This window comes from Streptomyces sp. NPDC052687 (genome assembly GCF_040678395.1).
Classification (GTDB): Bacteria; Actinomycetota; Actinomycetes; order Streptomycetales; family Streptomycetaceae; genus Streptomyces.
In genome coordinates this window covers 1-54,674 of the sequence record NZ_JBFATR010000027.1, presented here as the reverse complement: position 1 = coordinate 54,674, position 54,674 = coordinate 1, and the positions used below count along the sequence as shown (strand labels likewise).

The 54,674-nt window shown below is 73.6% G+C and carries 55 protein-coding genes and 4 pseudogenes (1 of these 59 running past the window's edge); 32 read left to right on the top strand and 27 right to left on the bottom strand.

What is annotated here, in order from left to right:
• The 6 genes from AB0K92_RS21575 to AB0K92_RS21550 form a co-directional block, all read left to right on the top strand.
• Nucleotides 1–898 carry the 3' portion of an acyl-CoA dehydrogenase family protein gene (locus AB0K92_RS21575; protein WP_365925211.1) on the top strand. It extends 260 nt beyond the left edge of the window, so 898 of the gene's 1,158 nt are visible here — the last part of the coding sequence; its start codon lies beyond the left edge, outside the window; it ends in the stop codon at nt 896–898.
• 110 nt (nt 899–1,008) lie between these two features.
• A complete protein-coding gene (locus AB0K92_RS21570; protein ID WP_365925144.1) occupies nt 1,009–1,467 on the top strand; it encodes an Rrf2 family transcriptional regulator in 459 nt (152 codons plus the stop codon).
• Between the two features lie 133 nt (nt 1,468–1,600).
• Nucleotides 1,601–1,741: a putative leader peptide gene (locus AB0K92_RS21565; RefSeq protein ID WP_365925142.1), complete on the top strand. Its 141-nt coding sequence runs from the start codon at nt 1,601–1,603 to the stop codon at nt 1,739–1,741.
• 147 nt (nt 1,742–1,888) lie between these two features.
• On the top strand, nt 1,889–2,995 hold the full coding sequence (locus tag AB0K92_RS21560) for an aliphatic sulfonate ABC transporter substrate-binding protein (protein ID WP_365925140.1): 1,107 nt from the start codon (nt 1,889–1,891) through the stop codon (nt 2,993–2,995).
• A 34-nt stretch (nt 2,996–3,029) separates the two neighbouring features.
• Complete coding sequence (locus AB0K92_RS21555) at nt 3,030–3,821, top strand: ABC transporter ATP-binding protein (RefSeq protein WP_365925138.1); 792 nt, start codon at nt 3,030–3,032, stop codon at nt 3,819–3,821.
• Nucleotides 3,808–4,707 carry an ABC transporter permease gene (locus AB0K92_RS21550; RefSeq protein ID WP_365925135.1) on the top strand — a complete coding sequence of 300 codons (900 nt, stop codon included), beginning with the start codon at nt 3,808–3,810 and terminating at the stop codon, nt 4,705–4,707. Before AB0K92_RS21555 ends, AB0K92_RS21550 begins: the two co-directional genes overlap by 14 nt.
• Here the strand turns inward: AB0K92_RS21550 and AB0K92_RS21545 are convergent.
• On the bottom strand, nt 4,652–5,374 hold the full coding sequence (locus AB0K92_RS21545) for an adenosylcobinamide amidohydrolase (protein ID WP_365925133.1): 723 nt from the start codon (nt 5,372–5,374) through the stop codon (nt 4,652–4,654). The genes AB0K92_RS21550 and AB0K92_RS21545 overlap by 56 nt on opposite strands.
• Nucleotides 5,375–5,579: 205 nt before the next feature.
• Here AB0K92_RS21545 and AB0K92_RS21540 point away from each other — a divergent pair, with 205 nt between their 5' ends.
• Both AB0K92_RS21540 and AB0K92_RS21535 read left to right on the top strand, forming a co-directional pair.
• Entirely contained in the window at nt 5,580–5,918 is a 339-nt protein-coding gene (locus AB0K92_RS21540; RefSeq protein WP_365925131.1) for a hypothetical protein, read from the top strand.
• Entirely contained in the window at nt 5,915–6,391 is a 477-nt protein-coding gene (locus AB0K92_RS21535) for a hypothetical protein (protein ID WP_365925129.1), read from the top strand. Before AB0K92_RS21540 ends, AB0K92_RS21535 begins: the two co-directional genes overlap by 4 nt.
• Here the strand turns inward: AB0K92_RS21535 and AB0K92_RS21530 are convergent.
• A complete protein-coding gene (locus tag AB0K92_RS21530) occupies nt 6,367–6,840 on the bottom strand; it encodes a carboxymuconolactone decarboxylase family protein (RefSeq protein ID WP_365925127.1) in 474 nt (157 codons plus the stop codon). The two genes, AB0K92_RS21535 and AB0K92_RS21530, sit on opposite strands and share 25 nt — an antisense overlap.
• Nucleotides 6,841–7,250: 410 nt before the next feature.
• Here AB0K92_RS21530 and AB0K92_RS21525 point away from each other — a divergent pair, with 410 nt between their 5' ends.
• Genes AB0K92_RS21525 through AB0K92_RS21515 form a run of 3 tightly spaced genes read left to right on the top strand, consistent with a single transcriptional unit; the run spans nt 7,251 to nt 9,115 of the window.
• Nucleotides 7,251–7,871, top strand: coding sequence for a DUF6230 family protein (locus tag AB0K92_RS21525; RefSeq protein WP_365925125.1), 621 nt, complete (start codon nt 7,251–7,253; stop codon nt 7,869–7,871).
• Complete coding sequence (locus AB0K92_RS21520) at nt 7,862–8,392, top strand: DUF6114 domain-containing protein (RefSeq protein WP_365925123.1); 531 nt, start codon at nt 7,862–7,864, stop codon at nt 8,390–8,392. Before AB0K92_RS21525 ends, AB0K92_RS21520 begins: the two co-directional genes overlap by 10 nt.
• Nucleotides 8,393–8,434: 42 nt before the next feature.
• Nucleotides 8,435–9,115 carry a hypothetical protein gene (locus AB0K92_RS21515; protein ID WP_165995579.1) on the top strand — a complete coding sequence of 227 codons (681 nt, stop codon included), beginning with the start codon at nt 8,435–8,437 and terminating at the stop codon, nt 9,113–9,115.
• Between the two features lie 66 nt (nt 9,116–9,181).
• Here the strand turns inward: AB0K92_RS21515 and AB0K92_RS21510 are convergent, their stop codons facing one another.
• Nucleotides 9,182–9,307 carry a hypothetical protein gene (locus tag AB0K92_RS21510; protein ID WP_365925121.1) on the bottom strand — a complete coding sequence of 42 codons (126 nt, stop codon included), beginning with the start codon at nt 9,305–9,307 and terminating at the stop codon, nt 9,182–9,184.
• A gap of 544 nt (nt 9,308–9,851) precedes the next feature.
• Between AB0K92_RS21510 and AB0K92_RS21505 the strand changes: the two are divergent.
• Nucleotides 9,852–10,003: pseudogene (locus tag AB0K92_RS21505) on the top strand (IS5/IS1182 family transposase); the annotation flags it as partial.
• Between the two features lie 404 nt (nt 10,004–10,407).
• Here AB0K92_RS21505 and AB0K92_RS21500 read toward each other — a convergent pair.
• The gene (locus AB0K92_RS21500; RefSeq protein WP_365925119.1) at nt 10,408–11,163 is read right to left on the bottom strand and encodes an SDR family oxidoreductase; all 756 of its coding nucleotides are present in this window, start codon (nt 11,161–11,163) and stop codon (nt 10,408–10,410) included.
• A 123-nt stretch (nt 11,164–11,286) separates the two neighbouring features.
• Here AB0K92_RS21500 and AB0K92_RS21495 point away from each other — a divergent pair, with 123 nt between their 5' ends.
• The 5 genes and pseudogenes from AB0K92_RS21495 to AB0K92_RS21475 all read left to right on the top strand — a co-directional run bounded on the left by AB0K92_RS21495 (nt 11,287) and on the right by AB0K92_RS21475 (nt 16,144).
• Entirely contained in the window at nt 11,287–11,721 is a 435-nt protein-coding gene (locus AB0K92_RS21495; protein ID WP_165995584.1) for an Rrf2 family transcriptional regulator, read from the top strand.
• Between the two features lie 109 nt (nt 11,722–11,830).
• A pseudogene (locus tag AB0K92_RS21490) lies at nt 11,831–12,093 on the top strand (transposase); the annotation flags it as partial.
• Nucleotides 12,094–12,995: 902 nt separating this feature from the next.
• Nucleotides 12,996–13,748 (top strand): hypothetical protein, encoded by a 753-nt coding sequence (locus tag AB0K92_RS21485; protein WP_365925116.1) that lies wholly within the window; start codon nt 12,996–12,998, stop codon nt 13,746–13,748.
• Between the two features lie 478 nt (nt 13,749–14,226).
• A complete protein-coding gene (locus AB0K92_RS21480) occupies nt 14,227–15,342 on the top strand; it encodes a type III polyketide synthase (RefSeq protein WP_365925114.1) in 1,116 nt (371 codons plus the stop codon).
• Nucleotides 15,343–15,400: 58 nt separating this feature from the next.
• On the top strand, nt 15,401–16,144 hold the full coding sequence (locus AB0K92_RS21475; protein ID WP_365925112.1) for an SOS response-associated peptidase: 744 nt from the start codon (nt 15,401–15,403) through the stop codon (nt 16,142–16,144).
• Nucleotides 16,145–16,178: 34 nt separating this feature from the next.
• Here AB0K92_RS21475 and AB0K92_RS21470 read toward each other — a convergent pair whose 3' ends face one another.
• From AB0K92_RS21470 to AB0K92_RS21460, 3 genes are all read right to left on the bottom strand, one after another.
• On the bottom strand, nt 16,179–16,670 hold the full coding sequence (locus tag AB0K92_RS21470; RefSeq protein ID WP_365925110.1) for a universal stress protein: 492 nt from the start codon (nt 16,668–16,670) through the stop codon (nt 16,179–16,181).
• Between the two features lie 4 nt (nt 16,671–16,674).
• Nucleotides 16,675–17,934 (bottom strand): SLC13 family permease, encoded by a 1,260-nt coding sequence (locus AB0K92_RS21465; RefSeq protein WP_365925209.1) that lies wholly within the window; start codon nt 17,932–17,934, stop codon nt 16,675–16,677.
• A gap of 1,197 nt (nt 17,935–19,131) precedes the next feature.
• Nucleotides 19,132–19,605 (bottom strand): hypothetical protein, encoded by a 474-nt coding sequence (locus AB0K92_RS21460; RefSeq protein ID WP_365925108.1) that lies wholly within the window; start codon nt 19,603–19,605, stop codon nt 19,132–19,134.
• Between the two features lie 256 nt (nt 19,606–19,861).
• Between AB0K92_RS21460 and dhaK the strand changes: the two genes are divergently transcribed.
• The 3 genes from dhaK to AB0K92_RS21445 are packed head-to-tail and all read left to right on the top strand — an operon-like array spanning nt 19,862 to nt 21,910.
• Entirely contained in the window at nt 19,862–20,854 is a 993-nt protein-coding gene (gene dhaK, locus AB0K92_RS21455; RefSeq protein ID WP_365925106.1) for a dihydroxyacetone kinase subunit DhaK, read from the top strand.
• A 44-nt stretch (nt 20,855–20,898) separates the two neighbouring features.
• Nucleotides 20,899–21,498 carry a dihydroxyacetone kinase subunit DhaL gene (gene dhaL / locus AB0K92_RS21450; RefSeq protein ID WP_365925104.1) on the top strand — a complete coding sequence of 200 codons (600 nt, stop codon included), beginning with the start codon at nt 20,899–20,901 and terminating at the stop codon, nt 21,496–21,498.
• Nucleotides 21,491–21,910 (top strand): PTS fructose transporter subunit IIA, encoded by a 420-nt coding sequence (locus tag AB0K92_RS21445; protein WP_365925102.1) that lies wholly within the window; start codon nt 21,491–21,493, stop codon nt 21,908–21,910. The genes dhaL and AB0K92_RS21445 overlap by 8 nt, the downstream gene beginning before the upstream one ends.
• Before the next feature lie 403 nt (nt 21,911–22,313).
• On the opposite strand, the gene AB0K92_RS21440 is transcribed toward AB0K92_RS21445, so the two are convergent.
• Nucleotides 22,314–23,048 (bottom strand): glycoside hydrolase family 75 protein, encoded by a 735-nt coding sequence (locus tag AB0K92_RS21440; RefSeq protein ID WP_365925100.1) that lies wholly within the window; start codon nt 23,046–23,048, stop codon nt 22,314–22,316.
• A 376-nt stretch (nt 23,049–23,424) separates the two neighbouring features.
• Here AB0K92_RS21440 and AB0K92_RS21435 point away from each other — a divergent pair, with 376 nt between their 5' ends.
• Together AB0K92_RS21435 and AB0K92_RS21430 are read left to right on the top strand one after the other, a co-directional pair.
• Entirely contained in the window at nt 23,425–24,399 is a 975-nt protein-coding gene (locus AB0K92_RS21435; protein ID WP_365925098.1) for a fibronectin type III domain-containing protein, read from the top strand.
• Between the two features lie 169 nt (nt 24,400–24,568).
• Nucleotides 24,569–25,105, top strand: coding sequence for a hypothetical protein (locus AB0K92_RS21430; protein WP_365925096.1), 537 nt, complete (start codon nt 24,569–24,571; stop codon nt 25,103–25,105).
• 170 nt (nt 25,106–25,275) lie between these two features.
• Here the strand turns inward: AB0K92_RS21430 and AB0K92_RS21425 are convergent, their stop codons facing one another.
• From AB0K92_RS21425 to AB0K92_RS21415, 3 genes are all read right to left on the bottom strand, one after another.
• Nucleotides 25,276–25,827 carry a PadR family transcriptional regulator gene (locus AB0K92_RS21425; RefSeq protein WP_365925094.1) on the bottom strand — a complete coding sequence of 184 codons (552 nt, stop codon included), beginning with the start codon at nt 25,825–25,827 and terminating at the stop codon, nt 25,276–25,278.
• Between the two features lie 33 nt (nt 25,828–25,860).
• Nucleotides 25,861–27,876, bottom strand: a complete 2,016-nt coding sequence (locus AB0K92_RS21420; RefSeq protein ID WP_365925092.1) for an NADPH-dependent 2,4-dienoyl-CoA reductase — start codon at nt 27,874–27,876, stop codon at nt 25,861–25,863.
• A gap of 276 nt (nt 27,877–28,152) precedes the next feature.
• The gene (locus AB0K92_RS21415; protein WP_365925090.1) at nt 28,153–28,521 is read right to left on the bottom strand and encodes a hypothetical protein; all 369 of its coding nucleotides are present in this window, start codon (nt 28,519–28,521) and stop codon (nt 28,153–28,155) included.
• 315 nt (nt 28,522–28,836) lie between these two features.
• Between AB0K92_RS21415 and AB0K92_RS21410 the strand changes: the two genes are divergently transcribed.
• Complete coding sequence (locus AB0K92_RS21410) at nt 28,837–30,915, top strand: SpoIIE family protein phosphatase (protein ID WP_365925088.1); 2,079 nt, start codon at nt 28,837–28,839, stop codon at nt 30,913–30,915.
• A gap of 7 nt (nt 30,916–30,922) precedes the next feature.
• On the opposite strand, the gene AB0K92_RS21405 is transcribed toward AB0K92_RS21410, so the two are convergent.
• The 3 genes from AB0K92_RS21405 to AB0K92_RS21395 all read right to left on the bottom strand — a co-directional run bounded on the left by AB0K92_RS21405 (nt 30,923) and on the right by AB0K92_RS21395 (nt 34,109).
• Nucleotides 30,923–31,843, bottom strand: a complete 921-nt coding sequence (locus AB0K92_RS21405) for a hypothetical protein (RefSeq protein WP_365925086.1) — start codon at nt 31,841–31,843, stop codon at nt 30,923–30,925.
• 86 nt (nt 31,844–31,929) lie between these two features.
• Entirely contained in the window at nt 31,930–32,775 is an 846-nt protein-coding gene (locus AB0K92_RS21400) for a putative protein N(5)-glutamine methyltransferase (RefSeq protein WP_365925084.1), read from the bottom strand.
• A gap of 308 nt (nt 32,776–33,083) precedes the next feature.
• Nucleotides 33,084–34,109 (bottom strand): hypothetical protein, encoded by a 1,026-nt coding sequence (locus AB0K92_RS21395; RefSeq protein WP_365925081.1) that lies wholly within the window; start codon nt 34,107–34,109, stop codon nt 33,084–33,086.
• 111 nt (nt 34,110–34,220) lie between these two features.
• On the opposite strand from AB0K92_RS21395, the gene AB0K92_RS21390 reads away from it, so the two are divergent.
• Nucleotides 34,221–34,682 carry a MarR family winged helix-turn-helix transcriptional regulator gene (locus AB0K92_RS21390; protein WP_365925207.1) on the top strand — a complete coding sequence of 154 codons (462 nt, stop codon included), beginning with the start codon at nt 34,221–34,223 and terminating at the stop codon, nt 34,680–34,682.
• Nucleotides 34,683–34,916: 234 nt separating this feature from the next.
• Here the strand turns inward: AB0K92_RS21390 and AB0K92_RS21385 are convergent, their stop codons facing one another.
• Complete coding sequence (locus AB0K92_RS21385; protein ID WP_365925078.1) at nt 34,917–35,627, bottom strand: GNAT family N-acetyltransferase; 711 nt, start codon at nt 35,625–35,627, stop codon at nt 34,917–34,919.
• A 140-nt stretch (nt 35,628–35,767) separates the two neighbouring features.
• Here AB0K92_RS21385 and AB0K92_RS21380 point away from each other — a divergent pair, with 140 nt between their 5' ends.
• From AB0K92_RS21380 to AB0K92_RS21355, 6 genes are all read left to right on the top strand, one after another.
• Complete coding sequence (locus AB0K92_RS21380) at nt 35,768–36,373, top strand: sulfite oxidase-like oxidoreductase (RefSeq protein WP_365925076.1); 606 nt, start codon at nt 35,768–35,770, stop codon at nt 36,371–36,373.
• The gene (locus tag AB0K92_RS21375; protein WP_365925074.1) at nt 36,366–37,136 is read left to right on the top strand and encodes a ferredoxin reductase; all 771 of its coding nucleotides are present in this window, start codon (nt 36,366–36,368) and stop codon (nt 37,134–37,136) included. Before AB0K92_RS21380 ends, AB0K92_RS21375 begins: the two co-directional genes overlap by 8 nt.
• A 141-nt stretch (nt 37,137–37,277) precedes the next feature.
• Nucleotides 37,278–37,859, top strand: a complete 582-nt coding sequence (locus AB0K92_RS21370) for a hypothetical protein (protein WP_365925072.1) — start codon at nt 37,278–37,280, stop codon at nt 37,857–37,859.
• Between the two features lie 222 nt (nt 37,860–38,081).
• Nucleotides 38,082–39,050 (top strand): acetylxylan esterase, encoded by a 969-nt coding sequence (locus AB0K92_RS21365; RefSeq protein WP_165995633.1) that lies wholly within the window; start codon nt 38,082–38,084, stop codon nt 39,048–39,050.
• Between the two features lie 185 nt (nt 39,051–39,235).
• On the top strand, nt 39,236–40,402 hold the full coding sequence (locus tag AB0K92_RS21360; RefSeq protein ID WP_365925070.1) for a serine hydrolase domain-containing protein: 1,167 nt from the start codon (nt 39,236–39,238) through the stop codon (nt 40,400–40,402).
• Nucleotides 40,403–40,543: 141 nt separating this feature from the next.
• Entirely contained in the window at nt 40,544–41,314 is a 771-nt protein-coding gene (locus AB0K92_RS21355; protein ID WP_365925068.1) for a GntR family transcriptional regulator, read from the top strand.
• On the opposite strand, the gene AB0K92_RS21350 is transcribed toward AB0K92_RS21355, so the two are convergent.
• Nucleotides 41,284–42,063, bottom strand: a complete 780-nt coding sequence (locus AB0K92_RS21350; RefSeq protein WP_365925066.1) for a class I SAM-dependent methyltransferase — start codon at nt 42,061–42,063, stop codon at nt 41,284–41,286. The genes AB0K92_RS21355 and AB0K92_RS21350 overlap by 31 nt on opposite strands.
• Nucleotides 42,064–42,336: 273 nt before the next feature.
• Between AB0K92_RS21350 and rho the strand changes: the two genes are divergently transcribed.
• Both rho and AB0K92_RS21340 read left to right on the top strand, forming a co-directional pair.
• Nucleotides 42,337–43,482, top strand: a complete 1,146-nt coding sequence (rho, locus tag AB0K92_RS21345) for a transcription termination factor Rho (protein WP_365925063.1) — start codon at nt 42,337–42,339, stop codon at nt 43,480–43,482.
• 128 nt (nt 43,483–43,610) lie between these two features.
• Nucleotides 43,611–44,495: pseudogene (locus AB0K92_RS21340) on the top strand (serine hydrolase); the annotation flags it as partial.
• Between the two features lie 35 nt (nt 44,496–44,530).
• Here the strand turns inward: AB0K92_RS21340 and AB0K92_RS21335 are convergent.
• The 11 genes and pseudogenes from AB0K92_RS21335 to AB0K92_RS21285 all read right to left on the bottom strand — a co-directional run.
• Nucleotides 44,531–45,880, bottom strand: coding sequence for a glycosyltransferase 87 family protein (locus tag AB0K92_RS21335; RefSeq protein ID WP_365925061.1), 1,350 nt, complete (start codon nt 45,878–45,880; stop codon nt 44,531–44,533).
• Complete coding sequence (mptB, locus tag AB0K92_RS21330; RefSeq protein ID WP_365925059.1) at nt 45,877–47,271, bottom strand: polyprenol phosphomannose-dependent alpha 1,6 mannosyltransferase MptB; 1,395 nt, start codon at nt 47,269–47,271, stop codon at nt 45,877–45,879. The genes AB0K92_RS21335 and mptB overlap by 4 nt, the downstream gene beginning before the upstream one ends.
• Before the next feature lie 180 nt (nt 47,272–47,451).
• Nucleotides 47,452–48,384 carry a glutaminase gene (locus AB0K92_RS21325; RefSeq protein ID WP_365925056.1) on the bottom strand — a complete coding sequence of 311 codons (933 nt, stop codon included), beginning with the start codon at nt 48,382–48,384 and terminating at the stop codon, nt 47,452–47,454.
• 56 nt (nt 48,385–48,440) lie between these two features.
• Nucleotides 48,441–49,853 (bottom strand): aspartate ammonia-lyase, encoded by a 1,413-nt coding sequence (aspA, locus tag AB0K92_RS21320; RefSeq protein WP_365925054.1) that lies wholly within the window; start codon nt 49,851–49,853, stop codon nt 48,441–48,443.
• A gap of 124 nt (nt 49,854–49,977) precedes the next feature.
• The gene (locus AB0K92_RS21315; RefSeq protein ID WP_365925052.1) at nt 49,978–50,982 is read right to left on the bottom strand and encodes an asparaginase; all 1,005 of its coding nucleotides are present in this window, start codon (nt 50,980–50,982) and stop codon (nt 49,978–49,980) included.
• A gap of 43 nt (nt 50,983–51,025) precedes the next feature.
• Nucleotides 51,026–52,465 (bottom strand): amino acid permease, encoded by a 1,440-nt coding sequence (locus AB0K92_RS21310; RefSeq protein ID WP_365925205.1) that lies wholly within the window; start codon nt 52,463–52,465, stop codon nt 51,026–51,028.
• A 23-nt stretch (nt 52,466–52,488) separates the two neighbouring features.
• The gene (locus AB0K92_RS21305) at nt 52,489–53,166 is read right to left on the bottom strand and encodes a FadR/GntR family transcriptional regulator (RefSeq protein ID WP_365925203.1); all 678 of its coding nucleotides are present in this window, start codon (nt 53,164–53,166) and stop codon (nt 52,489–52,491) included.
• A gap of 142 nt (nt 53,167–53,308) precedes the next feature.
• Nucleotides 53,309–53,665, bottom strand: coding sequence for a fluoride efflux transporter CrcB (gene crcB, locus AB0K92_RS21300; protein WP_365925050.1), 357 nt, complete (start codon nt 53,663–53,665; stop codon nt 53,309–53,311).
• Complete coding sequence (locus AB0K92_RS21295; RefSeq protein WP_365925048.1) at nt 53,662–54,027, bottom strand: DUF190 domain-containing protein; 366 nt, start codon at nt 54,025–54,027, stop codon at nt 53,662–53,664. The genes crcB (AB0K92_RS21300) and AB0K92_RS21295 overlap by 4 nt, the downstream gene beginning before the upstream one ends.
• Entirely contained in the window at nt 54,024–54,488 is a 465-nt protein-coding gene (crcB, locus tag AB0K92_RS21290) for a fluoride efflux transporter CrcB (RefSeq protein WP_365925045.1), read from the bottom strand. Before crcB (AB0K92_RS21290) ends, AB0K92_RS21295 begins: the two co-directional genes overlap by 4 nt.
• A gap of 66 nt (nt 54,489–54,554) precedes the next feature.
• A pseudogene (locus AB0K92_RS21285) lies at nt 54,555–54,674 on the bottom strand (ion channel); the annotation flags it as partial.

The window sequence follows — 54,674 nt, the reverse complement described above, 5'->3', positions numbered from 1 at the left end:
CAACGAGCCCGCGCTCGCCGCCCTGATCGACCGGCGGTCCGCCGCGGAACAGTGGTGCTGGGGCGGGGGCCTGGCCCGCCAGGAACCCTCGCTCGCGCTCACCCCGACCGCCGACGGCCAGGTGCTGGACGGCAGGCAGAGCTATGTGACCGGGGTGCTGGTGGCCGACCGTATCGCCGTACGGGCGGTGCGCGCCGACACCGGTGAGCCCGTCGCCGTCCTGGTCGACCCGGCCGCTCCCGGCGTACGCGTCGACAACGATGCCGAGACCTTCGGGCAGCGGCTGGCGGCCGGCGGGAGTGTGGAGTTCGACGCCGCGCCGGTGGCCGCCGGCGACGTCGTCGGTTCGCTGGCCACGGACGATGACGTGCTGTCGCCCCGGGCCGCACTGGTCTCGCCGGTCGGGCGGCTGCTCTCCGTCCAGCTGCAACTCGGCATGGCCGACGGTGTGCTCGCCGAGGCCCGTGACTACGCCCGGGCCGGCCACGCGCCCTGGCACCCCGCCTGGCCCGTGGGCTCCCCGCACGACCCGCACGTGCTGACCGCGTTCGGCGAGCTGGCCGTCCTGGTGCGGGCCGCGTCCGCCCTCGCCGACCAGGCGCTGGCCGCGGTGACCGCGGGGCTGGCCCGCGGTGACGACCTCACCTTCGAGGAGCACGCGGAGATCGCCGTGGTGGTGGCCATGGCCGAGGCCGCCGCCTCCCGCGCCGCGCAGGAGTCCACCGCCCGCGCCCTCGACGTCGTCGGCGCCCGCTCGACCTCCGCCCGGCTGGGCCTGGACCGCTTCTGGCGCAACGCCCGCACCCACACCCTCTACGAGCCCGTCGCCCACCGCCTGCGCGACGTCGGCGACTACTTCCTCAACGGGGCGCACCCCTCGCTCGCCCTGCCGCTCTGACGTGCTCGCGGCGACCGGCACGCCGGGCCTGACCGGAGGGCGCCCGCCCGGGCCCGCCGAGCGGACCCCGCGCCGGTCAGGGCGGGCCGGACCTGCGGGATAATGACCGTATGCGGATCTCAGCCAGGGCGGACTACGCGGTACGTGCCGCGCTACAGCTCGCCGCCTCACGGGACGACGGCCCCCTGAAGGCGGAGGCGATCGCGGCCGCCCAGGACATTCCGCACAAGTTCCTGGAGAGCATCCTCAACGACATGCGCCGCGGCGGTCTGGTGCTCAGCCAGCGCGGCGGCAACGGCGGCTACCGGCTGGCGAAGCCCCCCGAGTCCATCAGCATCGCCGACGTCATCCGGGTCGTGGACGGACCGCTGGTCTCGGTGCGCGGAGTCCGGCCCCCGGAGCTGTCCTACACCGGGCCCGCCGAGTCGTTGCTGCCCCTGTGGATCGCGCTGCGGTCCAACGTGCGGGAAATCCTCGAGGGTGTCTCACTGGCCGACGTCGCCTCGGCCCAGCTGCCTGCGGATGTGTCCGCCCTGACCCACGCCCCGGACGCCTGGGTGAACCCCTGATCCCCGCCTGATCCCAGCATCCGGGATGCTGGCGTCCATCATATGAACAACCCCTTGGGGCGGGGGCGTCTTTCTGCCACGATCCCTAGCAACCAGGTAGGAAAACTAGGAATCTGTGGGGGTAGCCGTCCGCATGCTCGACCACACAGATCCGTCCCTGCCTCGGCTGACCTCGCGTCGCCACATCGATCTCGGCCGTGTCTCCAGCGCCATCTGTCGCCTCGTCCCGGACCGTCTCGTCCCGGACCGTCTCGTCCGAGCCCGTCTCGTCTGAGACCGACCGCAGCCTCACCGGCTCGCGCGACGCACCTTCGCGCACCCTCTCCGCCACCCGTCCGCCCGCTCTTCGCCGGCGGCCGGCCAGGCACACCCACGGCCTGACGCAGGCCTCCTGTTCACCCCATCCCGAGAGGACACCTCCGTGTCTGCCGCACGACCGCTCACCACCCTGCGCGCCCTCGCCGTGACAGCGGCTCTCCCCCTCCTGCTGACCGCCTGCGGCTACGGCTCCGACGCCAAGGACGACGCCCCGCGGGCGGAGGTCGCGGCGGACGCCGAGAAGCTCTCCACCGACGAGGTCCGGATCGGCTACTTCCCCAACCTCACGCACGCCACCGCCCTGGTCGGCCGCGAACAGGGCTTCTTCCAGAAGGAACTGGGCGGCACCGAGGCGAAGTACGCCACCTTCAACGCGGGCCCCTCGGAGATCGAGGCGCTGAACTCCAAGTCCATCGACATCGGCTGGATCGGCCCCTCCCCCGCCATCAACGGCTACACCAAGTCGGGCGGCAAGAACCTGCGCATCATCGGCGGTTCGGCCTCCGGCGGTGTGAAGCTCGTGGTGAACCCGGAGAAGATCAAGTCCGTCAAGGACGTCAAGGGCAAGAAGATCGCCACCCCGCAGCTCGGCAACACGCAGGACGTCGCGTTCCTCAACTGGATCGCCGAGCAGGGCTGGACGGTCGACGCGCAGAGCGGCAAGGGCGACGTCTCCGTCGTGCGCACCGACAACAAGGTGACCCCCGACGCCTACAAGTCGGGTTCCGTCGACGGCGCGTGGGTGCCCGAGCCGACCGCCTCGAAGCTGGTCTCCGAGGGCGCGAAGGTGCTGCTGGACGAGTCCGACCTGTGGCCGGACAAGAAGTTCGTCATCACGAACATCATCGTGCGGCAGGACTTCCTGAAGGAGCACCCGGACGTCGTCGAGGCCGTGCTGCGCGGCGCGGTGAAGAGCAACGAGTGGATCAACGCCAACCCCGACCAGGCGAAGGCCGCGGCCAACGAGGCCCTGAAGCAGGAGTCCGGCAAGGCGCTGCCCGCCGAGGTCATCGACCCGGCCTGGAAGTCGATCGCCTTCCTGAACGACCCGCTGGCCGCCACCCTCGACACCCAGGCCGCCCACGCGGTGAAGGCCGGCCTGCTGGAGCAGCCGGACCTGAAGGGGATCTACGACCTCACCCTGCTCAACAAGGTCCTCAAGGCCGAGGGCGAGGCCACCGTCGACGACGCCGGCCTCGGCGCCGAGTAACCGAATCCCGAGAAGCCCCCAGGAGGTGACGGCCATGGCCACGACGCTCGCCAAGGTTGCCGACGGTACGGACACGACGGCCGCGTACGCCGCCCGCATCGAGCACGTCTCGAAGTCGTTCCCGGGCCCCGCCGGGCGGCAGCTCGTCCTGGACGACATCACTCTTGATGTCGCGCCGGGCGAGTTCGTCACCCTCCTCGGGGCCTCGGGGTGCGGCAAGTCCACCCTGCTCAACCTGGTGGCGGGGCTGGACGAACCGTCCGCCGGTTCGGTCACGACCGACGGCCGCCCCGCCCTCATGTTCCAGGAGCACGCGCTCTTCCCGTGGCTGACGGCAGGTCAGAACATCGAGCTGGCGCTGAAGCTGCGCGGGGTCGCCAAGGCCGAGCGCCGGCCGGAGGCACAGCGGCTGCTGGAACTCGTCCGGCTGAAGGACGCGCACCGCAAGCGGGTGCACGAGCTGTCCGGCGGTATGCGCCAGCGGGTGGCACTGGCCCGCGCGCTGGCCCAGGACAGCAGGCTGCTGCTGATGGACGAGCCGTTCGCGGCGCTGGACGCCATCACGCGGGACGTGCTGCACGACGAGCTGACCCGCATCTGGCGCGAGACCGGCCTGTCGGTGCTGTTCGTGACGCACAACGTGCGCGAGGCGGTACGGCTCGCGCAGCGCGTGGTGCTGCTGTCGTCCCGGCCCGGCCGCATCGCGCGCCAGTGGACGGTCGGCATCCCGCAGCCGCGCCGCCTGGAGGACATCCCGGTCGCCGAGCTGTCCGCCGAGATCACCGAAGAACTGCGTGGGGAGATCCGCCGTCATGGCCAGCACTGACACGTCCGCCGGCACACCCGTCAAGGACGGCGGCGACCTGGCCGGCCTGGAGGCCGGTCTGGACGCCCTGGAGACGGTCGAATCCAGCCGCACCCCGCTGCGCGAGACCCTGCTGCGCAAGGTACTGCCGCCGGTCACCGCCGTCACGCTGGTGCTGGTGGTGTGGCAGCTGCTGGTGCTGGCGGAAGTGGCGCCCGACTACAAGCTGCCCTCCCCGGCCGCCGTCTGGGACGAGGTGGAGACGGCCTGGCTCCAGGGCACCCTGCTCGACTACATCTGGACGTCCGTCTCGCGCGGCCTGCTCGGCTTCCTGCTCGCGCTCGCCATCGGCACCCCGCTGGGACTCCTGGTCGCCCGCGTGGGCTTCGTCCGCGCGGCCCTCGGCCCCATCCTGTCCGGCCTGCAGTCGCTGCCGTCGGTGGCCTGGGTGCCGCCCGCGGTCATCTGGCTGGGCCTGAACGACTCGATGATGTACGCCGTCATCCTGCTCGGCGCGGTGCCCTCCATCGCCAACGGCCTCGTCGCGGGCATCGACCAGATCCCGCCGCTGTTCCTGCGCGCCGGGCGGACGCTGGGCGCGACCGGACTGCGCGGCGCGCGGCACATCGTGCTCCCGGCGGCGCTGCCCGGCTACCTCGCGGGCCTGAAGCAGGGCTGGGCGTTCTCCTGGCGGTCCCTGATGGCCGCCGAGATCATCGCCTCCTCCCCCGACCTCGGCGTCGGTCTCGGCCAGCTGCTGGAGAACGGCCGCAACAACGCCAGCATGTCGCAGGTGTTCCTGGCGATCTTCCTGATCCTGCTCGTCGGTATCGCCATCGACCTGCTGATCTTCAGTCCGCTGGAGCGGCGGGTGCTGCGCGGCCGCGGCCTGCTGGTGAAGGGCTGACGGCGGCGCGCACGGCACGGTGCACGGCCCGCGCCAGACGCGCGCCCCACAGGGAACGCGGCCCGGCGAAGGCCTGCGCCTCGTCTCCGGGACGCGGTACGGCGGCGGCGACGCACACCGCGTCCGTGGGGGTGCCGGAGCAGTCGAGGCCCGCGTCCAGGAGCGCCTGGACCTTGGCCTCGGTGGCCGTCGCCACCGCGTTGACCAGGGCGGCGTCGGTCAGCGCCACAGGCAGCGCGACGACGATGTTGACGGTGCCGGGGGCGGGCGGTGCGGCGGTGCCCTCCCCGGCGGAGGCGGCCCAGCCCCGCACGCTCACGCCGGCGGTGACGACGGCCTCGGCGCCCCCGTCGCGGGCGTGGGCGTACGCCGACACATCGGCCGCCGTCAGCAGACCGACGCCCGCTCCGGACAGGCCCATGGCGTGCGCCAGCTCCGCCAGGTGCCGTTCGGGGTCGCGGCGGCGATAGCCGTGGGCGACCTGCGCGTTGAGCACCCAGGCGCGTTCGCCGATGCCACCGCCCAGGACCGCGTTGCTGATCATCCGCCGGCCGGTCCCCGGCGCCCAGAGCAGCGCGGGCAGCCGCTCGCCGTCCTCCCAGCGGCTGAGGCACTCCACGGACAGCGGCGCGGGCGCGGGGCGCGGCCGGGGGACGAGCGGGGACACGGGACGCGGACTCCTCGACGGGCTCCGGACGGGGACCGGCCGATCGTACGCGCATCCCGCGAAGTGTGGATCTTGTGACAGCGCTGTGACCGGACGAGTGGCCTCCGCCACAGCTCGATCCCCGGCGCTCTGGTGAGGTGGGGAGCCTCGCTCCGACCACGTCGACCGTCGACCGAACCGGTCGGTGCACCACCGGGAGGGAAGCGTGCCGACACGCCGCTACTGGGCGCCGCTGCTGGTCAACACGCTGATCGGCATCCCGATGACCGTGGTGGTGCTGTGCGCCCGCTGGTACGCGGCCCACGGGCACTGCGACTACGACGACCTCGGGCTGCGCGACCTGGACGGCTGCTCCTACGACCAGATCGAGAACAGCGGATGGGTGCTGGGCGCACTCGTCGTCACCGGCTTGCTGGTGCTGCTGCTCATCCTGATCGCCGACGTGTTCCTGCCCCGCAGCCGCCGGCGCCCGCTCACGCCGGGGCTGGTCACCCTGCCCGCCGTCCTGCTGCCGTACGCCCTGCTCACCGCGGCGGCGGCGTGACGCTGCTCCCGGTCTTCGTGGCGCTGGTGGTCTGCTGGGTCGCGCTGCGCGGTTTCCTCGCGTATCCGCTGCTGTCGGGCCCGGTGAAGGCCGTCGCGCTGTGCTGCGCGCCGGGTGCCGCCCTGGCGTGGTTGGCCGTCATGACCGCGGACGACGCGTTCCTGTTCCCGGAGACGGCCCCGTGCCCCGCCGAGCCGCTGCGCGAGGGCGTGATCGGCGACGGCGCGGTCCGGGGCGTCTCGACGCCGTTCCCCCCACGGGCGTACTGCCTGTGGGAGGACGGCACCGTCTACTCGCTCGCGCCGACCGCCGAGGCGCTGTTCTGGGGCTGCTTCGCGGTGACCGCCGTGTCGCTCGCCCTCGGGCTGTGGCACGCTCTGCGCGCGCCGAGGGCGCTGCTGCGGCCGGCGGTCACCGCGGACCCGCTCCGCCGGAAAGCGGCGGAGGGTCAGTCGAACTGGCCCACCCGGTAGTCGCCGGCGGGCTGCTGGACGAGGACGTTGACCCGGTTGAAGGCGTTGATGAGCGCGATCAGGGACACGAGCGCGGTGAGCTGCTCCTCGTCGTAGTGCTTGGCGGCGTTGGCCCAGACCTCGTCCGAGACCCCGCCGGCCGCGTCCGCTGTCCGGGTGCCCTCCTCCGCCAGCTCCAGCGCGGCGCGCTCGGCCTCGGTGAAGACCGTCGCCTCCCGCCAGGCCGCGACCAGGTGGAGCCGCACCGCCGACTCGCCCGCGGCGGCGGCTTCCTTGGTGTGCATGTCGGTGCAGAAACCGCACCCGTTGATCTGGCTCGCGCGGATCTTCACCAGCTCCTGCGTGGCGGCGGGCAGCGACGAGTCCGCGAGGACCTTGCCCGCCGCCACGAAGTGCTTCAGGACCTGCCCGGCGAGGGGGCTGCCGAAGATGTTCAGCCGAGCGCTCATGGTGGTGTTCTCCTCTGCCGTTGCGCCGTTTCGATGACTGCACCGGTATGACGGAGCGGCCCGGCAGGGATGTGACAGGGAGGAATGTGACGTGCGTCTCCCTGACGGAGGTGGAGAACGGTCCCGCACAGCGAACCGGCCATGGTCAACCGCACCGGGATCGGCGCCCTGAGCGGCCGGAAGAAAGCGGTTCCCCGCCCTCGCGCACAGCGGAAACATGACCGAATTTCTGTTCGTCCGGCAACTATGCCAACACCCGCTGGCGCCTTTAACCTGACTCGCCAGTAACCCTCGCACGACCTCCTTCGGCGCGACCCTGGCGCGGCCCTCACCCGCCCCGCTCACGCCGTCGATCCACCACGCCTCTTCCCCACAGGGTGCTCTTTTCCGCCACCGAAAGGACAAAGAGGATGAAAGACGAACAAGGCAGACAGGTAGTGGGCCGGATCCGGTGGCGGCGGTTCGCGCTGCTCGCCGTCCCCGGCTGCGCGGCCACCGCCGCCCTCGGGATCGCCCTCGCCCAGGGCGCGCTCGCCGCCTCGTTCGCCGTCTCGGGCCAGCAGTTCAAGGTCTCCGCCGACCGGCTCACCGGGGAGGGCTTCGCCCAGTACGGCAACATCGACACCAACGTCCGGGGCGATCTGCTCCCGGTCGCCACCGTCGGCATCAGGACCGCGAAGATCGACAGCCTGTGCCAGTCCGTGGTCACGAGTCTCCCGGTGCTCGGTGACATCTCGCTCAACCTCACCGCCGGGACCGGCGCCACCCCCGTCGAGGCCAAGGACCTGTTCCTCGACGCCACCCAGCTGGAGGGCAACGCCTCCTTCAACAACATCGAGATCGGCCGGGACGCCTCCACGCTCGACAAGGGGCCCGACGGCGCGCAGGGCATGCAGGACGCCTTCTCCCAGCAGGCCGACGACCTCTCCATCACCAACCTCAAGCAGGTGGCGTGGGCCGCCAACGCCGGCACCTTCAAGCTCTCCGGGCTCAAGATGAAGATCACCAAGGGGAAGAAGGAATGTTTCTGAGCCGGCGCACGTGGCGCGCCTGGCGCCGCGGCCGGCCCTTCTGGGGCGGCCTGGTCACCGTCCTCGCCGGCACGGAGATCAGCGTCCTGCCCCTGGCTCCGCTGGAGGTCATGCTCCAGCAGGGCATCGCCGGGCTCCCGTCGGTCCTGCTCGGCCTGATGATGATCGTGATGGGCCTGTCCGCGTGGGTCGCCCCGCACTACCGCGGGCTGGCCGGCGTGGTCACCGTGCTCCTCGCCGTCGCCGCCCTGGTCATGTCCAACCTGGGCGGGTTCCTGATCGGCACCCTCCTGGGCATCGTCGGCGGATCCATGATCTTCGCCTGGCAGCCGGTGCCGCCGGTCGCGGACCAGGCGGAGCGTGCCAGGGGCGCGGAGGCCGCCGAGCCGAGCGGGTCCACCGAGCCCGCCGGGTCTGCCGAGCCGACCGCGTCCACCGAGTCGCACGACGTCACCCCACCCGGCGCCGCCCCCCACCGCGTCACCCCCTCCGCTCACCCCACATCCGTCGACCGCCGCTGAAGAGGTCGACCACCACCGAGGAGAAAGAGAAAGGAGCACGACATGCCGTCACGTCCCCACGGTGTACGGGCCCTGCTCGCCACCGGCACCGGCGTCGCCGCGACCGCCGCGTTACTGATCGCCGGCTCCACCGCCGAGGCGCGCTCCGCCACCGAGGCGTCGTCCGCCGCCGAGTCGACCACCGTCTCCCCGGCCGGGCACGCCTACAAGGCCACCCTGTCCGGCAAGGCCACCTTCAAGTCCGGCAGTGTGACCCTGACCTGTTCCGTCTCGGCGACGACCGGTCAGGTCCCGGCCGCCCCCGGCAACCACAACGCCGCGGGCCCGGTGGCCTCCACGCTCGCCGCGCCCACCTTCAGTTCCTGCACGTCGAGCCTGCCCGGCGTGACCCCCACCGTCACCACCAGCGGCACCTGGGGGATCTCGGTCCAGAACGGTTCCCCGGACACGGGGACCCTGACCGTCCCGCAGGGCGGCCTGGTCGTGAAGACCACCGGTCTCGCCTCCTGCACCATCGTCTCCGCGCCGAGCGGCCCCGCGTCCATCACCGGCACCTGGACCAACGGCGCGCCGTCCAACCTGGCCTTCGTCAACGCCGTCGTACCCGTGACCGTCACCGGCACGTTCGGCTGCCCGACCAGCGCGACGACCTCGACCGTCAACCTGGCCTACACGGTGTCCGACACGACCGACCCGGCCCAGCAGATCACCGTCGGCCCCTGACCGGGACCAACCACCCAGGGTGCGCAGGGTCCCTCCCCTGCGCACCCGCCCCTCGTCCGCCCCCGGTCATCCGGTCGGAAGGCCGAGCCCGTAGTAGGTGACGTCATAACCGTCCACGTACTCGGCCTCGCGGCCGACGATCAGGCCGGGAGGCTCGCTCACCCCGCTCGCCCGCGCCGTGGCCACGAGCATCTCCGCGAGTGCGCGGCCCTGCGGCTCGCCGGGTCCGCCCGCGTCGACGCGCCAGAGGGGTCGTCGTCGCCGAAGACCGAAGCCGTACGCGGTTGTTCGGCGACCGTGCCCCAGCCGAGTGCCGCCGGACCGATGTCATCTGCGGCGAAGCAGCCGATCGTCAGCCGGGCGCCGCACGCCACGTCGAACAGGATGGGCGCGCCGTGGGCGTTCGCCCGTAGAGCGGCATCCCGATCCTGATGCCGAGGGCGGCGGTCTCGGCGGGCAGCGCTCCGAGGAGGTCGCCCAGCGAGCGGGTGACGGTCTCCCAGCTGCGGGCCGTCCAGCCGCCCGGGAAGCCGAGGCCGGAGTTGGCCAGGTTGCGCGCCCTGTTGGGCGGTGCATGACCACCCGTCGTCAGCGTGCCGGCGACAAAAGGGGGTCACTGACCGGACCGAATTCGACCGACCGTGGCAAGCCGGGGATCGAAGCCTCGGTCTGCAGCCGCTCGTGCGGGAGATCCCGCCCGTCCCTCCCGCCGCGGACCCCGCCGCCGGCGTCCGGCCAATTTCATGCCGACAACGGCTACGACTACAACCACCTGCGGAAATGGCTCCGCGAGCGTCGCATCCGCCACCGCATCGCCCGCAAGGGCATCGAGTCGTCCAGGCGGCTCGGCCGGGGCACCGCCCCTGGGTCGTCGAAAGGACCGTGTCCGGGGCTGGCCGGCTGCACCGACGTTACGAGCGAAAGCCGGACACTTCATGGGTTTCGCCGGCATCGCCGCAGCCCTCATCAGCCACCGTCACTCACCGAATAGAACGGCGCCCGAAGCGCAACCGGTGGTCGCTGGGGGCGCTGCCCCCTGGCTGGGCGCCGGTTGTCTGCGGCTGCCCAGTTGTCTGCGTGTCTGCAGGAATGATCACCCTCGCGTACTCAATGAGTCTTTTCAGCGTGGCCACTGATCGGGTGACGGGTGAGCGAAAACGGCAGTTGTCGCACAGAGCTCGTCACACGATCACGATCCGGGCTTCTTGAGGCGTGTCCACGCACACACGGGTCGTTGGCAGTGCGCGCCCCATAGGCGCGATGTCCTTCGGGGCGCGCGGCAGGGTTCGGGTTCAGGCGTTGTAGCCGCCGTGGGCGTCCAGCACCGCGCCCGTGACGTACGAAGCGGCGGGGCTCGCCAGGAAGGCGATCGCCGCGGCGATTTCGTCGGGGTGCCCCAGGCGTTGCAGGGACAGCGAGCTGAGCAGGACCTTGAGGGTGTCGGGGTCCGGCGGTTGCATGCCGCTGTCCATCAGCCCGGCTTCCACGACGTTGGCCGTGATGTTGCGGGGCCCGAGGTCCCGTGCGACCCCCATGGTGTACCTCTCGATGCCTGACTTGGTCGCCGAGTAGTCGGCAACGCCCGGGACGCCGACCCGGGAACCCAGTCCGGAACTCACCGTGATGATGCGGCCGCCCGTGCGCAGCACTCGGGAGGCGGCCCGGATGACGGCGATCACGCCGAGGTAGTTGGTGGCGTGCATCCGGTCCAGCGCCGCGGTGTCGGCGTCCGGGTCGTCCACCCTGCGGCCCTGCTCCACCGAAATCGCCGCGTTGTTGACGAGGATGTCCAGGCCGCCGAAGTGCGCGACCACGTCGTCGATCAGCGCCGGCGCCCGGCTCGTGTCCGCCTGGTCGGACCTGAAGGCGACGGCCTTGGCTCCCTTGCCGCGCACCTCGTCGACGACGGTCTGCGCCTGCTTCTCGGAGCTGACGTAGGTGAAGGCGACGTCGGCGCCTTGCTCGGCCAGCAGCCGTACGGTCGCGGCTCCCAGTCCGCGCGATCCCCCCGTGACCAGGGCGACTTTGCCCGTGAGTGGCTTGCTCATTCTTCTCACCTCGCCGATTGACCCTTTGCGACAGTCGCAACATTAATTGTTACGACAGGCTGTTGCAACATTCACCGTTACGACGGCCGTAACATGAAGCGTTGTGGCTGAGAGGAGGAGCCCATGAGCGCCAACAGCAGGCTGACCATCGCCGCCCACGCGCTGGCCTGGATCGGCCTCTACCAGCGCCAAGGCCATGAGGTCGCCACCTCCGAGCAGATCGCGACCAGCGCGAACACCAACCCCGTGGTGATCAGACGGCTGCTCGGCGAGCTGCGCAGGGCCGGGCTCGTGGAGTCCCGGCGGGGCGCGGGCGCGGGCTGGTCGCTGGCACGCGAGCTGGAGTCGATGACCCTGCTCGACGTGTACGAGGCAGTGGAACCCGGCCCGCTGTTCGCCATGCACCGCACCACCCCGGACCAGGGATGCGTGGTGGGTCACGGCATCCAGCCGGCAATGCAGAGCATCTACGAGGGTATCGAGGAGACCGTGAGACACGAACTGGCCCGCGTCACGCTCGCGGACGTACTCCGGGACGTACTCGCGGCACCTCGCTAGCCCCTCCGTTACGCCCTGACATCACCAAGATCCCCATCTGAGCCCAGTCCAGCGAACAGCCAGGCAACCAGTCACGCCGAAGACCGTTGCAGTATCAGACGTCGACCAACTGCACCGCGTCCTGCTCGCCGAGCTGAACGCGGTCGGCGAACTCGACTGGTCCCGCGATGGACGCTCCCACATCCGCGCGAGAAAGGGGGCGCCGACACTGGTCCGTCGCCGGTCGACCTACGGAAGACGGGTAGCAAGCACCACCTGATCTGCGACGGACGCGGCACCCCGCTCAAGGTCATCACCACCGCGGCCAACGTCAACGACGTCACCCAGACCCTCGCCCTGGTCGACGGCATCCCGCCCGTGGCCGAACGACGCGCCGTCACCCAGGCCCTCGCCCACCACCGGCGCAAGCGGAAGGCCCGGGGAGGAAGACTGCTGTCACTGCGTCGGGACCGACCTGGCCTGCCCGCTGTGGAAGCCGTCGTTCTCAGCTGGCCACAGCGTCGCGTCCTTCCCGTACAGCGTGCTCGCGGGGGTGCTGGGCGGGGATCGCCTCGTACAGGTCCAAGGCGCGGCGGCGGACCAGGCCGGCGCGGTAGTCGACGCTGCTGTGCGTCCAGGGCGCCGTCCCATAGCTGCCCCGACGCCTCGTCCTGTGGGGCGGACACCAGCCGCAGCCGGACTGTCGGCCGTCGGCGGCGGTGCGGGCCCTGGCACCCAAAGTGCGCCCGCCCTCCAAGAACTCCCCGCCCGACTCTGCCTGGACGTCCAAGGCCTGGGCGGCGTGGGCATGGTGGGCGCGCGTACGGCGCTCGGGATCCGGGTCATGGGGAGGCGAGCCCGCCAATGATTTCCCCCAACTTGGCAGCGGCCAAGGGGAGGTTGAGCAACAGCGTCGGCCGCCTCCCTCCAGTGTGGCGCACTGGAAGCGGCCAGAAGGACGTCCGTCGCTCCCGGGCATGACGCCACCGCAAGGACGCACGCCTATGTGGGGGTCAGCCCGGCCGGATGAGATCGGCGAGCTCCTGGTCAACGATGCCGGTAAGAACACTTCCTGGCCTTCGTCGGCATCGCCGCAGCCCTCATCAGCCACCGCCGACTCACCGAATAAACGGCGTCTGAGCCTGTTCGTGCCGGCCCACCGGGCGCAGGAGGGCCTCGCCCGCGGACCGGCCGGTGCTCACGACGGGCTCCTCCGGCGTTCCCTGCGACGGGCAGTCACGGGGCAGCCGCACGCACCGAGACCGATGGGTCGGCGGATCTGCTTGGATGACGTGATGACGAGTGGATCCCCGGCCGGCGGGCCCCGGCACGACGAACGCTCCGGCCGCCTCCTCGCCACCCTGCTGGACCGTGCCGCCACCGGCCGGGACGGTCAGGTCTGGAGCGACCTGTGGACGGGCCTGTACCACAACGGCACCCTCGACGTCCGCGACCCGCGTGTGTTCCCCGCCCTGGCGGCCATGGCGGAAGGCGACGACGCCGGCACGGCGGCCTCGGCGCTCCACCTGGCCGGTGCCCTCCTCGCCCAGGCCGACCACCGGCACGAGACACGGACACTGCGCGAGCAGCACGCCCGCGATGTCGCACGCCTGCTGGCCGCCGCCCATCGGTGGCGGACGTCCACACCGGGCCGCGACGACTACTGCCACCTGCTGGAGGCGGTGCTGCACCTGGAGGGCGACGTCGACTGGGCGGAGGACCTGATCTGGGGCATCGTCAGCGAGGAGTACGAGCTGGAGTGCCCCGACCCGGACGGCTGCTCGGTGGTGTGGGTGGTCATCGGCGAGCGGGGCTTCTTCAGCACGTCGGAGGACTACGCCCTCTCCGACGAGGTCCGCACCCTCCCCCTCCGTCCGGCCGCTCCCGCCGCCCTCGACGGCCTGGGCCGCCGGCTCCACGAGCTGGCCCTGGCGGACGGCCACGAGGATGTGGCCCGGGCCCTGACCCACGCCTTCGGCGAGGCGACCTGCCCGCGGTGCGAGCGGAGCTTCTCCGTCGTCGGACAGGTCGTCGCACGCGCGAGCTGAGCGGTCGCGACGGGCGCCGCGGGAGGGCGGCCGCCGATCGCCGCCCCCGGCGCTTCACCGCCGCCACCGACCGCCGCAACCGACCCGCGCCCACCGACCGGCGCGTCCAACCGCCGCCACCGAAGGGCGCCACCGACCGGTGCGTCCGACCGGTACCGACGAAGGGCGCCGAAGAAGGGCGGCCGTGCATTTTCCCCCCGGCACTGCACCGCCGCCACCGGGGAGGTCGCACAGACCCCCACCGGATACCGGAATCACCCGTCCGGCCCATCCCCACTCTTCTCCGCACCGGCGGAAGGCTTTCACTCGTGCAGTGGACCGGCGCTCACGACCGTGGGGCGGGGGCGGATGACCCGCGGCCGGTGACGAGCGGGAGCGGGGACCGGGGACCTGCCGGTGATCCCCGCGTCTCCCACCGAGCCGCCGCCCTCTCTTCGCTGCCGGTCCTCCGCCCAGCACGAGTGAAAGGCCGAGCCTCATGCCCGTACTGTGCCAACCCGCCGTCGACGTCCCCGAGCACGTCATCACCGCCGAGGAGACGCTCGCCCTGGCGGAACGCCGGCACGCCCGGCACCCTCAGCTCCCCCTCGCACTCAAGCTCATCCGCAACACCGGAGTACAGAAGCGTCACATCGTCCAGCCCCTCGAGCAGACCCTGCGCCACCCCGGCTTCGAGGAACGCAACCGCGTCTACGAGGCCCAGGCGAAGGAGCGGGTGCCCGCGGTCGTGCAGCGCGCGCTCGACCACGCCGAGCTGACCCCGGCCGAGACGGACGCCATCATCTACGTGTCCTGCACGGGCTTCATGATGCCGTCGCTGACCGCGTGGCTGATCAACCGCATGGGCTTCCGGCCCGACACCCGCCAGCTGCCCATCGCCCAGCTGGGCTGCGCGGCCGGGGGCGCGGCGATCAACCGGGCCCACGACTTCTGCGCCGCCTACCCCGGCAGCAACGTCCTCATCGTCTCCTGCGAGTTCTGCAGCCTGTGCTACCAGCCCACCGACGTGGACATCGGTTCCCTGCTGTCCGACGGCCTGTTCGGCGACGCGGTCGCCGCCGCGGTCGTACGGGGCCGGGGCGGACGCGGGCTGCGGCTGGAGCGCAACGCGTCCTACCTGATCCCGCACACCGAGGACTGGATCTCCTACGCCGTCAAGGCGACCGGATTCCACTTCCGGCTCGACAAGCGCGTCCCGACCACCATGGAACCGCTCGCCCCGGTCCTGAGCGACCTCGCCGCCGCACACGGCTGGAACGCCTCCCGCCTCGGCTACTACATCGTCCACGCCGGCGGTCCCCGCATCCTCGACGACCTGTGCCGTTTCCTGCACGTCGAGCCGCACGCCTTCCGGCACAGCCGGGCCACGCTCACCCAGTACGGCAACATCGCCAGCGCCGTCGTCCTGGACGCGTTCCGGCGCCTGTGCGAGGAGGGCGGTGTCCCGCACGGAGCGCCCGGCATCCTCGCGGGCTTCGGCCCCGGCATCACCGCCGAGATGGCCGTGGGCAGATGGGTCGGGGGGCCGGCACCGGCGGACGCGGTCCGCGCCGGGGCCGGCCGGGTGATGTCCGCGGCGGCCGAGCCCCGCTGAGCCGGCGGCCCGATCCCGGTTCCGACGCGCGGGTGGAACGTCGTGGCACAGTGGCGGTATGTGCGGCCGCTACGCCTCCACCCGCAGTCCGCAGGACCTGGTCCGGCTGTTCGACGTCGCCGAATGGCACCCCGCCGAGACACTGGCCCCCAACTGGAACGTCGCACCGACCGACGAGGTCTACGCCGTCCTGGAACGCACCCCGCGCGCACCGGGCACCGACGCGCCCGTGCGCCGGGAACTGCGGCGGCTGCGCTGGGGGCTGGTGCCCTCCTGGGCCAGGGACCCGAAGATCGGCTCCCGGCTGATCAACGCGCGGGTGGAGACGGTGCACGACAAACCGGCCTACCGCCGCGCCTTCGCCCGGCGCCGCTGCCTGCTCCCGGCGGACGGTTTCTACGAGTGGACCCCGCTGAAGGACCCCGCCACCGGCAAGACCCGCAAGCAGCCCTACTTCATCCACCCCGCCGACGGGCAGGTCCTGGCCCTCGCGGGCCTGTACGAGTACTGGCGCGACCCCGGGGTCGAGAACGACGACGATCCCGCCGCCTGGCTGATGACCTGCACCGTCATCACCACCGAGGCCACCGACGCGGCCGGGCGCGTCCATCCGCGCATGCCGCTCGCCCTGCCCCCGGACCACTACGAGGCGTGGCTCGACCCCCGCCACGACGACACCGCGGACCTGCGCGCCCTGCTCACCCAGCCCGCGAACGGCGACCTCGCCGCCCGCCCCGTCTCCCCGGCCGTCAACAACACCCGTAACAACGGCCCGGAACTGCTGGACGAGATCGTCCCCTGACCGGACGGCCGTCGGGTGCCGGTTCCGTCACCCGTCAGGGGCGGGGCGGCGGCGGTGGCGTCGACGGGGGCGGCACCGGCGGAGCCTCCGGCCAGACCAGCAGCACCGGGCAGGGCGCGTGGTCGACGACGAAGCGGCCGGCGGGGCCGAGGCTGTGCGGGCCGAGGTGGGTACGGTCGCCGTCGCGGGCCAGGATCAGCAGTTCGCAGCCCTCGGCCGCGGCGACCACCTCGCGTTCGACGCGCCCGGTCCGCTCGACCCGTGTGCAGGGCAGGCCCAGCCGGTCGGCGGCGGCCTGGAGCAGGACCCGCGCGGAGGCGGCGGCGAGGTGTTCCACCCGCGTGCCCGGGTCGCGCTCCGGGTGGCCACGGCCGAGCAGCCCGGCGAAGGCACCGTGGGCGGCGCCGGGGACATCGGCCGGGGTGACGTGCAGCAGGACGATCCCGGTGTCCGCCGGGGCGTGGGCCCGCGCGGCGTCCACGCAGGCGGGCCAGGTGCCCTCGACGATCCAGACGACCACGGCCATGGGGTCAGCCTCCTCCGATCACCGCCAGCGAGACCCACAGTGCCACCACGGCGGCCGCCAGACTCGCCGGTACCGCGAACACCCCGAGCCGGGTGAACTCCCGCAGCTCGACCTCCTCCTCGTGGGCATGGACGATGCGCCGCCACAGCAGGGTGGCCAGCGAGCCCGCGTAGGTGAGGTTGGGGCCGATGTTCACCCCGAGCAGGACGGCGAGGACCGCGCCGGGCCCCGACGGGGCGGTCAGCGGCAGCAGCACCAGCACCGCGGGCAGATTGTTGATCACGTTCGCGAGGACGGCGGCCAGCGCGGCGAGCGCGAACAGTGCCACCAGCCCGGTGCCCTCGGGGATCAGGTGTCCCAGAGCCTCGTCCAGCCCGTTGTCCACGACCGCCCGGACCACGACGCCCAGCGCCAGTACGAAGGCGAGGAAGGGCACGGAGGCCGCGCTCAGCAGCGCCCGGGGTGTGGTGCGGCGCCGGAGCAGGGACCGCACGGCGAGGACCAGGGCGCCCGCCAGGGCCGCCCAGGCCGGGTCGACGCCGACCGCCGAGGCCAGCACGAACCCGGCCAGCGTGCACCCCACGGTCACCAGGGCGAACACCGGCAGCGGCGGCGGCTCGCCCACGGGGGCGGCCTGCGCCCCGGCGTCCAGCTCGGTGGCGAAGAAACGGCGGAAGACCAGGTACTCGACGGCGATCGCGGCCACCCACGGCAGGGCCATCAGCGCGGCGAACCGGGTGAAGCTCAGACCGCTCGCCGTGAACGCCAGCAGGTTGGTCAGGTTCGAGACGGGCAGCAGCAGCGAGGCCGTGTTCGACAGGTGGGTGCAGGCGTAGACATGCGGTTTTGAGCGGGCGCCGAGCCGGGCGGCGGTGGCGAACACGACCGGTGTCAGCAGGACGACCGTGGCGTCCAGGCTGAGCACGGCGGTGATGGCCGACGCGGCCATGAAGACCTGGGCCAGCAGCCGCCGCGGCCGGCCGGCCGCCGTGCGCGCCATCCACGCCCCGCAGGCGTGGAACAGCCCGTCGTCGTCGCAGAGCTGAGCCAGGACGAGCACAGCCGCCAGGAAGCCGATGACCGGTGCGAGCCGTTCGACCTCGTCCAGCGCGGCGTCCGGTGGGAGCGCCCCCGTGGCGATCACCAGGGCCGCCGCGGGCACGGCCACCACGGCCTCCGGCCAGCCGAAGGGGCGGATGATGGCACAGGCCAGCACCAGGACGAGCAGGGCCGCGGACAGTGTCTCCGCGAGCTGGGTGTTCAGGGTTCGTTCCTTCCGCGCGGCGGCCGAGCCGCCCGTACATCACAGCGAAAGGTACCCGCTCGAACGGCCGCACCCGCCGCTGGGGCGACGGACCGTTCAGGAGTGGCCGCGGAGGGCGCTGAGGTTCACGAGCCCTCCCTGCCGGTGGCGAGACGGCGACGCCACCAGAGTCCGGAACGCCACTGACGTTGGTCAGCGAACGGATCCGGCAGGGTGCGCCGGAGGTACGCTGCGTCAAGAGAAGCCACCCGACGCCTCAGTTCCCTGTGAGCACGCCCCGGCAGTTGCTTCAGGACTTCCTCAAGGACGTCCCTCGCGTGCCGCACATCGTCGAAGGAACACCCGCGGCACGAGCACTCCGCGAGCTGCGGGTACAGGGAGCGGCATCCCGGTGAGAGCGCAAAGGCTCGGTACCGCCTCAACGCTCGGTCTGTGGCGCCCGGGTACACGTAGTAGTCGGTCGAGAGTCTCTCGACTCGGTGTATCGCCAAGCTGGTACGGGTCGAGAGCCAGTGGATCCGACTTGGCGGCGGATCGCTCCAGGTGCGCGGGCCCTGTCGTCGGTCGGCGCGGAGCCTGCCGGGCCGTCTACGCGGCATCGGCCTTTCGGTCTGCGGTCATGGACGCCATCATGCCGCAATCGTGGAGGAGGGCGGAAGACCGCGTCGCGCGGGGGCTGCCATGCCCGCGGGTCATCGCTGTTTCGGCCTTGCCATGAACCTCGGGCCTTGATCGTCCCGGAGCAGCGTCGCCGCCCTCCCCCGGCGGTCCCGCCGCGAGAGCCGGTCGGCCCCGCCCGCATCGGTCGGCGCGTCGTACGCCGCCGTGCGAGGGCATGCACACTGCCGCCGTCGCGGCCAAGAGCGGCCGATCGCGTCGTCGCGCTCGTCGAGGAGACGGCCCCCGGGGCTGCCGACGCCGTGAACGTAGAGATCGACGTGACGTGGACGACGCGGTAACGGCCGCCGTCCGCCGCTGGGAACCCTGCACGCCTCTGGTTCAGCGGGGACGAGCCGGCGGCCCTGGCGGACCGGCTGGGCCATCCGGTGAAGCAGATCCGAGCCTACATCCGAGCTTCCGCAGCTCGGGCGGTTGCCTGCCGCTCTGTCCGGGCTCGGGCGGTGACATGGTCGGCGCCATGCACGCGTACGACGAGGCCCCGTCGACCCGGCGTCGGCGGGGCCGGTAGCGTGGCGTTCAGCAGGCGTCGTACTTCCAGGCGCCGTCTTCCCGCACCCACGGCTGCTGCTTCTGGTCGAACTTCGGCAGACCGACGCCGTACGAGACGCGTGCCATCTCCCCCGACAGCTGGTCGATCCGGAAGCGCTGCACGTCCTGCCGCCCATAGTCGCCGACGGCGCGCTCGGTGAGTGCGGCCATGGCCTCGGGGGTGATGCGTTCCTCGCAGCGGGCGGACAGCATGCCGTAGGTGGTGTCCGGCTTGTCGGCGAAGTAGGCGGCGGTGTAGGCCCGGACTGCGCGTTCCAGCTCGGCGGCGTCGGCCGGCGTCTCGGCGGGCGTCGCGCTGGTGGTGGTGGCGCTGCCGGCGGCCGGGGTACTCGGCGTGCCGGTGGGTGCGGCGTCGGTGCCGTCGTCGTCGGATGACGAGCAGGCGGTGAGCGCGAGCAGCAGGACGGCGGCGAGCATGGTGGTGGTGGCGCGGGTGCGCATGGGTCCCCCTTGGGCGGTGTGGCTGAAGGGGCATCGTGCCATGACGGGCACGGGGCGGGCTCCGCCGCACGGCCTGTGGCCGCTTCGCACGGCCACGCCACCGGCGGCCCACGTGAACTTCGCGGTCGCAAGGTCGATACTGCCCTCAGCGAGCACCTGTCACTCCACGTCCGCCGAGCCGTCACCACCCGACACACCGTCGCCACCGTCGGCATGAGGTCACAGAGCCGCCTGCCGATCTCTTCAGGAGGTACCCGTGAAAATGCTCATCAACGTGCCGGAGACCGTCGTCGCGGACGCGCTGCGGGGTATGGCCGCCGCGCATCCGGAGCTGACCGTCGATGTGGAGAACCGGGTGATCGTGCGGCGGGACGCGCCGGTCGCCGGGAAGGTGGCCCTCGTTTCGGGTGGGGGCTCGGGGCACGAGCCGTTGCACGGGGGGTTCGTGGGCCTCGGAATGCTGGCCGCGGCCTGTCCGGGCGAGGTGTTCACCTCCCCGGTGCCGGACCAGATGGTGCGGGCGGCTGCGGCCGTGGACAGTGGCGCGGGCGTGCTGTTCGTCGTGAAGAACTACACCGGTGACGTGCTGAACTTCGACATGGCCGCGGAGCTCGCCGAGGACGAGGGCATCCGGATCGCCAAGGTGCTGGTCGACGACGACGTGGCGGTCACCGACAGTCTGTACACCGCGGGGCGGCGCGGCACGGGTGCCACGCTGTTCGTGGAGAAGATCGCGGGCGCCGCCGCGGAGGAGGGGCAGCCGCTGGAGCGGGTGGAGGCGATCGCCCGGCAGGTCAACGAGAGTTCCCGCAGCTTCGGGATGGCGCTCAGCGCCTGTACGACGCCCGCGAAGGGCAGCCCCACGTTCGATCTGCCGCCGGGTGAGCTGGAGTTGGGCATCGGCATCCACGGCGAGCCGGGGCGTGAGCGGCGGCCCATGATGACGTCCGGGGAGATCGCCGACGTCGCGGTGCACGCGGTGCTGGAGGACCTGGAGCCGCGCAATCCCGTGCTGGTCCTGGTGAACGGCATGGGCGCGACGCCGCTGCTGGAGCTGTACGGGTTCAACGCGGAGGTCCAGCGGGTGCTGGCCGCGCGCGGTGTCGCCGTGGCCCGCACGCTGGTCGGCAACTATGTGACGTCCCTCGACATGGCGGGCGCCTCCGTCACCCTGTGCCAGATCGACGAGGAGCTGCTGCGGCTGTGGGACGCGCCGGTGCGCACGCCGGGCCTGCGCTGGGGTGTGTGACCCCGGCCGACGCGATCAACCGACCAACCACGCAAGGAGATTCCGTGCTCGACGCCGATTTCTTCCGCCGTTGGATGACGGCGACCGCCGCGTCCGTGGACCGCGAGGCGGAACGGCTCACGGCCCTCGACTCCCCCATCGGGGACGCCGACCACGGCAGCAATCTGACCCGCGGGTTCGCCGCGGTGACCGCGGCGCTGGAGAAGGAGGCCCCCGGCACTCCGGGTGGTGTGCTGACGCTGGCCGGACGGCAGCTCATCTCCACGGTGGGGGGTGCCTCCGGGCCGCTGTACGGCACGCTGCTGCGGCGTACCGGCAAGGCGCTCGGCGATGCCGCCGAGGTGAGTGAGGAGCAGCTGGCGCAGGCGCTGCGGGCCGGGGTGGAGGCGGTGATGGCGCTGGGCGGGGCCGCGCCGGGCGACAAGACCATGATCGACGCGCTGGTGCCGGCGGTGGACGCGCTCGGTGACGGCTTCGGCGCGGCGCGTGCCGCCGCCGAGCAGGGCGCTCTCGCGACCACGCCGTTGCAGGCCCGCAAGGGGCGGGCGAGTTATCTCGGCGAGCGCAGCATCGGTCATCAGGACCCCGGTGCCACCTCGGCGGCGCTGCTGGTCGCGGGTCTCGCGGAGGCCGCCGGTGAGTGACGGGACGGACGACAAGCGGGTGGGCATCGTGCTGGTGTCGCACAGCGCCGAGGTCGCGGCCTCCGTCGCCGACCTCGCCCGCGGGCTGGCCGGCGGCGCTGCGGCGGTGCCGGTCGCGCCGGCCGGCGGCACGGAGGGCGGTGGACTCGGCACCAGCGCGGAGCTGATCGCGGCGGCCGCCGCGGCCGTGGACCGCGGCGCCGGGGTCGCCGTGCTCACCGACCTGGGCAGCGCCGTCCTCACGGTGAAGGCGCTGCTCGCGGAGGGCGACGAACTGCCCGGGAACACGCGCCTGGTGGACGCGCCCTTCGTGGAGGGCGCCGTCGCCGCGGTGGTCACGGCCGCCACCGGCGCTGACCTGGACGCGGTGGTCGCGGCGGCGGCCGAGGCGTACGACTACCGCAAGGTGTGAGGCGTACGGCGGCGTAACCGGGACCGGGGCCGGAACCGCGACGGAGGTCGTCCGGTCCCGGTCCCGGTCCTGGCTCCACGCCGGGTTCCGGGACCGCGCCGGGCTCCGGTCCCGCGCCGGGTCCCTGGTTCGACTCCGGCGCCGTTCCGCGCCGGTTGCCGGTTCCGTACACCGGTCCCCGGTCCCACGCCGGGACCCGGTTCCGTACCGGTCCCCGGTCCCCCGCCAGGACCCGGTTTCGTGCCGGGTCCCTGCCTCCCCTCCGGGTGCAGGTTCCGTACCGGTTGCCGGTTCCGTACCTGGCCCCGGTGCCACGCGGGCTTCCGGTCCCGCCCCGGGCCCTGGGCCCACACCAAGTCCCGGCCCCCGCCCGCTCGCGGCCGCGCCGCATGCCGCGCGCCGGTCAGTCTCCCCCGATCCACTGCCGTGCCAGCCGCTCCCCCTCCGTCACCGCGGCGGCGTGGCTCTCGATCGGCGACGCGCGGGAGTTCCTGAAGACGATGTAGGTGACGCCGGAGTCCGTGCCGCCGCCGCGCGGGTCGGGGTCGATGCCGAGCCGTGCGGCCGTGGCGTACGACGCCTCGCCGATGATGTGGCCGGGTCCGACGTCGCCGACGACCGCGTACTGCACCCGGTCGCGGTACACGACGGCCACCACCGAGCCACCGCGCACACCGTCGGCACGGTGGTCCCAGATCCGGCTGGGAGCCGGGACGACGATGAAGGGCAGCCGCCCGGCGTCCAGGAAGCGGCCGTCGGACTGGGCGAAGGCCGTGCTCGCGGAGAAGGTCGGGTCGGTGTCGCCGTTGCAGCGGCGGCCGGGCCGGCCGTCGCAGTCGATGTCCAGGTCCGCCTTCCAGAAGACGGCGCCGCGGGAGCCGCACACCGGGATGTCCGCGGGCGCGCCGTCGTCGCTGCGGTAACGGCCTCGGGAGACGGGGGCGCAGTCCCGGGCTCCGGCCAGCAGGGCGGAGGCGCTCACGGCGCCCTCGCGGGGCGCGTCCGGCGTCACGCGCGGGGAGGCAGGAGCGGCGGCGGCAGCGGGGGTGGTGGTGGCGAGGGCGGTGGAGCCGGGGAACGCCGCCGGGGCGAGCAGGGCGGCGCCTGCCGCGGCCAGCGTGAGGGACGGGACACGCACGATAAGGGGGCCTCTTCTCCGGGGAACTGACGGGCACTCAGGCCAATCTGCGGGCCCCGCGATCGAGTGGCCAGTCGCAAGGGGCCGGACGGTGCACGGGCTCGTTCTCCGGTGGGGGCCGGGCGCCTGACTCCCTGTCGGGTCGCGGCCGCCCGGCCGCCCGCACCGGACGCGGGACGAGCGACGACAGCGATACCCGCGCCCCGGACGCGAACTCCCCACCGGCTCGGGGAAGTTCGTCCGTGGGAAGGTTCAGCATACGCACCCCCGCGCGAAGGCCCGCAACACACCCGCCCTCTTGATGTGATCGCGCCAGAGGGTCATATTGGTCCGGACCATTCCGTCGTTCTCGTCCCGCCCACCGGGAGGCCGAACCGTGCGACGCGTTCCCGTACCCGCGCTGCTGGTCTGTGGCGCCCTGACGCTGGTGGTGTCGTCCTGCGGCGGGGGCGGGGACGGCACGGACCGCCCGGCTCCCGGAGCGCCGACCGGGGTCACCGCGGCGGCCGGCAGCGCGACCAGCGTGCACGTGATGTGGAACGCCGCCGCCGCGCAGACGGGCGTGCGCGCCTACGAGGTGTACCGCGGCACCACCAAGGTCCGCGAGGTCCCCGCGTCCCGGCACATGGTGGACGTCACCCGGCTGCGGCCGGCCACCACCTATGTGTTCACCGTCCGCGCGCGGGACGCCGACGGACGGCTCGGCCCGCCCAGCCGGGAGGTGCGGGCCACCACCCCCGCCGCCGTCGCGGCCGACCGCTCGGCACCCTCGCGGCCGGGCGGGGTGCGCGGACGGACGACCGGGAGCCGGGCCGTCCAGCTCACCTGGAAGGCGGCGACCGACGACCGGGGTGTGGTGTCGTACGACATCCATCAGGGCGGCACGAAGATCCACAGTGTGGGCGGGAACCAGACCGGGACGGTCGTCACGGGCCTGCGGCCGGGCACGCGTTACACCTTCACCGTCCGGGCCCGGGACGCCGCGGACAACGTCTCCCCCGCGAGCGCCGCCGTCCGGCTCACCACCGCGCCGGGCGACGACGACGGCCGCGACACCGCGCCCACCGGCTTCCGTGCCACCACGCACGCGGAGGGCGGCGCCCACTACCTCGACCTGTCCTGGGTGCCGCCGCGAGCCGACGGGGTCGTCACCGAGTACCAGATCCACCTCGACGGCCGGGCCGCCACCTCCCTCGTCTGGGGCGGGTCCGCGCCGCGTGAGAAGGCGACGTACAGCTTCTACCTCGGCCGGGAGGACGGCGTACGGCACCGGGTGCGCATCCGCGCCAAGCTGCCGGACGGCACCTGGGGCGGGTTCTCGGCGGAACGGACGGTCACCACCGGGCGGTGACGCGTCCGCCCCGCCCCCCGGACGGGGTAATCCGTCACCTGCCCGGGGGCCGCCCGCATGCGGGACCCGCTGGGGGCACGTTGGCTGACCCCGAGGCAGCACGGGCGTTTCCCGACCCCGGCGGCGCAAGGGATGTACCGCCAACCGTGCCGCCGGAAGGACATCTCCCATGAGCAGATCTCAAGGATTCCTCCGCTGCGGCCTCGCCGTGGCAGCCGCCGCCGCGCTGCCCCTCGGCCTCGCCGCACAGCCGGCCGGCGCGGTCTCCGGCATCTCGGTGAGCACCAGCGGCTCCACGGTCTCGGTGACGACCAGCGCCTGCACCCAGGTCGGCGGCAGCTGGGGCAACGCCTCGCTGCTCAACAGCAGCCAGACCAGCTTCGCCCAGGGCCGGCAGGCGGCGCTGACCGGGACCGCGAGCGTGCAGTCCGCCGCCTGGTCCAGCGTCAGCCCGGGGACGTACACGGTGGTCCTGGTGTGCTCCAACGGCACCACCGCGGGCACCCAGTCCGTCATCGTCTCCTCTGCCGCTACCCCCACCCCCTCCCCGACGGCCTCCCCGTCGCGGGGTGTGATGGGCGGCGTGGGCGGCGGTACGAAGGACTACGGCACGGTCACGATGGTGGCGGGCGGGGTGCTGGTCGGCACCGGCGTCATCGCGACGGGCTGGTTCCTGCGCCGCCGGGCCAAGCCCCACCGGATCTGACCCGGCGGCGGCCCCACCGGCTCCGGCCAAGGGCGGGCCGCACCGGCTCCGCTCAGGCGGCGGGCCGCACCGGCTCCGCTGCGGGGCAGGCCCTACCGGCTCTGCTGCGGGGCAGGCCCTACCGACTCTGCTGCGGGGCGGGCCCTACCGGCTCTGCTGCGGGGCGGGCCCTACCGGCTCTGCTCGGGCGGCAGCTCGGCGAACTCCGCCAGCGCGTGGGTGAGCCACTGGGTCCAGAACGTCTCCAGATCGATGCCGGCCCGCAGCACCAGATGGCGCAGCCGGTCCTGGGCGCTGTCCCGGCCGGGCGGGAAGTCCCGCTTCTCGATCTCCCGGTACTCGGCGAGCTGACGCCGGTGCAGCTCCAGGTGACGGCGCAGGTCCTCCTCCAGACCCTCGGTGCCGACCACCGCCCCGGCGCGCAGCCGCAGCAGCAGGGTGTCGCGGTGCGGCTTGGGGTCCTGGGACGCGGCGGTCCAGCGGGCCAGCTCGGCGCGGCCCGCGGGGAGCACCTCGTAGCTCTTCTTCTGCCCGCGGGCGGGCTGTGCGCTCGGCAGCGCCCGGATCAGGCCGTCGGCCTCCAGTTTTCCCAGCTCGCGATAGATCTGCTGGTGTGTCGCCGACCAGAAGTAGCCGATCGACTTGTCGAACCGGCGGGTCAGCTCCAGCCCCGAGGAGGGCTTTTCGAGCAGAGCGGTGAGGATCGCGTGCGGGAGTGACATGGGGGCCATCCTAGGGACGGCCCCCGGTCCGGCTCAGAGCGCCGCCGCCAGTTCCGTGCCCTGCTTGATGGCGCGCTTGGCGTCCAGTTCGGCGGCCACGTCGGCGCCGCCGATGAGGTGGGCGGGGCGGTTGGCGGCGACCAGCGCGTCGTAGAGGTCGCGGCGCGGTTCCTGGCCGGTGCACAGCACGATGGTGTCGACCTCCAGCACGGTGCTCTCCTCGCCGACCGTGATGTGCAGACCGGCGTCGTCGATCCGGTCGTAGCGCACGCCGGGGACCATGGTGACGCCGCGGTGCTTCAGCTCGGTGCGGTGGATCCAGCCGGTGGTCTTGCCGAGGCCCGCGCCGACCTTGCTGGTCTTGCGCTGCAGCAGGTGCACGGTGCGCGGCGGCGCGGGCCGCTCGGGGGCGGCGAGGCCGCCGGGGCCGGTGTACGCCATGTCCACGCCCCAGTGGCGGAAGTACGTCTCGGGGTCCTCGCTCGCCTTGTCGCCGCTGTCGGTCAGGTACTCGGCGACGTCGAAGCCGATGCCGCCGGCGCCGAGGATGGCGACGCGGTCGCCGACGGGGGCGCCGTCGCGCAGCACGTCGAGGTAGCCGAGGACGCTCGGGTGGTCGACGCCGGGGATGTCGGGGGTGCGCGGGGTGACGCCGGTGGCCACCACGACGTCGTCGTAGTCGGCGAGGTCCGCGGCGTCCACCCGGGTGTTCAGCCGTACGTCCACGCCGTGGGCGTCGAGCTGGTGGCGGAAGTAGCGCAGGGTCTCGTCGAACTCCTGCTTGCCGGGGACCCGGCGGGCCACGTTGAGCTGGCCGCCGATCTCGGCGGCGGCGTCGTACAGGGTGACCTGGTGGCCGCGTTCGGCGGCGGAGACGGCGCAGGCCAGGCCGGCCGGTCCGGCGCCGACGACGGCGATCCGCTTGCGGCGCCGGGTCGGGGAGAGCACGAGCTGGGTCTCGTGGCAGGCGCGCGGGTTGACGAGGCAGGAGGTGATCTGGCCGCTGAAGGTGTGGTCGAGGCAGGCCTGGTTGCAGCCGATGCAGGTGTTGATGGCCTCGGGGGTGCCGGCGGCGGCCTTCTTCACGAACTCCGGGTCGGCGAGCATCGGGCGGGCCATGGAGACCATGTCGGCGGTGCCGTCGGCGAGCAGCTGCTCGGCCAGTTCGGGGGTGTTGATGCGGTTGGTGGTGACGAGCGGGACGGAGACCTCGCCCATCAGCCGCTTGGTGACCCAGGTGTAGGCGCCGCGCGGCACGGAGGTGGCGATGGTGGGGATGCGGGCCTCGTGCCAGCCGATGCCGGTGTTGATGATGGTCGCCCCGGCGGCCTCGACGGCCTTGGCGAGGGTGATCACCTCGTCCAGGGTGGAGCCGCCGGGCACCAGGTCGAGCATGGACAGCCGGTAGACGACGATGAAGTCCTCGCCGACGGCCTCGCGCACCCGGCGGACGATCTCGACGGGGAAGCGCATGCGGTTCTCGTAGGAGCCGCCCCAGCGGTCGGTGCGCCGGTTGGTGGGCGCGGCGATGAACTCGTTGATGAGGTAGCCCTCGGAGCCCATGATCTCGACGCCGTCGTAGCCGGCCTCGCGGGCGAGGCGCGCGGTGCGCGCGTAGTCGTCGATGGTGCGCTCGATGTCGGCGTCGGTCAGCTCGCGCGGCGGGAAGGGGCTGATCGGCGCCTGGAGGGGGCTCGGGGCGACCAGGTCGCGGTGGTAGGCGTAGCGGCCGAAGTGGAGGATCTGGAGGGCGATCCGGCCGCCCTCGCGGTGCACGGCCTCGGTGACGACCCGGTGCCGCTCGGCCTCCGCCTCGGTGGTGAGCTTGGCTCCGCCCTCGTAGGGCCGGCCCTCGTCGTTGGGGGCGATGCCGCCGGTGACGATGAGGCCCACGCCGCCGCGGGCGCGTTCGGCGTAGAAGGCCGCCATCCGCTCGAAGCCGCCCTCGGCCTCCTCCAGGCCGACGTGCATGGAGCCCATCAGGACGCGGTTGGGCAGGGTGGTGAAGCCCAGGTCGAGCGGGCTCAGCAGGTGCGGGTAACGGCTCATCGACGCCTCCGTGCGCGGACTGGTGCCCTGTAGTTGTAGAGGACCGCGCACCCTTTGTGCAACTAGTTGCACAACACCGGGCGGGGAGACGTGACCGGACACACAGCGCGGCACGGGGGAGCACGTGACGGGCTCCACAGCGCGGCACGGAGCAGCACCTGACGGGCTCCACAGCGACGCGCCGGCTCGCGCTGTGCGACGGGCTCCGCGCACGGAAGCGGGCGGTCACCGGCCGCAGCCGGTGACCGCCCGCTCACCCGTGTGGACCAGTGTGGATCAGCGGCTCTCCAGGATCAGGTGCAGTTCCCGCTCCTGGTCGCCGGAGGCCGTGCTGAGGTCATGGACGGAGAACAGCGAGTCGAGGGTGGTACGGAACTTGTCGATCGCCCAGTAGCCGCCCTGGACGTCGGCCGTGACGGGGGCCGAGAGCCGGGCGGGACGCGCGCCCTCGTGGGGCTCGGCGACGTCGAAGGTGCCGAGCCAGACCATCGGACGGGACTCGTGCCACTGCTCGGGCACGTCGTCCGCGCACCGGTCGGACGCGAAACACGCGCACAGGGTGTCGAACACGATCCGGGCGTCCTCCTTGCTGCACCCGCTGATCTCCACGGAGACGGACTCGGGGTGCGACCGTTCGCCGTTCATGGTGACCGCTCCTCTCGTGGCAGTGCCGGAGATGCGCGAGTGCCCCGCGCAGCCGCCCGCACTCCCCCAGGAAAGCACCAGCCCCAGCCGAGCACCACCGGCGGCGGTACCCGGGCGGCGGTCCCCCGGCGGTGCGGCCGCGCCCCGGCCGTACCACCCGTCGCGCACCGCCTCCGGGTGATTCGTCCGACCAGCCGGGCCGTATCGGGGGATGGTGGAGAGGGGCGGGGTGGCGTAAGAGAGATGGTTGAGCGCAGGACGACAAGGGGAGTCGGCACGGGGGCGGGCGTGCCGGAGGCGAAGGCGGTGCGTGCGATGGGTTCAACCGGGCCACCCGTGGCGGACGGAGCCGGGCCGGGCCGCGGTGCGGCGCGGCCCAGCGGGCTGCTGGACGAGCTGGGCGTGGCCTCGGTGGTGCTGGACGCCGACGGCCGCATCGTGCTGTGGAGTCCGCAGGCGGAGGAGCTGTTCGGCTATCCGGCGGCCGAGGCGCTGGGCCGGTACGCGGCCCGGCTGATGGTGCACGAGCAGCACCTGGACCTGGTCGTGCAGCTGTTCAACGACGTGCTGTCCACCGGGCGGGGCTGGGCGGGCGCGTTCCCGGTGCGGCGCAAGGACGGCAGCACCCGGTTGGTGGAGTTCCGCAACATGCGGCTGCTGGACGACCGGGGCGACGTCTACGCCCTGGGGCTCGCCGCCGACCACTCGACCGTGCGGCGGCTGGAGCGGGACGTCGCGCTGTCGTCCCGAATCGTGGCGCAGTCGCCCATCGGGCTGGCGGTGCTGGACGGCGGGCTGCGGTACGTGTCCGTGAACCCCGCGCTGGAGCGGATCGACGGCGTCCCGGCCGAGCAGCACCTGGGGCGGACGGTGCGCGAGGTGGCGCCGGGGATGGACGCCGACGCCCTGGAGGAGGCGGCGCGCCGGGTGCTGGAGACCGGGCGGTCGGTCGTCGACCGGTCCACGATCGGGCGGACCGCGGCCGACCCGGACGAGGACCGGGCCTGGTCGGTGTCGCTGTACCGGCTGGAGGACACGCTGGGCACGGTGCTGGGGGTGGCGATGTCGGTGGTGGACGTCACCGAGCAGTACCGGGCCGGGGTGGAGGCGGAGGCGGCGCGGCGCCGGCTCGCCCTGATCGCCGACGCGTCCACCCGGATCGGCACCACCCTCGATCTGGAGCTGACCGCGCGGGAGCTGGCCGAGGTGGCCGTGCCGGAGCTGGCGGACGTGGCGGCCGTGGATCTGCTGGCGGCGGTGGTGGAGGGCCGGCCCAGCACGGTCGGCCCGGCCGAGCCGGCGGTGATCCGGGCGCTGGCGGTGCGCGCCGAGGGCTCACCGGAGGCGCTGAGGGCCGCCGACCCGCCGGGGCAGGTGGCCCGGTACGGGCCCGACCGGCTGGTCACGCAGTGTGTGCGCACGGGGCGGCCGGTGCTGCTGCCGCAGGTGAAGGACGAGGATCTGCCGCGTATCGCGCGCTCCCCGGAGGCGGCGGTGCTGCTCAGCCGGGCGGGCGTGCACTCGTATCTGGCCGTGCCGCTGATCGCGCGCGGTGAGGTGCTGGGCGCGCTGGATCTGAAGCGGACCGGCAATCCGATGCCGTTCGGGGAGGACGATCTGCTGCTGGCGCGGGAGCTGGCGGCACGGGCCGCGGTGCAGATCGACAACGCCCGCTGGTACCAGAACGCCCGCAACACCGCCCTCACCCTGCAGCGCAGCCTGCTGCCCAGCCACCCCCCGGTCACCGGCGGCCTGGAGGTGGCCTCCCGCTACCAGCCGGCCGGGGCCACCGTCGAGGTCGGCGGGGACTGGTTCGACGTGATCCCGCTGGAGGACGGCAAGACGGCGCTGGTGGTCGGCGATGTGATGGGCAGCGGCATCAACGCCGCCGCGACGATGGGCCGGCTGCGCACCGCGACCAACACGCTGGCCGCGCTCGATCTCGATCCGGCGCGGCTGCTGGAGCACCTGGACCGGATCACGGCCGGCCTGGATCACTCGATCGCCACCTGCCTGTACGCCGTCCACGATCCGCGGCTGCGGCAGTGCCGGATCGCGAACGCGGGGCATCTGCCGCCTGTGCGGGTGCGCGCCGGGAACGGGCCGGAACTGCTCGACCTGCCCACCGGGGCGCCGCTGGGCGTGGGCGGGGTCGCCTTCTCGACGACGGTGTTCGACCTGGACCCGGGCGACCAGCTCGTCCTCTACACCGACGGACTGGTCGAGACCCGCCGGCACTCCCTCGACGAGCGGCTGGACACCCTGATGTCCCTGCTGAACGGTCCGGCGCGCCCGCTGGAGGAGATCTGCGACCTGCTGCTGCGTACGCTGCACCACCCCGACAACCACGACGACGTCGCGCTCCTCATCGCGCGGGCGCGCACCGGGAGCTGAGCGGGCGTCAGTCCCACTTCGGGGACGTGCCGTGCCCCTCGCCGTAGGGCAGGGGCCGGCCGGTGAAGGCGTCGAGGAGGACGCGGTCGCCGAGCGGCCGGTCCAGCCGCACGGTGACGTCCTCGGCGAGCAGCTGGGCGGTGCAGGGTTCGCCGTCGGGCCCGCCCACGACGGACCCGGACAGCACGACCGTGCCGTCGGTCTCCAGCGCGTGCACGGCGGGCCCGTCGTCACAGGCGCCGTGCCCGGCCCAGACGGTGACGGACCGTCCGTCCTCCGCGATCCCGGCCAGGCCCAGCAGTTCCCCCAGGTCGTCGGCCGGGGTGTCCCCGGCCGGTTCGACGGGCGGCTTCGGCAGCTCGGACGGGCTGAGCGCGGCCCGCTTCAGCGGGGTGTCGAAGCCGTCCAGGGTGAACAGCCAGGAGGGTACGGTGGCCGGGCCGCGGCTGGTGGCCATGGTCATCTCACCGAGCCGCACGCGGGTGACGGTGAGCGGTTGCGGGCCGTCGCCGCGGTCCAGGTCCGCGTACGCCTCCCGGGCGTCCATCAGGGGCAGGGTGAGCGATCCGCCGTTCTCCCACCTCACCGTCCCCTCGGCCGCCTTCGGGGCGGGGAGTTCACCGCGCAGTGCGAGGTTGCGGGCGCCGTAGGCCTCCTTGCCGGCCTCGTCGCGGAAGGCGTCCTCGGGCAGCTGGACCTCCTCCCCCATCGGGTAGTAGCCCGCGCGCCACAGGTCGGCGGCGCGCGAGCCGTCCCAGGCCTCGGCGACCAGCCGGGCGCGGGCGGCGGCCTCCGGCGCCGGTCCGCCGCCGCGCACCCGCGACGCCTCGCCGGGCCGCTCGTTTTCGCAGCTCACCGCCGCGGCACCGGCCGAGAGCACGACGAGGGCCGCGAGGACCCGCCTGGTGTGCGGATGGTTCGTACGCATGGGCTCCCCCGGGGAACGGACGGCTGTACCGCTCCTGTGACGCGCGGGCCGGGCGCGGCGTTCACCGGGGCGGGGCGGCCGCCCGGTCAGGCCACGCCGATGACGACCTGCGCGTACCGCTCCTCGCAGACCGCCAGCCGGGTCGTCAGTCCGGCGCGGGTGAACGCCTCGACGGCGGCGGGGGCCTGGCGTTCGCTGGTCTCGGTCAGCAGACAGCCGCCGGGGGCCAGCCACCGGGGTGCCTCCGCGACGACCCGGCGGGCGATGTCGAGGCCGTCGGCGCCTCCGTCGAGGGCGGTCAGCGGCTCGTGGTCGCGGGCCTCGGCGGGCAGCAGGCCGACCTCGCCGGTGGGGACGTACGGCACGTTGGCCGCGAGGACGTCGACCCGGCCGCGCAGTGTGCCGGGCAGCGCCTCGAACAGGTCGCCGGTGTACACCCGGCCGCCCGCCGCGACGAGGTTGCGGCGGGCGCAGCGCACCGCGGCCGGGTCGATGTCGGCGGCGTGCAGTTCAACCGGGCCGAGCGCGTCGGCCAGGGCGGCGCCGACCGCGCCGGAGCCGCAGCACAGGTCGACGACGACCCGGGCGCCCGGTGCCTGGGCGAGCGCCTGCTCGACGAGGAACTCGGTGCGGCGGCGGGGGACGAAGACGCCGGGTTCGACGGCGACGCGCAGGCCGCGGAACTCGGCCCAGCCGACGACGAGTTCCAGCGGCAGGCCGGCGACGCGGCGGTCCACCAGGGCGGCGAGTTCGTCCGGGGTGCGGGCGGCGTCCAGGAGGAGGTCGGCCTCGTCCTCGGCGAAGACGCAGCCCGCGGCGCGCAGCGCGGCGATGACGGACGTACGGGTGGAGGGGGACCCGGCGAAGTCGCGGGAGGGCGAGGCAGCTTCGCGGGACGCGGCGAAGTCGCCGGAGGAGGGAGAAGCGGGCATGGACCCTGAGCCTTTCGGGAGCCGAAGGGCACCCTCGTGTCTCAGCCGAGCCGGCGATCCACGCCGTGGTGAGGTGAGGGCACCCGAGCCGTCACAGCGGTAATGGGTCTCACCTCCCGGGCATCGCACGGCCGGGTCGGTCCACGGCCGGAGGCCACCCTATCCCACCCGCCCGGAGGATCGGACGCCGGCCGGCCCGAACGGCCAGACGCGGACGGTCTCTTCGGGTTCCGCACGACCGGATGCCCACGGCCGCTTCGGCGCCTCGCACGACCAGACGCCCACGGCCGCTTCGGCGCCTCGGCCCGTCAGACGCCGACCGCCTCTTCGGCTTCCTCTTCGGCCTCCCGCTTCTCCCCTGCCGGTGCGGCCGGTGCGGTGCGGGTGCGCTCGTAGGCGCCCGCGACGGCCGTGACCGCGAGGCCCGCGACCAGCCAGGCGATCAGCGTGACCACCGTGCGGCCCAGGCCGTCGCCGTCGAAGTAGAGCAGGCTGCGGGTGCCCTCGACGAACCCGGCGCCGTTCCAGAAGGCGTGCAGGGTGCCGAAGAAGCCGTTCTGCAGCTCGGGCCGGAAGAGGCCGCCGGAGCTGGTGAAGTTGAGCATCACGAACAGCACCATCATCGCGAGGGTGGTCCAGCGCTTGAGGAAGGTGTGCAGGCCGACGCCGATCAGCAGGATGCCCGCCGAGTAGAGCCAGGCCAGGGCCCAGACGCCGGCGAGGTCGTGGTGGGCGAGGTGGAAGACCGGCCCGGCGAGCAGCGCGCCGATGCCGCTGACCACGACGGAGACACCGAGGGTCAGCAGGGCCCGCGACCGCATCGGCAGGGCGCCGCCCGCGCCGCCGAGTACGGCGACCGAGGCGTAGGAGCCGATGCTCACCGCGATCATCAGGAAGAACAGGCCCTGCCCGGTGGGGTCGGCGGCGACGGGCGCCGCCACGTCGGTCACCTTCAGCGGGACGCCCTGGCGTTCGGCGACGGGGGCGAAGACCTTCTCGACGGCCATGGCGCCCATGTCGGAGGCGGCGGTGGCGACGATGACCTCGGGTGCCTGCGCGCTCGGGACGTAGGCGCCGGTGATGTCGCGGGACCGCAGCAGGCCGACGGCCCGGTCCCGGTCGGGGACGGTGCGTACGTCGAGCGCGTCGCCGGCCTCGTCCTCGACGGACTGGGCGAACACCTTCGCCTCGGGGCCGGTGCCGACGACGGCGACCGGCAGGTGGTGCGGCTCGGGGGTCACGAAGGCCCCCATGTAGGCGAGGCCCATGCCCACGCACATCAGCAGCGGGGTGATCAGGTGCGTGAGCACATGGCGCAACGCGGGTGACCGCATGCCCGGATCCTCCTTCGGTTCGCCAAGCCGCCCGGCGGGGAACTAGTTGGCATATACAACTTCGCTTCTAGTTGTACTATACAACCAGATGCGCGAGGGAGGTCCGTGACCGTGACGGCAGCCGAGGCCGTGGAGGCCATCCAGCGTGAGATGACGGCGTTCGCGCGCCGCGCCCGGGCCTCGGCCGGGCGGATGCACCCGGAGCTGTCACTCGTCTCGTACACCCTGCTCGGCCACCTCGAGGAGCGCGGCGGCTGCCGCGCCACCGACCTGGCCGCGCACTACGCCCTGGACAAGTCCACCGTGAGCCGCCAGGTGGCCGCCCTGGGACGCGCCGGACTGATCGAGCGCCGCCTCGCCCCGGACGACCACCGCGTACAGGTGCTCCACCTCACCGACGCCGGCCGACAGCTCCTGGCCCGGGTCACCGAGAGCCGCCGCGCCGCGTTCCGCGAGCGGCTGGCCGACTGGCCGGAGGAGGACCTGGCGCGGTTCGCCGCGTACCTGACCCGGTACAACGCCTGGACACCGCCGGAGCCCGGCGAGGCCGCGCAGGCCTGCCGGACCTCCTGACCCCCCGGAGCTCCTGGAGCTCCCGAACTCGCCTGGCGCTTCCGCTTGTCCCTCCACGGCATCTGCCGCGCAACCACGCTCCTGGTTCACGCACCCGGATCGACTGGCTGGTTGAGGCCCGCCACCCGGTTGACGTCGGCGAGTTCCTGCACCTTCACGAGGCCCACCTGGACGCCGTCCACGGTAATGGCTCCGGCCGCGTCGTGGAGTCAGCAGCCATCGGGGCGGACACCCCTATGCTCCGGCCGCCACCCGCTCCGGTGCGCGCGCCGACAGGAACGCGGTGGTGCGGCGCAGGCGGAAGCCCAGGGACTCGTACAGGCGGATGGCGTGGACGTTGTCCGCGCCGGTGTGCAGGAACGGGGTCTCGCCGCGCTCGCGGATGCCGTGCGCGACGGCGAGGACGAGCCGGCTCGCCAGGCCCTCGCCGCGCACGGAGGGGTCGGTGCAGACCGCGCTGATCTCGGTCCAGCCCGGCGGGCGCAGCCGCTCCCCGGCCATGGCGACCAGCGCGCCGCCGCGGCGGATGCCGAGGTAGGTGCCGAGTTCGATGGTGCGCGGCAGGAAGGGGCCGGGCCGGGTGCGGGCGACCAGGTCCAGCATCTCGGGCACGTCGGCGGGGCCGAGGCGGACCGCCTCCGGGTCGGGGGCGGCGGCGAGCCCGGCGTCCACGTACTGCACGCCCGGCATCCGGAAGGTGACCTCCCAGTCGTCGGGCACGCGGCCCCGGAAGCCGAGCAGGGGTACCTCGGTGCCGGGGCCCGCCAGCGCGGCCAGGTCCGCCCAGTCGCGCTCGTCCGGCTCCTCGGGCAGGGCCACCCAGGGGGTGACGTCGACCGGGTAGCGCAGGATACGGCCGTGGCGCTCGGCGAAGCGGGCGTGCGGGCCGGTGAGCGCGGCGCGCGCCGGGTGGTCGAGGACATGGCCTCCGGTCGGTTCCGGCATCGTTCCCGCTCTCCTGCTCCTGCTCTGCTTCCGGCTTCTGCTTCCGGCTTCGGGGTCCACAGAGATCAAGAGAGTGTGACCTGCGGCTATTCCCGGCCCCGGAGGTCGGAGCGGGACAGGGGGCCACGTACCGTTGAACCATGAACGTCACCCGAGGCTTCACCGGACGCCCGCGCGTCCACCGTCCGGGCCTGCCGCCCGGGCAGTACGACGCGGGCGACGACTGGCCCGTCCTGTCCGCCGAGGTCACCCCCGACCTGGCCCCCGCCGACTGGACCTTCCGCGTCGACGGACTGGTCGAGGAGGACCGCACCTGGACCTGGGAGCAGGCGCACGCGCTGCCCGGGTCGGTGTACGAGGGCGACATCCACTGCGTGACGAGCTGGTCGAAGTTCGGCGTGCGGTTCGGGGGCGTGTCCGTGGACGTGTTCCTGCACGCCGTACGGCCGCTGCCGTCCGCCACGCACGCCGTCGCCTACTCGCACACCGGGTACACCACGAACCTCCCGCTGGCCGACCTGACCGGCGGCAAGGCGTGGATCGCGTTCACCTACGACGGGCAGCCGCTCGCCCCGGAGCACGGCGGACCGGCGCGGCTGCTGGTGCCGCACCTGTACTTCTGGAAGAGCGCCAAGTGGATCGCGGGGCTGCGGCTGCTCGACCACGACGAGCCCGGCTTCTGGGAGCAGAACGGCTATCACGCGCGGGGCAACCCGTGGGAGGAGCAGCGGTACTCCGGTGACTGAGATCTCCTCTCCCCCCGCCTTCACTCCCCCGACCCGGTTCGCCATCCCCGGCCGGATCGCCGTGACCCACCAGGGCGCGAGCGTCTGGCAGACCGCGACCCTCACCGAGATCCGCCGGGAGACCCCGCGCGCGGCCACCTTCCGGTTCGCGGTGCCCGCCTGGGTGGGCCACGTCCCCGGCCAGCACCTCCAGCTGCGGCTGACCGCCGAGGACGGATACACCGCCCAGCGGCACTACTCGCTGGCGTCCGCGCCCGACGACTCCGGGCACATCGAGCTGACCCTGGACCACGTCGAGGGCGGCGAGGTCTCCGGCTGGTTCCACAGCGAGGCCCGGCCCGGCGACCGGGTCGAGGTGCGCGGCCCGGTCAGCGGCTTCTTCGCCTGGCCCGGCGACCGGCCGGCGCTGCTGATCGGCGCCGGGTCCGGCGTCGTACCGCTGATGTCGATGGTCCGCCACCACCGGGCGCGGGGCCTGGACGTGCCGCTGCGGCTGCTGGTGTCCGCGCGCAGCCCACAGGAGCTGATCTACGCGCGCGAGTACGGCCCGGAGACCACGGCCGTGTTCACCCGGAGCGCCCCTGCCGGCACGCCCGTGGGCCGGATGACGGCCGCGCACCTCGAGCCGCTGCTGGCCGAGCGGCCGCCGGGCGGCTGGGAGGTGTACGTCTGCGGCTCCAACGCCTTCGCCGAGCACGCCACCCGGCTGCTGGTGGCGGCCGGGCAGCCGGTGGACCGCATCCGCGTCGAGCGGTTCGGCTGAGCCGTCCCCCGGCTTCGGCCGGGCCTCCGTCCGCCTCCCCCCTGCCCGTCCGGCGCGGCGCGCACCCCACGGGAACGAACCCCGCCGGACGGGGTACGAGACGCATGTGGGTGCCCGCGCGCAGGCGGCGAGGAGGCGGACATGCGGACCCGGGTGCGCGGCTGGCGCTGGCGGCGCAATCCCCTGCGGCGCCGGTCGGATGTCGTGGAGGCGTGGACGGTACTGGCCGTCACCGTCCTGCTGGCGCTCGGCGCGCCGCTGGCCGGGGCGGTCGCGGCCTGGTGGGCGCACCAGGACGCGCGGTCGACGGTGGCCGAGCAGCGCGCGGAACGGCAGCGGGTGCGGGCCGAGGTGGTGGGCCGCTCCCCCGGCGGGGTGCCCTTGCAGGGCGGCCGTGAGTACACGTACCGGGCGACCGTGCGCTGGAGCGATCCCGAGGACGGCGTGCGCACGGCGGTCGCCCGCGTCCCGGCGGGCACCGCGCGGGGCGAGACGGTGGACGTGTGGTTCGACGGCCGGGGCCGCAGCGTGCCCCCGCCGCCGGACGCGAACGCCGTCTGGCAGCACACCGTCGCCATGGGCGTCAGCACGGCCGGGATGGCGGCCGCTGTGGTGCTGATCGGCCACACCCTGGTCCGCCGCGCGGCACTGCGCCACCGGCTGGCCGAGTGGGAACAGGCGTGGGCGCGCACCGAGCCGGAGTGGACCCGGCGGAGGGCGTGAGCGCCGGGCCCGGGCGACGGGTGTGAGCGCCGGGTGGAGCACTGGACATGAGCGCCGGGCGCGGGCGGCGGCCGGGAGTGGGCGGTGGCCGGAGATCAGCGGGGCTCATCGTTCGGCATGTCGGACAGTGTCCGGAAAGTGGGCAGGCGGTGGCGCCCCGTCTTCGCGCAACCGTACGGTGTGTGATCATCACCGGCCCTCCTCACCCAAGGCGGTCCCTCCATGGCCCTGTTCGACCTCCCACTCGACGAGCTGCGGGAATACCGCAGCGCGTCCACCGAGCCCGAGGACTTCGACGCCTTCTGGTCCAAGACCCTCCGGGAAGCTCGCGAGCACGACCTGGACGCCCGGTTCGAGCCCGTGGAGACCGGGCTGTCGACCGTGCGGGTGTACGACGTGACGTTCGCCGGGTTCGGCGGCCACCCGGTGAAGGGCTGGCTGGTGCTGCCCGCCGGCGCGGACGAACCGCTGCCACTGGTGGTGGAGTTCGTCGGGTACGGCGGCGGGCGCGGCCTGCCGCACGAGCATCTGCTGTGGGCCTCGACCGGCCGCGCGCACTTCGTGATGGACACCCGCGGCCAGGGCAGCGCCTGGGGCGGCGGGGGCGGCACCACCGACCCGGTGGGCGGCGGCCCCGCCTTCCCCGGTTTCATGACCCGCGGCATCGACGCCCCGGAGAACTACTACTACCGCCGCGTCTTCACCGACGCCGTGCGCGCCGTCGAGGCGGCCCGCTCGCACCCGCTGACCGACGCCTCCCGCACCGTGGCGCTCGGCGCGAGCCAGGGCGGCGGCATCACCCTCGCCGTCGGCGGGCTCGTGCCGGACCTGGTGGCGGTCGCGCCGGACGTGCCGTTCCTGTGCGACTTCCCGCGCGCCACGACACTGACCGACCGCCACCCGTACCGGGAGATCGGCCTGTATCTGAAGACGCACCGCGGGCGCGCCGAGGAGGCCCGGCGCACCCTGTCCTACTTCGACGGTGTGCACTTCGCCGCCCGCGGCCGGGCGCCCGCCCTGTTCTCGGCGGCGCTGGAGGACCAGACCTGCCCGCCCTCGACGGTGTTCGCGGCGTTCAACGCCTGGGCCCACGACGACAAGGCCATCGAGGTCTACGAGTTCAACGACCACGAGGGCGGCGGGCCCTACCAGGAGCGGGCCAGGATGCGCTGGCTGCGGTCGTACGCCTGAACCGCCGGACGCGAGACGCATCGGGCGCCCGCGTCCTTCGGGCGCCCACGTCCTTCGGGCGCCCGGCCGCCCGGCCGCCCGCGCACGAACGCACGCTTCCCCCCGGTCCGACCAGTCGGTACGTTCATCGGCGGCCCGGTGCGCAGCAGCGCGCTCCGGGCTTTCCGAGGGACGACGGAGGGTGCATGTCCGAGCGCGAGCCAGAAGTCCACGGCCACTGCGACAGCCGCTTCGCGGCGGTGCGCGCGGCATTCGAGGAGAACTTCCGCGACCGCGGCGAGCTGGGTGCCGCGGTCGCCGTCACGGTCGACGGGGCGCGGGTGGTCGATCTGTGGGGCGGCTGGGCCGACCCCGAGCGCACCCGGCGCTGGGAGCGCGACACCGTGGTCAACGTCTGGTCCACCACCAAGGGTCCGGTGGCGCTGTGCGCGCACATCCTCGCCGACCGGGGGCTGCTCGACCTCGACGCGCCGGTGGCCGCGTACTGGCCGGAGTTCGCGGCGGCGGGCAAGGAGGGGGTGCTCGTGCGGCATCTGCTCTCCCACCGGGCCGGACTGTCCGGCCCGCGCGAGCCGCACTCCTTCGCCGACCTGTGCGACTGGGAGCTGACCACCGGCCGGCTCGCGGCGATGGCGCCCTGGTGGGAGCCGGGCACGGTCTCCGGCTATCACGCGCTCACCTTCGGCCATCTGGTCGGCGAGGTGGTGCGCCGGGTGTCCGGGCTGCTGCCGGGCGCCTTCCTGGAGCGGGAGGTGACCGGGCCGCTCGGCGTCGACTTCACCATCGGCCTGCCGGAGAAGGAGGCCGGGCGGGCCGCCCGTCCGGTGCACGCGCCGGCCGCGCCGCGCGGCGAACAGGCGGCGGTGTTCAGCCAGTTGGCGCCCGCCGCGCTGGCCGCCCTGACGAACCCGGCGGTGGGGGCGCGGGAGGCCTGCACCCCCGAGTGGCGGGCGGCCGAGATACCCGCCGCCAACGGTCACGGCACCGCGCGGGCGGTCGCCGACCTGTACGGCGTCCTGGCGGGCCGGGGCGCCCTCGGCGGGCGGCGCGTGCTGTCCGCCGAGGCGGCCGAGCGGGTGCGCGAGGGGCAGGGCGCCTGCCGGGACCTGGTGCTGGGCGCCGGGTTCGAGCGGGAGACGGAGGTGGGGCTCGGCCTGTGGCTGAGCGGTGCGAACGGTTCGTACGGGCCGAACCCGCGCGCCTTCGGCCATGACGGCTTCGGCGGTTCTTGCGGGCTCGCGGACCCGGAGGCGGGGGTCTCGCTGGGCTATGTGATGAACCGCATGGGCCCGCGCATCGCGGACGACCCGCGGAAGATGGCGCTGGTGGAGGCCGTGTACAGCGCGCTGTGACACGGCGGGAGTGGCGGTCCGCGCGGTGCGGTTTCGGCCGAACCGCCGGGCCGCCCTTCCCAGCTGGTTTAGACCAATGCTAGATGTGGTGGCGCAATGAGCCCGTGTGGCTACGGCACGTCACCAACAGGAGGGCGCGGCATGGCCCGCACCACCCCGCACGACCATCCGCAGACCGCCGGCCGGCCTGCCCACCGGAGCGACGACCAGCCCTTGTACCGGCGGATCGCCACCGAGTTGCTGGGCGAGCTGCGCGACGGCACCATCCCGCCCGGCGAACGGCTGCCCGGCGAGCGGCAGTTGGCCGAGTACTTCCGGGTCAGCCGGGAAACCGTACGGCAGGCGCTCGAGGTACTGCGCCGTGACGGCCTGGTCGCCACCGACCGGCGGGGCAGCCACGCCACCCTCTCCGGCCCGCCGGTCGAGCATCCGGCCTCGCTCGCCTTCCCGGTCGGCGCCCGCCGCCCCGCGGACCCCCGCGCCGTCGACCGGGCCACCGTCGCCTGGGAGCCGCCGCCGCCCGAGCACGCCGAGGCACTGGGACTCGCCCCGCACCGGCCGACCCTGGTGCACCGCTACGAGTCGGCCGGCGCCGACGGCCGGGGCCGGCGCACCGCCGTGACCTCCTTCTCGGCGGTCGCGCTCGCCGAGGTCGCGGAGCTGGGCCGCTACCGGGACCGTGCCGACGGCACGTCGTCCGCGCAACTGTGGCGCGCGTACGACTGGATGCGCCGGGCGGGGCTCACCCTCCACCACCGGGACACCATCACCCGCCTCCCGGACACCTCGTCGGTTCGCGTGACCCGGCTGGTGCAGGACCAGTACGCCCGGCCCCTGGAGATCACCGACCTCCACGTGGACGCCCGTCAGGACGCGCTCGTCTACGAGTTCACGCTGCCCGCGGCGGTCTGACCCCGCCCGCCGCGCCGCTGCGGGAGCCGCCGGGCCACCACCAGCCGGACCCGTGGGCTCCCGTCCCGCCGACTCCCGAACTCAGGCAGGGCGTACAGCTCCACGGCAAAGCCCGCACGGGCCAGCTCGTCACGCACCCGGCCGAGCGCGAACGTCCGGTAGTACATGACGAACGGGGGCCGCCACAGCGCGTTGCGCACCCGCATCACCGCGTCGAAGCCCAGCAGCGCCCAGAAGGCGCGCGAGCCCGGGCGGGGTGGCGCGACGACCGGGAAGACGAAGCGGCCGCCCGGCCGCAGCACCGCGCGGACCTGCGCGAACACTCCCGGCACCTCGGCCGGCAGGAAGTGCCCGAACGCGCCGAAGCTGACCACGAGGTCGAAGGCCGGCCCGAACGGCAGCGCGCGGGCGTCCCCGCGGACCCAGGACACGCGCGGCCCCTTTGCCGGGGACCGGACCCGGTGCCGGGCCACCGTGAGCATGCCCGCGCTGAAGTCGACCCCCGTGGCGCTGCGCGAGCACACCCGGGACAGCACGCCGACGCCCGCCCCGGTGCCGCAGCACAGGTCGAGCCCGTCCTCGAAGGGACCGATCCGGCGCAACGCCGCGGTGGTCGCGTCCAGCACGGAGTCCGGGGTGCGGAACGGCGTGTGGTCGAACTCGGGCGCGAGCAGGTCGTAGCCGCGCTCGACCGACGACAGCGCCTGGACGGCGAGTTCGCGCAGGCTGGGACCCTCGGGGCTGAACATCGCCGCCAGCGTACTCCCGGCCGCCGGCCGCCGGGCCCGCCTCGCCGGGCGTGGTACAGTGCGATCGGTACTTGTGTACGCCCCGTCGAGGGCGCCGGTACCGGAGTCTCTTCTCTTCTCCTTCACGGTCTCTCACCGCCTCGCTTCGAGGCGTGTTCCCGCCGCTCGCACGGAGCGCGCTGTGCGCCCGTCCGTCAACCCCCGCGCGGCTTCTCCCTCCTCTCCCCCTTCCTTCTTCTCTCACCTGCCTGACGTCCTCGAAAGGACCACCTCATGGCCACCACTCTCGAACACCCCTCCCTCCAGGAGCACTCCGCGGTCGCCCGGATCGTCACCGGCGTGCTCGACGTCGACGCGAGCGGGAAGGGGCACCTGCGCGCCGCGCACCTCTCGCCGTCGCCCGCGGACCCGCAGGTCCCCGCCGCGCTGATCCGCCGGTACGCACTGCGCAAGGGCGACCTGGTGGACGGCGTGGCCGGACCGCGGGGCGCACTGACCGGCGTCGCGCGAGTCGGCGGCCGCAGCCCCGAAGAGGCCCGCGACCGGGTCCGTTTCGGCGACCTGGTCCCGCTCCATCCGCGGCGCAGGCTGCGCCTGGAGCATCCGGCGGCCGGGCTCACCGGGCGGCTCGCCGACCTGTTCGCGCCGGTCGGCAAGGGCCAGCGCGGACTGATCGTGGCCCCGCCCAAGAGCGGCAAGACCGTCCTGCTCCAGCAGACCGCCGCGGCGATCGCCGGCAACCACCCCGAGTGCCGGCTCATGGTCGTCCTCCTCGACGAGCGTCCCGAGGAGGTCACCGACATGCGGCGCTCGGTGCGCGGCGAGGTGTACGCCTCGACGTTCGACCGGACGCCCCGTGAGCACATCGCCCTCGCCGAACTCGTCGTGGAGCGGGCCAAGCGGCTGGTCGAGCACGGCGAGGACGTGGTGATCCTGCTCGACTCGCTGACCCGGCTGTGCCGGGCCTACAACAACGCGGCGTCGTCCGGCGGACGCACCCTCAGCGGCGGTGTCGACGCGGCGGCGCTGCACGGGCCGAAGCGTTTCTTCGGAGCGGCCCGCCAGACGGAGGAGGGCGGTTCGCTCACCATTCTGGCGACCGCGCTGGTGGAGACCGGCTCACGGGCCGACGAGTACTACTTCGAGGAGCTGAAGAGCACCGGCAACATGGAGCTGCGGCTCAGCCGCGAACTCGCCGCCCGCCGGCTCTTCCCGGCCGTCGACCTCACCGCTTCCGGCACCCGCCGCGAGGAACTGCTGCTCTCCCCCGCCCAGTCGGCCGCGGTGCGCGGTCTGCGCCGGGCCCTGCGGTCCCGGGACGCGGCGGCCGACCTGGAGACGCTGCTCCAGCGGATGCGCGAGACCCCGGACAACGCGACGTTCCTGCGGCGGGTGCGGCCGGCGCTGCCGGCCAGCTGACGCCGATCCCCGCTCGGGCGGCGTTCGGCCACCCGTGTCCGGCGGGCGTGTGGGACATCCGGGTGCACGCGGGCGGCCAACGGCCCGGCCAGCGCGGCGCATGCGGGGAGCGTTTCTACGTTGACCGTATGACGATCGGATTCCCCTCCCGGCTGACGGTGTCGACCTGCGGTTTCTGTCTGGCGGGCATGCTGGCCCTGGCGTCCGCCGCGGTGGCCGCCCCGGCCGCCGGCGACCCGGGCGCGCCGGGCGGGCCGCGGGCGGCCCCGCGCCCCGCGCTGCTGTACCGGCCCGGCACCCATGTCCGGCCGCGCGCCGGGGCGCCGAAGGTGCCGGACGTCTCCGCGCGCTCCTGGCTGGTGGCGGACGCCCGTACCGGCGAGGTCCTGGCCGCGCACGACGCGCACCGCAAGCTGCCACCCGCGAGCACCCTGAAGACCCTGTTCGCGCTGACCGTGCTGCCGGTGCTGCCGGGCGGCGTGCGGCACCGCGTCGAGCCGGAGGAGCTGAAGGGGATCGGTCCGGGCAGCAGTCTGGTCGGGGTCTCCGAGGGCCACACCTACCGGGTCGCGGATCTGTGGCGCGGCGTCTTCCTCAGCTCCGGCAACGACGCGGTGCGGGTGCTGGCCGCGCTCAACGGGGGCTGGCGGACCACCGCGCAGCGCATGCAGGCGAAGGCGCGCGCGCTGGGCGCGCTGGACACGCGGGTGCTGTCACCGGACGGCTACGACGCGCCGGGCCAGGTGTCCTCGGCGTACGACCTGGCGGTGTTCGGCCGGGCCGGGCTGCGCAACGCCGACTTCGCGCGGTACTGCGGGACCGTCGAGGCCCGTTTCCCCGGGCGCGGCGGCGGCTGGGCGTACGAGATCCGCAACACCAACCGGCTGCTGACCGGCTCGGACGGCGTGGAGCGCTATCCGGGGCTGATCGGCGTCAAGAACGGCTACACCAGCAACGCGGGCCACACCCTCGTCGCCGCGGCCCGCAAGGGCGGGCGGACCCTGGTGGTGACGGTGATGAACCCGCGGGAGGGCGACGGGTTCGCCGTCTACGAGGAGGCCCGCTCGCTGCTCGACTGGGGCTTCGAGGCGGCCGGCCGGGTGGACCCCGTGGGGTCGCTGGACGCCCTGCGGGCCCGGCCGAGGCCGGGTCCGGACGTCGTACCGGCCGCGGCGGCCGTCCCCGCCGGCACCGGGCCGGGCTGGGCCGGCGGGGCGGCCGTCGCGGCCGCCGCGGTGCTGGGCGCCGGGGCGGTCGCGCTGGCGCTGCGGCTGCTGTTCGGCCGGATGCCGGCGGAGTGACCGGCGGGCAGCCACAGCAGCAGGCCGAGGGTGATCCAGGTGTACGCGTTGCTCCCGAGGAAGCCGTCGACGCCCGAGGTGTCGTCCACCCACAGCCACACCACGCTGGTGCACAGCACCGCGTACAGGGCGCCCGCCCAGCGGGTCCGGCCGGCACGCACCAGCACGGCGAACGCCGGGAGCAGCCACACGAGATGGTGCACCCAGGTGACCGGGCTGACCAGACAGGCCGTCAGTGCGGTCAGCGCGAACGCGGCGGGCCAGTCCCCCGCCGCGGCAGCCCGGCGGGAGCGCCACGCCCACACGCCGAGGACCAGCAGCACCGCCACCGCCCACACCGCGTGGCCGGTCAGGCCGAGGCGGGCCAGGACGCCCTGCAGCGACTGGTTGGACACATAGTCGAGCCGGCCCACCCGGCCGGTGTCCCACAGCGCCCGCGTCCAGTAGAACCGTGACGCGTCGGGCGCGGCCCAGGCCGCGCACGCGGTCGCCCCGGCGGCGACCCCCGTGGCAAGCGCGGCCGCCCGGCCCCGGCGGGTGAGCAGCAGCAGGCCGATGAAGAGCGCCGGTGTCAGCTTGATCGCGGCGGCGAGGCCGATGCCGGCGCCCGCGAGGCGTCCCCGGCCGGTCGCGAGCAACCGGGCGTCGGCCAGGACCAGCGCCAGCAGCACCAGGTTGACCTGGCCGAAGCTGACGGTGTCCCGGACCGGCTCGTACAGCGCGAGCGCGCAGGCGGCCAGGGCGCAGCCGTACCAGCCGTAGCGCCGCCACGCCGGCCCGGTCAGCAGGCGCAGACAGACGGCGAGGGCGGTCAGGTTCACCAGCAGGGCGAGCACCACGGCGGTGCCCAGGGCGACCGGGGCCAGCGGCAGCAGGGCGAGGGCCGCGAAGGGCGGGTAGGTGAAGCCGTACGGCGTGCCCGGCACCCGGTAGTCGTAGAGCCGGCCGCCGTCGGTCCAGTGGTGGACGGCGCCGTGGTAGACGCGCAGGTCGAACCAGTCGCGCAGCAGCGGCACGGTCGCGGTGAAGACGGTCACGGCGGCGGCGAGGGCGAGGACGAGCAGCAGCCGTGCGCGGTCGGTGCGGGGCGGGTTCACGCGGTGCGCCCCAGGGCCGGGGCCCGCACCGCCTGGTGGGCCTGCCACAGGACGACCACGGCGAGGACCCCGCCGCAGCCGGCCAGCAGCAGCCGGCCGAGGTCGGCGGGCGCGCCGCTGGGCAGCACCGCGAGGGCGAGCACGGCGGTGACGGTGGCCGTGCGGTGGCGTACGGAGGCGCTGGGCGCCGCGGCGGCGATGAGGAACAGGCCCCACAGCGCGTACCAGGGGCGGATCGCCGGGCCGAACGCGGCCACCGCGGCGAGGCTCAGGCCGAGCGCGTACACCGGGCGTGGCCGCAGCCGCAGCCAGACGAGGCACAGGACGGCCGCCGTCGCGGCGAGGCCGAGGGCGTGCCAGGCCGGCACGGCGAGCGGGGCGAGATCGCTGCCGAGGTGGTCCAGCAGCGCGGCGGTGGCGCGGCCGAGCAGGCTGGTCGGCGCCCAGTTGTGCGGGGAGACGGGGGTGCGGAGGGCGGCGATCCAGCCGTAGCCGGTGCCCGCGGCGGCGGTCGCGGCGATCGTCGTGGCGGCGGCGGTGAGGCCGGTGGTCAGCACGGCCCGGACCGGGCGGTGTCCGGCGCGCGCCGCGAGTACGGCGACGGCGGCCAGTCCCAGCACCGCGGGCGCCTTGACCAGCGCGGCGAGCGTGACGAGGACGGCTCCGAGGACCGGCCGGCGGCCGAGTGCGGCGACCAGGCCCGCGCCGAGCAGGCCCAGCATCATGGCGTCGTTGTGGGCGCCGGCGACGAGGTGCAGCAGCACGAGCGGGTTGAGCGCGCCCAGCCACAGCGCGGTGGCCGGGTCGGCGCCGCTGTGCCGGGCGAGCCGGGGCAGCGCGGCCGCCATCGCGGCGACTCCGAGCAGGGCGACCAGGCGCATCCCCAGCAGGCCGGTGGGGAGGTCACCGCCGGCCGGAGCGGCGAGCGCGGCGGCGACGGCCAGGAACACCGGCCCGTACGGGGCGGCGGTGTGCCGCCACAGCGGGGCGACCTCGTCGGCCGCCGGGCCGCCGAGCGCGGACGGGCCGTGGGTGTACACGTCGATCCGGGCGTCGACCATGGCGCCCTGCGCGAGATAGCTGTAGACGTCCCGGCTGAACAGCGGCGGGGCCAGCAGCAGCGGCGCCGCCCAGAGGGCGAGGACGAGCAGCAGGGCACGCCGGGTGGGCGGCTGGGGTCCGCGCAGGAGGCGGCCGAGCAGCGCCCAGGCGGCGATCAGCAGGACGACCCCGAAGGAGGCCCCGACCAGGCCGAGGGCGGCGGCGGGCGACGCGGGCGACGGCAGCTCGCGGACAGGCAGGGCTCCGGCCGTCTCACCGCCCAGGGCGAGGACGGCGGTCCCGGCCAGCCCCAGGACGCCGCAGTGGCGCAGATCGACGGAGGAAGCCATGGCCAACACCGGGGCAGCGTGACAACGCGGGGTGGCCCGCGGGCGACACGGGGGCCTCCGGGGGTCAGCCGGTGCGTTACCGGTGGGTGCCCGTCACCGTGCGGGCGCTGTCCGGGGGGCGGTGCCCAGAACATGCGACAAGCCGGTGAGCGTTCAGAACACCAGCAGGCCGGTGAGCGCTCAGAACACCGACAGGCCGGTCAGCGTGGTGAAGCGGTCCAGGGCCGCCACGCCCGCCACGGAGTTGCCGCGCTCGTCCAGGCCGGGGCTCCAGACGCACAGGGTGCAGCGGCCGGGGACGACCGCGACGATGCCGCCGCCCACGCCGCTCTTGCCGGGCAGGCCCACGCGGTAGGCGAAGTCGCCCGCCGCGTCGTACGTGCCGCACGTCATCATGATCGCGTTGACCTGCTTGGCCTGGCTGCGGGTGAGCAGCCGGGAGCCGTCGGCGCGCACCCCGTGCCGGGCGAGGAAGGCGGTCGCGCGGGCCAGGTCGGCGCAGGAGGCCCGCAGGGAGCACTGCCGGAAGTACTGCTCCAGCAGTTCCGGCACCGGGTTGTCGATGTTGCCGTACGACGCCATGAAGTGGGCGAGGGCCGCGTTCCGGTCACCGTGCGCGGCCTCGGAGGCGGCGACCTCCTCGTCGTAGGACAGCTCCGGGTTGCCGGACTCGGCGCGCAGGAAGTCCAGGAGGGTGCCGGACGCGTCGCCGGTACGGGTGTGCAGGCGGTCGGTGACGACGAGGGCGCCCGCGTTGATGAACGGGTTGCGCGGGATGCCGTCCTCGTACTCCAGCTGGACCAGGGAGTTGAACCGGTTGCCGGAGGGCTCGCGGCCCACGTGCTCCCACAGTTCGTCGCCCTCGCGGGCCAGGTCGAGGGCGAGGGTGAAGACCTTGGTGACGGACTGGGTGGAGAACGGCTCGCGCCAGTCCCCCACCCCGTACACCGTGCCGTCCGGCTCGGCGACGGCCATGCCGAAGCGGCGCGGGTCGCAGGCGGCGAGCGCCGGGATGTAGTCGGCGGGCCGGCCGCGGCCGGGCGTGCGCTCGATCTCCTCGGCGATGCGCTCCAGGACCGGCTGGAAGGTCGTCGACGACGTCATGATCACCATTGTGCCTCCGGGCCGTTCCTGGTGCGCATCGGCGGATCCCGCGGGGAGAACGCGGGTCAGACGACGGGCGAGCCGTTGCCCGCGACGACCTCGGGACGCAGCAGGGCAGCCAGCTTCTCCTGCGGCAACAGGCCCTTCTCCAGGACGAGTTCGGCCACGCCCCGGCCGGTGGCGAGGGCTTCCTTGGCGATGTCGGTGGCGGCCGTGTAGCCGATGTGCGGGTTCAGGGCGGTGACCAGGCCGATGGAGTTCTCGACACTGGCCCGCAGCACCTCGGTGTTGGCGGTGATGCCGGCCACGCACCGCTCGGCGAGGGTGACGCAGGCGTTGCGCAGGTGGGTGATGGACTCCGACAGGGAGTGGAGGATGATCGGCTCGAAGGCGTTCAGCTGGAGCTGACCGGCCTCGGCGGCCATGGTGATGGCGACGTCGTTGCCGATGACCTCGAAGGCGACCTGGTTGACGACCTCGGGGATCACCGGGTTGACCTTGCCGGGCATGATCGACGAACCGGCCTGCACGGGCGGCAGGTTGATCTCCCCGAGACCCGCGCGCGGCCCGGAGGACAGCAGCCGCAGGTCGTTGCAGCTCTTGGACAGCTTGACGGCGATCCGCTTGAGCACGCCGGACATCTGCACGAACGCGCCGCAGTCCTGGGTGGCCTCGACCAGGTTGGCGGCGGTGACCAGGGGCAGACCGGTGATCTCGGAGAGGTGGCGGCGGGCCGCCTCCGCGTACCCGCGGGGCGCGTTGAGGCCGGTGCCGATGGCGGTGGCGCCCAGGTTGATCTCGTGGATCAGCTCGACGGCCTCGGCGAGCCGGCTGCGGTCCTCGTCGAGCATGACGGCGTACGCCGAGAACTCCTGCCCGAGCGTCATCGGTACGGCGTCCTGGAGCTGGGTGCGGCCCATCTTCAGCACGTCGCGGAACTCGACGGCCTTGCGGGCGAAGGCGTCCTGGAGGACCGACATCGCCTTGAGCAGGCCGCGCACCGCGAACACCGTCGCGATCTTCACGGCGGTCGGGTAGACGTCGTTCGTCGACTGCCCCAGATTGACGTCCTCGTTGGGGTGCAGGTACCGGTACTGCCCCTTCTCGTGGCCCAGCAGCTCCAGCGCCCGGTTGGCGACGACCTCGTTGGCGTTCATGTTGGTGGAGGTGCCGGCGCCGCCCTGCACCACGTCCACCACGAACTGGTCGTGCAGCTCACCGGCGCGGATCTCCCGGCACGCGGCGACGATCGCGGCGGCCTTGCGCGGGTCGAGCAGCCCCAGCTCCTCGTTGGCGAGCGCGGCGGCCTCCTTCACGGCGGCCAGGGCGGTGATCAGGTGCGGGTAGGCGGAGATGGGCGTGCCGGTGATGGCGAAGTTCTCCGTGGCGCGCAGGGTGTGCACACCCCAGTAGGCGTCGGCGGGAACGTCCCGGTCCCCGAGCAGATCGTGCTCACGACGGGTGGCGACGGCGTTCATCGGAAGGGTCTTCTTTCTGAGAAAGGTGAAGGTGAACTACCTCAAGGGCGCGGGGAACCGCGCGACCGGCCGCGAAACGACCCGCGGACCGCCGACGGCCCGCAGCCCCCCTCGGACTCGGCGCCTACACGGACACCGGGTCCAGCGCCCGGACCACCCGCACGGACCCCACCGGCTCCCCGCCACCGAGCAACGGCTCCCCGGCGAACCCGGTCAGCAGTGCCGGGTCCACGCCCGCGCGCGCGAGCGCCGCCGCGGCGACGGGGATCCGCGCCCGGTTCGCCCCGTCGGAGATCTTCACGGCAACGGCCCGCCCGTCGGGCAGCGCGGCGACCTGGACGCCTTCGAAGCCGTCCTTGGCGAGCAGCCCCGGCACGGCCCGCATCAGCGCGGCCACGTCCCGGCCCGAGCCGGAGGCCATCTCCGCGTGGTCGCGCATCGCGTCGGCGACCCGCGCCTCCGGCGTGCCCGGCGCCGCGGTGGTGATCCGGGCGACGGCGCGCGCGAGCCCGTGCAGGGAGACGGAGAACAGCGGCGCGCCGCAGCCGTCGACGGTGACCGCGGCGACCCGCTGCCCGGTCAGGTCCTCGACGATCTCGGCGATCGCCTGCTGGAGGGGGTGCCCGGGGTCGAGATAGTCGTCCAGGGACCAGCCGTTGAGCCGGCAGACGTACAGCATGGCGGCGTGCTTGCCGGAGCAGTTCTGGGCGAGCCGGGACGGCTGCCGTCCCTCGCGCACCCAGGTGTCCCGCACGGCGGGGCCGAACGGCAGGTCGGGCGTGTTGCGCAGGTGGTCCTCGGTGAGGCCGGCCAGTTCCAGGATGCGCCGGGCGCCGGCGAGGTGGCGTTCCTCGCCGGAGTGGCTGGCGGCGGCGAGGGACAGCAGTTCCCCGTCGAGCGGCAGCCCGGCCCGGACCATGGCGACGGCCTGGACGGGCTTGAGCGCCGAGCGCGGGTAGAACGCGGCCTCGATGTCGCCGAGCTGGAGGGTGACCCGGCCGTCGGTGTCGAGGACGACGAGGGAGCCGTAGTGGATGCCCTCGACGACCCCGCCGCGGACGAGGTGGGCGAGGGGGGCGTGGAGGGGTTCACGGACGAGGGGTGCGTCCGCGGCGGAACTGCTGTACATCACTGCCTGGTTCTTCGGTGGGTGGGTTTCGGCCTGGGCGGGGTCACGCGTCGGCCTGGGCGGGCGGGGTGGTGCCGGTGCGGCCGCGGACGGCGTACCAGCCCGCGACCAGGGCGGCGACGATCAGCGGCAGGCACAGCATGGTGGTGCGTCCGGCGCCGCCGTCGGCGTACATGAGGACCAGGACGGAGGCGAGGAACGCCAGGGTCACGAGCTCGGTCCAGGGGGATCCGGGGAGGCGGTAGCCGGGGCGGTCCAGCTCGCCCCGCTGGGTCTTCCGCCAGAACAGCAGGTGGCAGACCATGATCATGCCCCAGGTGGCGAGGATGCCGATCGCGGCGAAGTTCAGCACGATCTCGAACGCCTCGGCCGGGACCACGTAGTTGAGGCCGACGCCGAGGACGCAGAAGCCGCTGGTGAGCAGGATGCCGCCGTAGGGGACCTTGCTGCGGCTCATGACGCTCGTGAACCTCGGGGCGGAGCCGGACATCGCCATGGAGCGCAGGATGCGGCCGGTGGAGTACAGGCCGGAGTTGAGCGAGGACATCGCCGCGGTGAGCACGACGAGGTTCATGATGCCGCCGGCGGCGGGCACGCCGATGTTGGAGAGCACGGTGACGAAGGGGCTCTCGCCCGCCTTGTACGACGACCAGGGCAGCAGCATCGACAGCAGCACGACCGAGCCGACGTAGAACAGTCCGACGCGCCACATGATCGAGTTGATCGCCTTCGGCATGATCTTCTCGGGGTTCTCGGTCTCGCCGGCGGCGACGCCGACCAGCTCGACGGAGGCGTAGGCGAAGACGACGCCCTGGACGACCAGCAGCATGGGCAGCAGGCCGTTGGGGAAGACGCCGCCGTTGTCGGTGATCAGCGACGGGCCGGGGGTGTGGCCGTCGACGGGGTGCTGGGTGACCAGCAGGAAGACGCCGATGCACAGGAAGACGACGAGCGCGCCGACCTTGACGATCGCGAACCAGAACTCCAGTTCGCCGAAGATCTTCACCGAGATCAGGTTCACGGTGAGCACGACGGCGAGCGCGATCAGCGCCAGCACCCACTGCGGGATGTCGGAGAACATGCCCCAGTAGTGGGTGTAGGTGGCCACGGCGGTGATGTCGGCGATGCCGGTGGTGGCCCAGTTGAGGAAGTACATCCAGCCCGCGGTGTACGCGCCCTTCTCGCCCATGAACTCGCGGGCGTACGAGACGAAGGCGCCGGAGGAGGGCCGGTGGAGCACGAGTTCGCCGAGGGCGCGCACGACGAGGAAGGCGAAGAGGCCGCAGACCGCGTAGGCGATGAAGAGGGAGGGGCCGGCGTCGGCGAGCCGGCCGCCCGCGCCGAGGAAGAGGCCGGTGCCGATGGCGCCGCCGATGGCGATCATGTTGACGTGCCGGGACTTGAGGGACTTGCTGTAGCCCTCGTCTCCGGCGTCGACATGGACGGAACGTTTCTGCACGCCGTCGCCGTGCCCGGTCCGCACGTCCTTGTGCAGGGACTGCTCGCTCAACGCTCGGGTCCGCCTTCCGTGGTGGTGCCGGTGCGTGGGGATCGCACGATGTCGGTGAGGGTGGTCTCGACGCGGTCGAGGTGGTGGGACATCGCCTCGACGGCGTCGTGCTCGGAACCGTCGATCAGCGCCTCGACGATGGCCCGGTGCTCGCGGTTGGACTGCTCGCGCCGGCCGCCGACTTCGTTCAGGAACGCGGACTGGCGGGCGAGGGCGTCCCGGATCTCCTCGATGACCCGGCGGAACACCGGGTTCTGGGCGGCCTCGGCCACGGCCAGATGGAAGAGGGTGTCCATCGCGACCCACGCGGTGGTGTCGGTCTCCCGCTCCATGCGGTCGAGCAGATGGGCCAGGTGGTCGAGGTTCTCGGGGGTGCGGCGCAGGGCCGCGTACCCGGCGACCGGGATCTCGACGTGCCGGCGCACCTCCAGCAGATCGCTGGCCGCGTAGTCGCCGAAGGTGGGGTCCTCGACGCTGCTGGCGACCACGAAGGTGCCCTTGCCGGTCTTGGCCACGGTCAGGCCGAGCGCCTGCAGGGCGCGCAGCGCCTCGCGCAGCACGGGCCGGGAGACCTCGAGGGTGCGGCACAGCTCCGCCTCGGAGGGCAGCTTGTCGCCGATCGCGTACTCGCCGCGCTCGATCGCGCCGCGAAGGTGGGAGAGCACCGCTTCCATGGCACTGACGCGCCGCGGGCCCGGACCACCTGTCTGGCTGTCTGACAGGTTCACGGTGGTCGATCCTGCGGGTTGCGCCAGGGGGCTGTCAAGGCAGGTGAAAGGAAAGATTCAGGAACACAGACGGATGATGTGATCCATTTCACAGGGTGCGGGTCAGTGCGACACCCGCGAACGCCGCCGCCAGGCCGGCGAGCACGCTCGCCGCCACGTTGAGCGCCGCGTGCAGCCGCGCGCCGGTCTCGGCGAGGCGCAGCGTCTCGTACGAGAAGGTCGAGTACGTGGTCAGGGCGCCGCACAGGCCCGTGCCGAGCAGCAGCCCCCAGTGGTCGCCGAGCGCCGCGCCGGTCAGCAGGCCGAGGACCAGGCAGCCGGTGACGTTGACCGTGAGGGTGCCCCACGGGAAGACCGCGTCGTGGCGGGACTGCACCGCGCGGTCGGTGAGATAGCGCAGCGGGGCGCCGATCATGCCGCCGACGACGACCAGCAGCCAGTTCACGGGGCCTCCTCCGGGGCGGCGGGCCGGACGATCTCGCAGGGGTCGAGGGTGATCAGGCCGTCGGTGACCAGCTCCGCCAGCCGCGGCAGGAAGGCGCGGACGCGGTCCTCGGTGTCCACGATCACCACGGCGACCGGCAGGTTCTCGCTCAGCGAGAGCAGGCGGGAGGTGTGCACGACCGAGGAGGCGCCGAAGCCCTCGTTCCCGCGGAAGACGCTGGCCCCGGCGAGGCCCGCCGCGTGCGCCCGGTGCACGATCTCCGTGGCCAGGGGCCGGTGGTGCCAGGTGTCGTTCTCGCCGACGAGGACGGTCAGGCGCAGGGCGGGGCCGGCCGGCCGGGGCGTCGCCGCGTCGGGGTTCATCGCTGCCTCCGGGTGAGGAGCCGCCGGGTCGCCGTGGCCGCGAGGGCGACGGCGGTGAGGGCCGCGAGGAGGGTCGCGGCGAGGTAGGCGAACGCCGTGGCGGGGCGGCCCGCCTCGGTCAGCCGCTGGATGTCGACGGCGTACGTCGAGAAGGTGGTGAAGCCGCCGAGCACGCCGGTGCCGAAGAACGGCCGCACCAGCGGATGGGCGGGGCGGATCTCGGTGACGGTCACCAGGAAGACGCCGATGACCGCACAGCCGGCGACGTTGACCCAGAAGGTCGCCCAGGGAAAGCCGTCCGGTGCGGCGGGCCAGAGCAGGGACGCCGCGTAGCGGGCGGCGGCCCCGATGCCGCCGCCGGCCGCGACCACGGCGACCACCGGCGCCTGGGCACGCCAGGCGGGGCGGCGTCGTGCGGGCGTGGCGCGCGGGGGCGCGCTGCCGGTGTCCGGGGCTGTCATGCGGTCAGCAGCGTAACTCCGGACGCCCCGGCGGGCACCTCGGCCCTGTCACCACCCCTTCTCGAAGATGCGGGCCACCTCCGCGATCCGCATGTCGCCGTACCCGGTGGTGGAGAGGGTGACGGTGGCGTAGTAGGCCGCGTCGACGAGGTCGACGGAGCCGTCGGAGTTGTCGTTGTAGCCTTC

Coding starts and splice junctions, on each gene's coding strand:
- AB0K92_RS21570 (WP_365925144.1), top strand. CDS start 1,009: ATGCGGATCTCAGCCAGGGCGGACTACGCGGTACGTGCCGCGCTACAG.
- AB0K92_RS21565 (WP_365925142.1), top strand. CDS start 1,601: ATGCTCGACCACACAGATCCGTCCCTGCCTCGGCTGACCTCGCGTCGC.
- AB0K92_RS21555 (WP_365925138.1), top strand. CDS start 3,030: ATGGCCACGACGCTCGCCAAGGTTGCCGACGGTACGGACACGACGGCC.
- AB0K92_RS21550 (WP_365925135.1), top strand. CDS start 3,808: ATGGCCAGCACTGACACGTCCGCCGGCACACCCGTCAAGGACGGCGGC.
- AB0K92_RS21530 (WP_365925127.1), bottom strand. CDS start 6,840: ATGAGCGCTCGGCTGAACATCTTCGGCAGCCCCCTCGCCGGGCAGGTC.
- AB0K92_RS21525 (WP_365925125.1), top strand. CDS start 7,251: ATGAAAGACGAACAAGGCAGACAGGTAGTGGGCCGGATCCGGTGGCGG.
- AB0K92_RS21520 (WP_365925123.1), top strand. CDS start 7,862: ATGTTTCTGAGCCGGCGCACGTGGCGCGCCTGGCGCCGCGGCCGGCCC.
- AB0K92_RS21515 (WP_165995579.1), top strand. CDS start 8,435: ATGCCGTCACGTCCCCACGGTGTACGGGCCCTGCTCGCCACCGGCACC.
- AB0K92_RS21510 (WP_365925121.1), bottom strand. CDS start 9,307: ATGCTCGTGGCCACGGCGCGGGCGAGCGGGGTGAGCGAGCCTCCCGGC.
- AB0K92_RS21500 (WP_365925119.1), bottom strand. CDS start 11,163: ATGAGCAAGCCACTCACGGGCAAAGTCGCCCTGGTCACGGGGGGATCG.
- AB0K92_RS21495 (WP_165995584.1), top strand. CDS start 11,287: ATGAGCGCCAACAGCAGGCTGACCATCGCCGCCCACGCGCTGGCCTGG.
- AB0K92_RS21485 (WP_365925116.1), top strand. CDS start 12,996: ATGACGAGTGGATCCCCGGCCGGCGGGCCCCGGCACGACGAACGCTCC.
- AB0K92_RS21480 (WP_365925114.1), top strand. CDS start 14,227: ATGCCCGTACTGTGCCAACCCGCCGTCGACGTCCCCGAGCACGTCATC.
- AB0K92_RS21475 (WP_365925112.1), top strand. CDS start 15,401: ATGTGCGGCCGCTACGCCTCCACCCGCAGTCCGCAGGACCTGGTCCGG.
- AB0K92_RS21470 (WP_365925110.1), bottom strand. CDS start 16,670: ATGGCCGTGGTCGTCTGGATCGTCGAGGGCACCTGGCCCGCCTGCGTG.
- AB0K92_RS21460 (WP_365925108.1), bottom strand. CDS start 19,605: ATGCGCACCCGCGCCACCACCACCATGCTCGCCGCCGTCCTGCTGCTC.
- AB0K92_RS21430 (WP_365925096.1), top strand. CDS start 24,569: ATGAGCAGATCTCAAGGATTCCTCCGCTGCGGCCTCGCCGTGGCAGCC.
- AB0K92_RS21425 (WP_365925094.1), bottom strand. CDS start 25,827: ATGTCACTCCCGCACGCGATCCTCACCGCTCTGCTCGAAAAGCCCTCC.
- AB0K92_RS21420 (WP_365925092.1), bottom strand. CDS start 27,876: ATGAGCCGTTACCCGCACCTGCTGAGCCCGCTCGACCTGGGCTTCACC.
- AB0K92_RS21415 (WP_365925090.1), bottom strand. CDS start 28,521: ATGAACGGCGAACGGTCGCACCCCGAGTCCGTCTCCGTGGAGATCAGC.
- AB0K92_RS21410 (WP_365925088.1), top strand. CDS start 28,837: ATGGGTTCAACCGGGCCACCCGTGGCGGACGGAGCCGGGCCGGGCCGC.
- AB0K92_RS21405 (WP_365925086.1), bottom strand. CDS start 31,843: ATGCGTACGAACCATCCGCACACCAGGCGGGTCCTCGCGGCCCTCGTC.
- AB0K92_RS21400 (WP_365925084.1), bottom strand. CDS start 32,775: ATGCCCGCTTCTCCCTCCTCCGGCGACTTCGCCGCGTCCCGCGAAGCT.
- AB0K92_RS21395 (WP_365925081.1), bottom strand. CDS start 34,109: ATGCGGTCACCCGCGTTGCGCCATGTGCTCACGCACCTGATCACCCCG.
- AB0K92_RS21385 (WP_365925078.1), bottom strand. CDS start 35,627: ATGCCGGAACCGACCGGAGGCCATGTCCTCGACCACCCGGCGCGCGCC.
- AB0K92_RS21380 (WP_365925076.1), top strand. CDS start 35,768: ATGAACGTCACCCGAGGCTTCACCGGACGCCCGCGCGTCCACCGTCCG.
- AB0K92_RS21370 (WP_365925072.1), top strand. CDS start 37,278: ATGCGGACCCGGGTGCGCGGCTGGCGCTGGCGGCGCAATCCCCTGCGG.
- AB0K92_RS21365 (WP_165995633.1), top strand. CDS start 38,082: ATGGCCCTGTTCGACCTCCCACTCGACGAGCTGCGGGAATACCGCAGC.
- AB0K92_RS21360 (WP_365925070.1), top strand. CDS start 39,236: ATGTCCGAGCGCGAGCCAGAAGTCCACGGCCACTGCGACAGCCGCTTC.
- AB0K92_RS21355 (WP_365925068.1), top strand. CDS start 40,544: ATGGCCCGCACCACCCCGCACGACCATCCGCAGACCGCCGGCCGGCCT.
- AB0K92_RS21350 (WP_365925066.1), bottom strand. CDS start 42,063: ATGTTCAGCCCCGAGGGTCCCAGCCTGCGCGAACTCGCCGTCCAGGCG.
- rho (WP_365925063.1), top strand. CDS start 42,337: ATGGCCACCACTCTCGAACACCCCTCCCTCCAGGAGCACTCCGCGGTC.
- mptB (WP_365925059.1), bottom strand. CDS start 47,271: ATGGCTTCCTCCGTCGATCTGCGCCACTGCGGCGTCCTGGGGCTGGCC.
- AB0K92_RS21325 (WP_365925056.1), bottom strand. CDS start 48,384: ATGGTGATCATGACGTCGTCGACGACCTTCCAGCCGGTCCTGGAGCGC.
- aspA (WP_365925054.1), bottom strand. CDS start 49,853: ATGAACGCCGTCGCCACCCGTCGTGAGCACGATCTGCTCGGGGACCGG.
- AB0K92_RS21315 (WP_365925052.1), bottom strand. CDS start 50,982: ATGTACAGCAGTTCCGCCGCGGACGCACCCCTCGTCCGTGAACCCCTC.
- AB0K92_RS21305 (WP_365925203.1), bottom strand. CDS start 53,166: ATGGAAGCGGTGCTCTCCCACCTTCGCGGCGCGATCGAGCGCGGCGAG.
- AB0K92_RS21295 (WP_365925048.1), bottom strand. CDS start 54,027: ATGAACCCCGACGCGGCGACGCCCCGGCCGGCCGGCCCCGCCCTGCGC.
- crcB (WP_365925045.1), bottom strand. CDS start 54,488: ATGACAGCCCCGGACACCGGCAGCGCGCCCCCGCGCGCCACGCCCGCA.